We start from the raw sequence: 56109 nt of genomic DNA on the forward strand, positions 1-56109 counted from the left end.
CCTCGGTCGGGTCCTCGGTTGGCTCTACCGTCGGATCGTCGGTGGGAGCAACTGTCGGGTCGTCCGTCGGCACTTCGCACTTGCACTTGGAACCCACACGAATCTTGCGCGGGGTCGGCTCCTTAATGACTTCCTCAGACGTCTCCGGATCGCCTTCCGGCACGCCGTCCTTGAGCTTCCAGGTCTTGGTTACTTCCTTCTCACCAAATCCGCCTGCCTGGTCCTCAACAACCTTGCCAACTTCCAGGTTCGGGTCATACTCAATGATGGTGTCGAACGGAGTGCTCTCCTTGTGCTTATCCGTCAGCACAGTCTCGTGGTGGGTCGCAGGACCAACCTCGATGATGTGTGTGGTCGGATCACTGATCTTCTCAGTGGACTCATCCTTCGTCGCCTCACCGTTCTCAGCGTTAACGGTGACGGTGTGCTTAATCTCACCCTGCTTGCCTTGCTGGACAACCTTGGTCTCGCCAGGCTTCAGCGCAGGGTTAACGCGGACCTCAACCTCGAACGGAGTGTGCTCATTCCATTCAATGACCGTGGATGCAGGTTTACCCTTGGTGCCTATCCTGACGATCTTCTTGACTGGTTCGCTAACACGCTTAGTGGTGGTCTCCGTACCAGTAACCTTCGAATTCTCGATGGTCTTCGTCGTGGTGACCTTGTCCTTGCCCAGCTTGCCCTCTTGGACGGTCTCCTGGGTACCGGCTTCCATCGTGTCATCGAAGATGAACTCGGTCTCGAACGGCACATCGACCTCATACTCGGAGGTCTCAGAGCCCTCGGTCTTGGTGCCAACACGGATCACCGCGTTGCTCGGCTCCTTGGTGCGCTCAGTAGTCACAATCGGCTCACCATCCGGCTTACCGTCCTTGATCTTCTGAGTGGAGGTGACGGTCTCGCTACCGAGCTCGCCTTGCTTGTCGACGACCTGCTCGCCCTCCTTCAGCGTGTTGTCAAAGACAATCTCGGTCTCGAACGGAACCGGCTTTTCAACCTTGGTCACCACAGAGGTGTCCTTGGGCGCTGGGCCGTACTCGATGATCTCATTGACAGGAGCCTTGGTCTGCTTCTCCTCCGGGGTCACCGTTGCCTGGTCGCCCTTCGCGGTGAAGTCCGCGGTGTAGGTCTTCTCACCCGGAACACCCTTCTGGACAACCTTGATCTCACCCGGCTTCAACTCCGGGTTCGGACGGGTCTCAACATCGAACGGAACCTGAGCGGTCCACGTAACCTTCTCAGAGGCCTCAGACGGCTTGGTGCCAACGGTGATGACTTCGTCGACAGGCTGCTTGTTGATCTCTTCGGTGATCTTGGGATCGCCCGGCTTGGAGTTGACGATGTCACGCTTGATCGTCACCGTCTTCTCACCCGGCTCACCCTTGGTGGTCACTTTTGACTCGCCAGCAGGCATGTTCGGGTCATACTTCACTACAACCTTGTACGGGGCCTCAGCCTTGTAGGTCTCGGTGTTCTCACCGGTGGTCTTGGTACCGACGCGGATGATCTGCTCGGTCGGCTCCTTGGTGCGCTCCGTGGTGACGGTTGGGTCGCCGGAGGGCTTGCCGTCGACAAGCTTCTGCGTGGAGGTCTCAACCTCGGTGCCGAGCTCGCCCTTCTGATCGACGACCTGCTTGCCCTCTTCCAGGGTGTCATCGAAGACGACCTTGGTCTCAAACGGAATCGGCTTCTCGGTCTTGGTCACCAGCTCGCTCGGGGCCAGACCCGGGCCATACTCAATGATGCGCTTGACCGGTTCCTTGGTGGTCTTTTCCTCAGCTACCTCGGCCTTGTCGCCCTTAGCGGTGAACTTAGCGGTGTAGGTCTTCTCGCCGTCCGCGCCTTCCTGGACAACACGGGTTTCACCAGGCTTCAGGTCCGGGTTCTCGCGAACCTCAGTCGGGAAAGGAATCGGGACCGTCCAGGTCACGTCCTTGGCGCTCTCGGCAGGCTTGGTGCCGACGACAACGACCTCATTAACCGGCGCCTTGGTGCGCTCCCAGCTACCGTCCTTGTTCTGCTTCTCCGAGCCCGCCTTGCCTTCGGTTTCAACCGTGTAGGTACCGGCCGGGACGGTGTCGTCGTATTTGTAGACGACGTCAAACGGAACTTCGCGCGTCGGAACGTCAACAACGTTCACAACACCGTAAGCGGTGTCCGTGGAGCCATCCTCGTAAGTCACAGTAACCGGGATCTTGACCTGGTCACCCGGCTTGGCATCCTTAGGTGCGGTTGCGGTGATCTGGCCATTGTCATCAATGCTGACGGTCCAACCTGCCGGAACCTTACCCAACTTGTAGGGGTTTTCCTTCGCAACGTTGACGTTGTCCGGCTTCTCAATCGTCACCGGCAGTTTCGCAGTGTCACCCGGGTAGACCGTTTCCTCGGGGTAGGTTGGATCGGCCTCCCATTTGTTGGTCAGCTTCACCACGGTGGTCACGGGCACCTTCAGGGTGGATCCGTCTGGGGTTTCAACCGTGACGCTGATGGTCTTCTGCTCACCCGGCTTGGAATCCGCCGGCGGAGTGGAGGTCACCACGCCAGTTTTCGGGTCGATCGTGTACTTCCAACCGTCAACATCCTGTTCGGTGATCGGCGATCCATCGTCGTTCTTACCAAAGGAGAACTTCGATCCCTTCGGGGCGTCCTCAACATGGTGCTCCACAGACTGGTTCGGGCCTGTGACCTGTACGTCGTAGGTAGGGGCGATGTCGCTCTTGAGCACGACAACGGTGCCCTTGACCTGCTGCGGTTTAGCGGTGTTGTCGTAGTAGGCAAGAACCGGAACGTCCAGGATGTATCCTTCGGGCGCTGTCCGTGGGATGGTGGTGGTGATTTCACCAGTGTTCTCATCGATCTTGACGGTCCACGTACCGCTGTCATCCGTGACGGTGTACTCGGTCTTGCCGCCTTCAAACGTGTAGCGCTTCGGGGCTTCATCGTTCGTGTTACCGCTCAGGCCGCGCTCCGGGAGCTTCGGCTTGAGGCTCACCTTTGCGGTCGGCTTGTTGGTCACCGTGTCATAGTCGGGGATCTTGATGTCCACGATGGCTTGGAACTGCGTCTCAATCTCATCGGTGGTCTGATCCGGGTAGGTGGCCTTGATCTTTGGGGTGATGATGCTGCCCGGCGGGACGGTTTCGTCCGCCTTCGCGGTAACCCTACCGGTCTCATCGGCGGTAACGGTCCAGCCATCCGGAACGGTATCCGGGTCAACCTCAAACTTCGCGGGGTGAACCGGGCCATGGCCCTTCATGATGGACTTGGTGCCAACCTGAGCCGTAATGCTCTGGCCCACCTTGCCCTTCGAAATACCTGGGCGCACTAGGTCGGTGACCTGGGTGTGGTTCGGTTCAACGACTACGAGCAACTCAAGCTCATCGGTGGAGCCGTTCGAGTACTCCACAATAACCTTCGGACGAGCGAAGGTGCCTGGCTTTGGCTCCTCTGGAGCGGTGACGGTGACGTTGTAGTCCTCGTCCGTCTCAACAGTCCAGCCCTCGTAGACGTACTTCTCATCCAGCTTGACCTTGGCTTCGAAGCCCTTTTCGCCCTTCTTCTTCGCTAGGTCCCTGATCAGGTCCGGGGTCTGGGTGAAGGTAACCTTCTGTGGCTCGGTAGCCAGCGGACCAGTAGCGCTATCGACGCCGGAGATGATCGAGGCGTCGGTCTTGTCGTACCTCGGGGAGTGGTACTCGGTGTCGTCCAAGGAGAACGCCTTCGAGTCGATCACGTTCGCCTTGTTGTAACGGTCCAGCGAATTGGAGCTGTCGAACGCTTGTCCATTACCGGAGTTATTGTTCTCGACAGCAGCTTGAAGCTGGTCCACAGATCGCGGCTTCGCCAGCACGGAGAAGTTCACGTTCTTGTCGGTCGCTAGATCGGTGCCTCGGTATTCCAGCCACGTGAAGTAAATGTCACCGTTGTCGTCGATGCGCAGGTTCTGCTCGCCACCGGAGGCTGCGGGGTCCGTGGTTCCAATAAACTTACCGTTGCCGTCGTAGGCCTCCACAAGCATGCGCGACATTGAATCGTCCGTGCCGCCGTTCGCAACAGCCGGAACGTTGATGTGGCCGACCTTGGTCTCTTCCCCTGGGACAATGACGTGCTTTTCAAAGCTCTCCCACGAGACCGTAATCGGGTTACATTCGATGTTCTCGCTCGGCCAGGGGTTTACAACTGCCGAAAATTCAGCATTTCCGCCCTCGGTGGCTTTCAGCCCGTTAACGTTCTCCTTGGTGTACGTACCCTGCCAGGCGTATCGCACCGGGTTATCGGCACCGGCCCCTGCGAACTGTGTGACCTCGTCCTCGGTCAGGTCCGCGAAGATATTCAGGTTCCTCTGAGCACGGGATGCCGTAATTTCGATTTTCTCATCGGCCTTCGCGGTCACCGGGAGCGGCGGATTGACAGGAAAATCCTTACCGGCATCTATGGAGGCAACCGAGCCTGCGTTCAGGACGCCTCCCATCAATCCAGAATTAGAAAAACTCCAGTCCGCGAACGTGCGGTCCTGCGAATTGTCGAAGGCGAGACTCAGCCCCCACGTGGTCTTGGAGGGGCTTGTCGCGCTCGGTTCCAGATTCTGCCAGGTAAAACCCGCCTGGCTACCACTCGGTGCACCGCCTTCGACCACACACGAACCGGCCGGTAGATCCGAGGCCTTCTGCTTGTCTTTCTCCACCGCGCCGGACTTGTCACGGACGCCGCCGGTCAGCGTTGCGGCTGCAGCCTCGGGGGTCAGCTCGTTGAAAGACGTGATGCTTAGCCCACTGAGCGCGAGAGTAATAGCGGAGAGAGCGGCCACTCCCCTGCGAGAGGCGCGACGGTGGGGCGAACTACTGCTTTGTGCATTCATTTCAATAGACCTTTCCAATGCAAAACTCTGCCTCGCCCCCGCGGGAAAGCGTTGGTCTTAGGGCTTGCCAAGCGCTCTCCCCTCAAATACCCGAGAGAACAGACAGGAAATAGACAGGTTATCGCTAAAAATAATACCTACCAAAGAGGAGAAAAGCAAGGAAAAATACCTACTCACCAGCCATTTATTGACGACAGTTCACAGCATTTTAAAAGCTGAAAATTCGCTGGATCGTCCACCCTATGAGACGGGACTAGGTTTCTGTATGTAGGGCACGGGGAGACGTCGCCAAGCACAGCGCGCCCACCGTCATGCGAAGCACACGATCAAGCGGTAGGCGCAACCGTTTAGGATTCCTCGTGAACCAAATCCGAGCCACCGGAGGAATTGGAGTCGCCCTCCTCGTTAAGGTTCTGCGAGAGGTTGGCCTCCATCCACGCGCGCACGGCGCCCTCGAAATCCTCAGACTCCTCCACCTCCTCAACGACTTCATCGAGGTCCTGCGTCGTCAGGAATTTGGTAAAGGACGCGATCTCTAGTTTCTCATCGCGGTTAAAAAGCCCGTCCTGGTAGACCACAACATAGTTTTGCGGCAGTTCCGGCTTGGAGTTAGGGCAGCCCTCAGCGCCGGCAGGCTCGACCACGGACATCTCCGGAGGCATCGACGCCATGAGCGCAACGTGGGTGCGCTCCAGGAAATCCACGTCCTTCGTCCCCTCATCCTTGGCGGCCACATAATCCTTTGAAATCTCGCGGGCCTCCACCGGGTTGTAGATGTTTAAAAACTCGCCCGTACAGCCAACAAAGAAGTTACCGTTCGTGCTTACCCCACTGACGTGTTCACCGCCGCGCCGGACCATCATTGGCTCCTGGGAAACGGTGGCCGCACGCCCCTCATCGCGGAGGGTCTGGCGGTAGATTTCCGCCAAAACACGCTGCTCATGGGATGTCGGGTCGATCATGATGGTGATTGGCGCCGAGGCAACAGGCTTGGGGTCTGGCTTGGGCTCATATCCCGAGCAGGCGCTAAGCGACGCCCCCACAACCCCCACCAAGGCCACCCCAGCAACGCGGGAGAAGGTTCGGGAACGTGAGGTTTCGCGGGGCATCAAGATAGGGCGCATTCTTTCTCTTAAACCAGACATGGAGCAGGACAAAACCACAACATGTCACTACTGTGCAGCTGCAGCGCTTCAGGCGCAGCATCTGGCTGAATTTTACACATCCCATTGCCCTGACGCGGTGTGGCTCTCCTCAGCAACGGGTGACTAGACTGGTGAGGGTTATGACTAGCGCTATTACTGAATCTTCCGTTCGCGACGCGCTCACGCGCGTCGATGACCCAGAAATCGGTCGCCCCATCACTGAGCTCGGCATGGTGAAGTCCGTGACCGTCACCGGCTCGGACGTGGATATCGAGCTTTATCTCACCATCGCGGGCTGCCCGATGAAGAGCACCATCGAGTCCAATACCCGCGCGGCGGTTTCCGAACTAGACGGGGTCGGCGAGATCACCATCTCCATGACACCGATGAGCGATGAGCAGCGTAAAGAGCTCAAGCAGAAACTGCGCGGCGGACAGGCCGAGCCGGAGATCCCCTTTGCCAAGCCCGAGTCCACCACCCGCGTCTTCGCGGTGGCCTCCGGCAAGGGCGGCGTGGGTAAGTCCTCCGTCACGGTGAACTTGGCGGCTGCCTTGGTAAACAAGGGCCTCAAGGTCGGCATCGTCGACGCCGATATCTACGGCCACTCCGTCCCCAGCCTGCTGGGTTCCACGGCGGGCCCCACAGTGCTTGATGACGAAATGCTGCTTCCCCCCGTCTCCCACGGCATCAAGCACATTTCCATTGGCCAATTCGTGGAGGGCAACGCGCCCGTCGTCTGGCGCGGGCCGATGCTCCACCGCGCCCTCCAGCAGTTCCTCGCGGACGTCTTCTGGGGTGATCTTGACGTGCTCCTGCTGGACCTACCGCCGGGTACTGGTGACGTGGCCCTGTCGGTGGCCCAGCTCATCCCCAACGCCGAGCTGCTCATCGTCACCACCCCGCAGGCAGCTGCGGCCGAGGTGGCCGAGCGCGCAGGTTCCATCTCACAGCAAACGCGCCAGCGCGTGGCCGGCGTGATTGAGAACATGGGTGCCATGGTCATGCCGGACGGCTCCACCATGGATATCTTCGGTTCCGGTGGCGGCAGCGTGGTGGCCGAGCGCCTCAGCGTACTGCTGGGCCACGAGGTTCCCCTGCTGGCCAGCATCCCGCTCGACCCGAGCCTGCGCGCCGCCGGCGACGCCGGAACCCCCATCGTCATCTCCGCGCCCGACTCCCCCGCCACGCAGGCCATCAACAAGGTGGCGGATTCCATTGCGGTGCGCTCCGATTCCCTCGTGGGCAAGAAGCTTGGTTTGGGCGTGACCCGCAAGAACTAATCGGGTCTTAGGTGACATCTTCCCAGGAGGAGCTACCCTCGCCGGTGGGTGTAGTCCCGCCGCGCGGGGGCTGCGTCGTTTTCTTGTTAGTCGCTCGCTCTTCCACGGACTGCTGCGCACCCAGGTCTGGGTAGACCTGCGAATAATCAAACGTCGGCCGCGCGGGGTTCTCCTGTGGCGCAGGCTGCGCTGGCCGCTGCGGCGCGGGTTGGTTGTTTACTTCTGCGTCGTGCTCGTACGGGCTGGTGCTCTTCTTGATGTCCTCAGCCATCTTTTTCGGGTTGAAATCGTCCCAGGCGGAATCGTCGCCGTCGAAAAGCGCCTTGGTGATAACTCCGCGCGGCCCCATGCGCGTCCACTCCGCCGCCTGGCTCAGAGGTACGCGAAGGTCATCGAACTCCGCGCCGAGACCGCTCATCTCACCGTTGAGCTCCGCCTTAGCGTTGGCAATTGCTTTGCGCGCCGCATAAATCGCCGCACGCACGTCCATGATCACACCGGGCAGGCGCTCGGGGCCGATAATCACCAGACCCAGCAGCACGATGACGAGGATCTCTACCCAACCAATTGAGGAAAACACGAAACTATCTTAACTACTTCGCTAATGGTGACAGGGCGACGGGCGCGCGGAAGGCTTCGGGGCTTATAAGTCAGCCCCGCTGGTTATGCCGGATGGCGCGCACAACCATCTCCACCTTGTCAAGGAAGTCTTGGCGAGGCCGATGGGCGGGCATCTCCGCGTCCGGCCCAGGCCCAGCGCCCTGATTAGCAATACCCGCAAGTTTAGCCATGAGGGAATCCGGCGCCTTGACGTGGGAATCCACGCTGCATTCCCGAATCCATTCGGCGGCATTGCGCTGGTGGTGAATGTCCGCTCGGCACTCCGCGCAGTGCACGAGATGAACGCGCACGCGGTGGGCATACTTGGCCGGCATTTCACCATCGACAAAGGCGACGACCGCCTCGGGCCCCAAGTGGCCGATCGTATCCGCGCGCTGCGCGCGTGACTTGGCTTTATCGCGGACTTTGGCTTGGGCCTCAGTAAAGAATCCGGACGAGCCTAGGTAGTGGCCATGTTCCTGATCCCCCGAGGACTTCTTATGCCCTGATTCCTTCACCTCAACGTCACCTCAACTCAGCGCGTGCTTTAGGCCTTCACTTAGCTGCGAGTTTCGCAGTCCTAAGGCTAAACGCTGCCCAGTCTAGCGCGTGCGCAGCAGGCTGCGGGTGTCCGCGTTGGTCTGCGCTTCCTTTTCCAATGCGGCGCGCAACTGGGAGCGGCCGCGGTGGATTCGAGAGCGCACGGTACCCATCTTCACACCGAGAGTTTCGGCGATTTCGTCGTAGCTCATGCCAACGACATCACAGAGCACCACCGCAACACGAAAATCAGGCGCAAGGTTATCCAGTGCCGATTGCAACGCCGGGTCGAGGTTAGCCACCGAGTAGGCCTGCTCCGGGGTCATGTCAGTGCCGGGGACACGCTCATAATCCTCCGGCAAGGCCTCCATGCGAATCTTGGAGCGGTGGCGGACCATGTCCAAGAAGAGATTCGTGGTAATGCGGTGCAGCCATCCCTCAAAGGTTCCGGCCTGGTATTTATTCAAGGAGCGGAAGACGCGCATGAAGGTCTCCTGCGTAAGATCCTCGGCGTCATGCTGGTTACCGGAGAGGCGGTAGGCCAAACGGTAGACACCATCAGCATGTTCGGCAACGAGTTCCCCCCAAGAGGGCATGTCGCCCTGGCCGGCGTCGAACGCTGCGGTTCCGGTCAGCTCTTGGGCTTCTGCGTTCTCGGAAGAGCTGACGGTGGAAGAAGAATCACGAGTGCTTTGAGCGGTCTCAACACTGCGCTGCTGTGTGGTCATGAGGATCATCATTCTATAGTGCGGGCCGAAACTCCAGCCAGCGCACTGTGAGCAGCCTGTGAATCCGTCACTCCTCTTACATGCGCTTCTTGTGCCACACGGAGAGGACAATCGCGGGCGATTCTCGGCGCGCAGCTGCAGCGAGTTCACTATGGTTTTCTATTGTGACTACTACGGCTTATGACGCAATGCGAACCTATATCGAATCCACCAGCGAGAGCTCTGAGGTGCTCGCCGCCGCCCGCGCCCACGCGGAGGAGTACGGACTTCCTTCGCCGGATGAGGCCACCGGCCAGCTGCTCAGCACGCTCGCCGCGGTTTCTTCCGGTACCTCCTCCCGCCCCCAAGCGGTGGCGATTACCCCGGCCGCATCAGTCGTGGGGCTGTATTTGCTGGCGGGGATGCCGGACAACGGAATCCTGACCTGCATTGACCCAGAGGCCGAGCACCAGGCCAGCGCTAAGCAGGCCTTCCGCGATGCCGGCTACTCCCCTAGCCGCGGGCGCTTCCTTCCTTCCCGCCCCCTCGACATCATGGGCCGCTTGGCTAATGACACATACCAGGTGATTTACGCCGAGGTCCCCGCCCTCGACATGCCTGCGCTTCTCAAGGCCGCCTGGCCTCTGCTCCATCAGCACGGCACGTTGGTGTTGGCCAATGCGCTTCTCGACGGCACCGTGGCCGACCCCTCCCGCACCGACCGCGACACCGCCGCCGCCCGCGAGGCCGACGAATACGCCCGCTCCCTCGACGGTGCGGCCGTCACACGCCTGCCCTACGGTGCGGGCTTGACGCTCATCACCAAGATGTAGTCTCCACCAAGCACTACAAAAGCGGGCGTGGGGTGGACTTCAATCCACCCGCACGCCCGCTTAGTGTCCTTCGCTGTCTTGCGGCTTAGACCCTGACGTTCTTGCCCACGACAACCACGCCGCCTTCGGAGACCTTGAAGCGCTCCTCATCGCGTTCGCGGTCCACACCGATGATGGCGCCGTCACTAACAACCACGTTCTTATCCAGGATGGCGTGGCGGACCACCGCGCCACGACCGATGCGCACGCCGGGAAGGATGACGGAGCCTTCCACCGTCGCCCCATCCGCCACGTGCACGTCCGAAGCTAAGACGGAGTTGCGCACCGTACCACCGGAAATGATGCAACCCGGAGCCACCATCGAGGACTGCGCAATACCGTTCTGCACAAACTTCGCCGGCGGGAAGTTGGAGTCATCCGTGGAATGAATAGGCCACGAACGGTTGTACAGGTTGAAGATTGGGTGCACCGAAATCATGTCCATGTGCGCCTCATAGAAGGAGTCGATGGTACCGACGTCACGCCAGTAGCCATGGTCACGCTCCGTGGAACCGGGTACTTCGTTAGCCATGAAGTCATAGACGTGCGCCTGATCGCGCTTCACGAAGTAAGGGATAATGTTGCCGCCCATGTCGTGGGCGGAATCCTCATCCTTTTCGTCTTCCAGCAACGCGTCGATAAGCGCCTGCGTGGTGAAGACGTAGTTGCCCATAGAGGCATAGGTCATGTTCGGGTCATCCGGGGTCGCCGGAGGATTGGCAGGCTTCTCGACGAACTCCGTGATCGTGCCCATCCCATCCGCCTGAATGCAGCCAAAGGCGGAAGCCTCCGAGCGCGGGACGCGGATACCCGCCACCGAGCAATCCAGACCGGTGGCGATGTGCTCTTCCACCATCTGGGCCGGGTCCATGCGGTAGACGTGGTCGGCGCCGAAGACGATGACATAGTCCGGCTTTTCGTCATAAATCAGGTTCAGCGACTGCAGGATGGCATCGGCCGAACCGTTGTACCAGCGCTTACCACGACGCTGCTGAGCCGGCACGGAAGCGATGTACTGCGGGGTGGGTCCAGACAGGTTCCACGCTTGGGAAATGTGGCGGTCCAGAGAATGGGACTTGTACTGGGTCAGCACCGCAATCTTGAGGAAACCGGCGTTGACAAGATTGGACAGCACGAAATCGATCAGGCGATAGGAACCGCCGAACGGAACGGCGGGCTTAGCGCGGTCTTCCGTCAGAGGAAAAAGGCGCTTTCCCTCACCGCCGGCAAGGACAATGGCAAGGACATTTGGAAGGCTTCTCACATCACCCAATCTATAGACGTTTTCTGGATCGCGCAGTCGAAGAGTGCTTGTTTTTACCCCCTTTTGATTGCCTCTCGCCTCCCCCGCAGGCCTACGCGCCACATGGCCTCTCAAGGTTTAGCGCGAGCTGTGGATAATCCGTATTCTGGCGATTATGAGAGCCGGAATTTTTTCTAAGGAGTATCCGCCGGAGATTTATGGCGGAGCGGGCGTCCACGTTGCAGAGCTCACGCGCTTCATGCGCGAGATCATCGATGTTTCAGTTCACTGCATGGGTTCTGAGCGCGACGAGAAGGATGTGTTTGTGCATGGCGTTGATCCCTCGTTGAAGGAGGCTAACGCCGCGCTGCAGACACTCTCCACAGGGCTGCGCATGGCCAACGCCGCCTCCGATATTGATGTGGCTCACTCCCACACCTGGTACACGGGACTGGGTGGGCACCTTGCCGGCCGCCTGTACGGCATCCCCCACGTGGTCACCGCACACTCGCTCGAACCCCACCGCCCGTGGAAGCGCGAACAGCTTGGTGGTGGCTATGAGATCTCCTCGTGGTCGGAAAAGAACGCCATGGAGTACGCTGACGCCGTCATCGCGGTGTCGGCCGGAATGAAAGACTCAATCTTGGATGCATACCCCCGCATCGACGCCGACAAGGTCCACGTGGTCCTCAACGGCATCGATACTCAGGTATGGCAACCGGGTGAGTCGGCGGTGCTGGATAAGTTGGGCGTCGACAAGCAGCGTCCCATCGTCGCCTTCGTGGGGCGGATCACCCGGCAGAAGGGCGTCAAGCACCTGCTGAAGGCTGCCCAGAACTTTGACCAAGACATTCAGCTTGTGCTGTGTGCCGGCGCACCCGATACGCCGGAGATTGCAGCGGAGACCGAGGCCCTCGTGGAGGAGCTGCGCGCCCAGCGTGACGGCGTGTTCTGGGTCAAGGACATGCTCTCGCGCGAGGAGATTAAGCAGGTCTACTCCGGCGCCGATGTGTTCGTCTGCCCCTCAATTTATGAGCCTTTGGGAATCGTCAACCTTGAGGCAATGGCTTGTGGCACCGCCGTGGTGGCGTCCAATGTGGGCGGCATCCCCGAGGTCGTTGTGGACGGCGAAACTGGTGTTTTGGTCAACTATGACGCAGATGACGACGCCACCTTTGAAGCCGATCTTGCCGCCGCCGTGAACCGCGTTGCTGCCGATAAAGAGCTGGCACAACGCTTCGGTGCTGCGGGCCGCCAGCGCGCCATCGAGGACTTCTCGTGGGCTACCATCGCGCAGCAGACCGTGGACATTTACCGCTCGTTAATGTAGGAAGGACTGCCGTGACGCATAAAGAAACGCACCATCGCCCAGAACTTCACTTCGTTCCCGATAGCGGGATCCTCGACGCCCCCGCAGGAATCGTCCGGGACGGTCATACCTGGCATCTGTTCCACCAGTACCGCCCTGACGCTGGCCAGCCTGCGCGCTGGGGCCATTCCACCTCCGAGGAAACAGCCTTCGCGTGGCTGGACTGCGACGACGTCCTCGCCCCCGTCGGTGGCGAGCTGTCACTACGCGCAGGCTCAGTGGCGGAGGGCAAGGACGCCCTCAACCTTTATTTCACCTCGGTGACCTCGGTGGGCACCAGCGTGCGCTTGGCGCGGTATACCGACTACGCCGATGAATGCATCGTGTCTGATGACCCTTCTGCGCTCGATCCGGATGTCGTCCGCTTTGGGGAGGCCGTGGGCGCCCACACCAACTATGACCGCTTCCGCTCGCCTTCCGTGGTCCCGGATTGGGCCAAGGAAGACCGCGAAGAGGGACACGATGGCTGGCTGATGCTGGCGCTGACCGGTCATTCCGATGCCCCTATGCCGGTAATTCTGGACAGCCCCAATGGCGAATCTTGGACTCTTCTTGGGCCCTTGAGCTTCGACGGCGACCCTGGCTTCGAAGACGGCGAAGTCCCGGCTACCTCCCCCATCCCGCCGGTGGTGTCACCGCGCTTGGTGCGCCTTCGTGACGAGGTAGATAGGGAAATCTACGATGTCCTCTTCGTCACCTTAGAGCGCGAGGGCCGCGACGTTTCTGGCTACATCGTGGGCCGCCTCGACGGCACCGTGTTCACCGTGGCACGAGGTTTCCAGCGCGTGGACTATGGCCATGACTTCTCCCGGCCACGCAACACCAACACCACGACCGGAACGATTCCGCAGGAGCGCCGCTACGACCGCGCAGTCATCCTCGGCCTGCTCAATGGCAATGGCCGCGGTGATGACGCTACCAAGCACCCCACGTGGGAGGCTGAGGACTGGGCTAATAGCTTGTCACTGCCACGTGCAGTCACGCTGCAGGGCGGTGTGCTCTACCAGACTCCGGCGGAGGGGCTGCCAGATGCCGTGAAGCTCTCGGACTACGCACGGTCTTGGACAGGCGTATTGGAGGTACCGGCGGGCTCGAGCGTGACCGTCACGCTGAAGGATGGCTCCGGTGACGCCGCTGCGGTCATCCGCCACACGGGCGAGGAAATCAGCTTGGACCGCTCCATGTCGAAGGCCTTCGACAACTACTTCAAGGACTCCGCCCCAGCAGTGGCCAAGCTGGCCGAGGGCGATTCGGATACCCTCACCGTCATTCAGGACGGTGCCAGCGTTGAGGTGTTCGTAGACGGCGGATTGGTCGCCATGAGCTCCCGCGTCTACTTCGAGGGTGGTTGCTCTGCTATCGAGGTCAGCACCGAGGGCGAGGCTACTATTGAGCAGTCCTGGAACAGGAAGGGCACCAAGCTCTCTTAAGAGCATCGAACGACGATTATAGAAGGAGGCCCAGGGCGACTGGGCCTCCTTTTGTGTGCGGGCCCACTGTGAAGTACCAGACCCGTAGCGCCCCTGTGCCCGCGGTCATCTTTTCTCGCGCATGACTCATCAGTTCCACTCGCTCCCCTTCCTCCCTTCGCGCTCACCGGGAGCGGTCTTGGCGGCTGATCGAGGCTCTTGGTGAGCGCGAAGGGAGGAGTCGAGGGGAGGATTCGACGAGAGGGGTCAGCGAAATAGCCAGCGCGTCAACGCAAGCTCCAGATCACAGTGAGCAAAAAGACCCGGGGTGGTTGCTTCACAGGCCGCCCCGCCCTTCGCGCTCACCGAAGAGCTAAAACCTTCCGACGGACCCACTGCCGGTGAGCGCGAAGGGTCGTTCCGAAGAGAGAAGGGTCGTTCCGGAGAGAAAAGGGACGCTCGGAAGAGAGAAGGACCGTTCCCCGGGGCTGAAAAGCAAGGGCTGGCAATGAGAAGCCGAGCGCAAGCGATGAGTTAGGCCGAGCGCAAACGATCCAGACGGGCGTGGGCCGTCACAGTCAACGTCTGCGGCAAGGAGGCCATGCGCTCTGCCAGCTCTTCCGGACTAATGTGGCGCGCCGAGGGGCTCATCCCTACCTGCGCGGCGATGGACGCCTTGTCCAAGACGATGGGGAAAGAAATATCGACCGGATCCGCTGCCTGCTTAAGGAACCCTTCCGCCTGCGTGTAGAGGCGATCCACCTTGCCTTCTTCCACGCCAAGAATTCCCAGCGGCTCTCGCAGCTCATCCAGGTGACCGGACTGCGGGGTCAAGACGATGACCTCCCCGCCGGGTGCGAGAACGCGCTGGAACTCCGCCGGATTGCGCGGCGCGAAGACCACCGAGATGGCATGGATTGAATCATCCTTCAAGGGCAGGCGCTCCCACACATCCGCAACCACGGCGCCGACGCGCTCGTGCGACTTGGCCAGATGCTTTGCCGCATGCGTAGAGATATCGAGGCCCACGCCGCGAGCGCCCTCGATCGAATCGAGCGTGTGCGCCAGGTAGTAACCCGTGCCGGCGCCTACCTCCAGGAGCGAGGGGGCGGTGTCCTCATTGAGGCCTGCTTGCTGAGCCGCGTCCTGACTCTCCAAAGAATCTTGCACCGCTCCAGTGACTGCCTCCACGAAGGGCGCGAAATGCCCCATAGCCAGGTAGGTTTCACGGGCGGTGACCATCGCGGCATCGTCACCTTGATGCTTCAGACCCGCACCAGCTGCCAACGTGACGTAGCCCTGCTTGGCCACGTCATAGGAATGGCCGGTCTCCGACACGAGGCGGGAAAAATCATCCGCGCCCTCAAGGGCGCTGCCATCGGCGGGATCGGCCAGAATATCGACGATATGTGAAAGCATGCTCCCTAGACTAGCTAGAAACTGCTACGAGGAGTGAACCCAACTCCGCTGCTTCTTCTTTGCTGAGCTCAATAACAATGCGCCCACCCCCGTCAGAAGGAATGCGCATGACGATCTTGCGGGACTCCTCTACCGCTTCCATCTCTCCACCAGTGGTACGGGGCTTCATCGCTGCCATATTGAGTCTCCTTCGACTGTATTTTGTACGTCCTTCTAGTCTAGCTCTTTTTCGGCCGCCGGCGGCAGACTCGTCGCTGTAGGCTCGGCCTAGGCCTGAACCGAAGGTTCTGAAGGTTCGCCCGATGACGCCGCCTTGGCACCCCAATGGCGCTCCACTGCCGCCAACAGGGCATCCACTTGGTCCTGGCGGTAGCCGCGCGCAACCACGTCAAAGCGCAGGTCATCGAAGCGCCCCTCCTCGAGGGACCGAAGATTCTCTCGATCGGTATCCACGGCCTTGTCGGGAGCGCCCATGACAGGCCCCCGGCCCACGAAGCTTCCCCACGCCCACGTGCCGATGATGATGAGGGCAATGAGCACCACGATAAGAAGAATCCAGGACATCATGCGCTAAATCCTACCCAGCAATGGTGGCCTTTGGGCAACAGGCCCAACCACGCCAGCACGGGACAGGATGGTGCGCGCAACCACATCGGCCATCGGGGCCAGCTCCTCCAATGGTCGGTTACGGTGGGTGCGGGTGCCCAGGTCAACCTCGGCGAGGGCATAGGGGCCATAGCGCTTGGCGACGTCTATCAGCAGGCCCGCTTCCACCCCGTACCCTTCCACGAACGGCAGCTCCATGGCGGCCGCGCGTCTTAAGGCGTATTCGCCGCCGAGTGGTTGGTCAATGTATGCGAGCTCTGGGAAGAACTGTCGCAAAAGCGGCTTGGCGGTCAGCTCGGTCACGCGCCCACCACCGGTAGGCTTTCCTTGAAGGCTGCGCGCATAGCGGGCCTTGACCAGCTGGACGTGCGGATCTACGAAGGGCTCGCTGAGCGCTGTGACCATTCCGGACGCGGCGGATTCTAGGTCCGCATCGATGAAGACGACGATGTCGCCCTCAACTGCCGCCACGCCGCGCCAGAGGGATTCGCCCTTGCCGGGGCGGGGCTCCTCAGGCAGGATCTCCCGCCAATTGAGCACCTGAGCCCCTGCCGCCTGCGCCTCAGCCACAGTTTCATCGCTCGAGTCCGCATCAATGACGATGACCTCTTGAGGTTCATCCGCCAGGCAAGCACGCACCACGTGCGCGACTGTGCGCTCCTCGTTGAGCGCAGGGATAACCACAGAAACGCTGTCGGTCATGGCTTAGGCTAGCCCCCGCGTCGTGGCCAAGGGAGCTATCTGGCCCTGGATGGCGGCGGTCATGCGGATGACGTCGAGAGTCGGGGCCACCTCATGGACCCGAAAGGCCGCCACGCCCCGTGCCGCCGACCATGCCGTCGCTGCCAGCGTGCCCGCGACGCGCTGGTCCACGGCGCGGTCGAGGGTCTCACCCACAAAATCCTTGTTCGACAAGGCCATGAGCACCGGCCAGCCGGTCGCCACGATCTCATCGATGCGCCGCAGCAACTCCAAGCCGTGGAAGGTGTTTTTGCCGAAATCGTGCGTGGGGTCGATAAACGTCAGCTCCTCCGGGCAACCGAGGTCGGCGGCGCGCTCGGCCAGCCGCGTGGTCTCGCTGATGACATCGGCAACCACATCATCGAAGTGCACACGATGCGGGCGGGTGCGCGGGGTCACGCCACCGGTGTGCGAGCACACGTAGCCTACCTTGTGGTGGCCAGCCACCTCGATGAGCTCGGGGTCCCAGCCGGCCCACGTGTCATTGACTAGACCGGCACCAGCAGCGATCGCGGCCTCTGCTACCTCAGCGCGCCACGTGTCCACCGAAATCAGCGCTTCCGGGCGGCGGCGGTGCAGCTCCGCGATGGTGGGCACGACGCGCTCGATTTCCTCGGCTGCGTCGACATGCTGACCCGGGCCGGCCTTGACGCCTCCGATGTCGATGATGGAGGCGCCGTCGTCAAGCGCCTGCTCCGCGCGCTGGATTGCTGGGTCGAGCTCGAAGGTGGCGCCCTTGTCATAGAAGGAGTCTGGGGTGCGGTTCACAATCGCCATGACCCGCGCGAGGTTGTGCGCTTGGGTCACTTGCTCTCCTGCTCCCGCAGGCGCTTGTCCGACATGACCTTGTGCGCGGCCAGGATGTGGGCGACGGCTTCATCGATATCGTCCGTGACCAAGAAAAGATCGAGGTCCTCGGCGCTGATGAATCCACCCTCGGCCAGGGTCTTCTTCATCCACTCCACCAAGCCGGACCAGTATTCAGTACCCATGAGCACGATGGGATAGTTGGTCACCTTGCCGGTTTGGACCATGCACATGACCTCGAAGAATTCATCCATGGTGCCCATGCCGCCGGGCAGGCAGATGAAGGCCTGGGAGTACTTGAGGAACATGGTCTTGCGGGCAAAGAAATAGCGGAAGTTCAGGCCCAAGTCCACGTAGGGGTTCAGGCCCTGCTCGTGCGGAAGCTCGATGCCTAGGCCCACAGACAACCCTCCGGCCTCGTGCGCGCCGCGGTTGGCCGCCTCCATGATGCCGGGGCCACCGCCGGTAATGACGGCATACTTAGCCTCCACGAGGCGGCGCCCCAAGGCCACGGCCAGCTGATAATTCGGATCCTCCTCCGGGGTGCGAGCGGAACCGAAGACGGTCACGGCCTTCGGCAGCTTGGCCAGGGCGTCGAAACCATCCACGAACTCGCCTTGGATGCGCAGGACGCGCCAGGGATCGGCGTGCTGCCATTCGTGATCCGCGCCGGACTGCAGCAGCCGTTGGTCAAAGGTGGAGGACTGCTCTCCAGCAGTACGCACGAGAAGTGGTCCGCGCAGGGTGCGCAGTTGCTCAGGCGTCATGGTGGTCTTATCCCTTCAGGTAGTTCAAGAGTGCGGTCGAGACTTCGGTGATCTGGGTGACGGGCACTTGTTCGTCCTTCTTGTGGGCAAAGCCTGGGTCTCCAGCGCCGAAATTGACGGCTGGGGTCCCCATCTCGGAGAAGCGGGCCACGTCGGTCCAACCATACTTGGCGCGGACGTTGCCGCCGACGGCGTCGACAAGCGCGCGTGCCGCCGGCTGGCCCAAGCCGGGCAGGGCGGCGCCGGCGATGTCATCGACCTCCACGGTGATGTTCTCGTGTTCGCCGAGGACCTCCATCAGGTGCACCAGCGCCTCCTCGGAGCTGCGGTCCGGGGCGAAGCGGAAGTTGACGAACATCCAGGCCTCATCCGGGATGGTGTTGGTGGCCACGCCGGATTCGAGGTGGACGATGTTGAGGCCCTCCTTGTAGGTGCAGCCGTCAATCTCCACGTCGCGTGACTGGTAGTTGGCCACGTTGAGCATCACCGGTGCCAAGGTGTGGGCGGCGTTGGAGCCGAGCCAAGCACGGGCCGAGTGCGCGCGGGTGCCGTGGGCGGTAACGCGCACGCGAATGGTGCCCTGGCAGCCGGCCTCGATCATGGCGCCGGAAGGCTCCCCCAGCAGTGCCAGGTCCCCCTTCAGCCATTCCGGGTGATCCTTTTGCAGGTGGCCCAAGCCGTTGAACTCGGTGGCAACCTCCTCGCCCTCGTAGGCGATGACGGTGAGGTCGTGTTTGAGATCATCGGAGTTGTACAGCTGCGCAAAGGCGTTGAGGTAGACCGCCATGCCCGACTTCATGTCGACGGTGCCGCAGCCGTACATGATCTCCCCGTCCTCCGACATGGTGTGGGGCACGTTATCGGCCAGAGGAACGGTATCGATGTGGCCGGCTAGGACCACGCGGCTTTCAAAACCCCGGTTTGTCCGGGCACACACGGTGTTGCCATAGCGTTGCACCTCCACCGTGTCTTGGTCCAGACCGCGCAGGGCCTCCTCGACGGCGTCGGCGATCGCCTCTTCGTGATGGGAAGGGCTCGGGATATCCACCAAGGCCTTGGTCAGCTCGATGGGATCGGAGAAGAGATTTAAAGTCACAACCCGCCATGCTAGCGCCCCCGGATGCTCAGCGCATTGCGTAAAGTACTTCCCATTACAAACAATCAATAGCGTTGAAGGTGATCACCCTATGGCAGCGGCCACACAACTCAAAACCCGCCACCTCACCATGATGGGGCTCGGATCCGCAGTGGGTGCGGGACTCTTCCTGGGCGTGGGCCTAGGCATTCAGGTGTCCGGCACCTCCGTTCTCATCTCCTATGCGGTAGCTGGCGCGCTCATCGCCTTGGTGATGTGGATGCTCGGAGAGATGGCCGCCGCACGCCCTTCGCTGGGCGCTTTCTCCACTTATGCAGGACAGGCTTTTGGGCCGTGGGCCAGGTTTACGTTGGGCTGGATTTACTGGTTCATGCTGGTCATGGTGATGGGCGCGGAGATTACCGGTGCTGCGGCCATCATCTCGAATTGGTTCGGGGTCGATCCGTGGATACCGGCTTTGGTGGCTGTGGTGTTCTTCGCCGTGGTCAACTTTGCCGCCGTGGGTGGTTTCGGCGAATTCGAGTTCTGGTTCGCCATCATCAAGGTGGCCACCATCGTGGCTTTCCTGGGCGTCGGCGTGCTCATGGCTTTGGGCATCCTGCCTGGAATGGACCTCTCCTTGGCAGGTCATAACTTCACAGAGAACTTCCTGCCCAACGGCGGCCCCGGTTTTGCTGCCGGCCTGCTCGCCGTGGCTTTCGCCTTCGGTGGCATCGAGCTGGTCACCATTGCCGCAGCCGAGTCCGAGGATCCAGCGCACAACGTCGCCACTGCGGTGCGCGCCATTATCGTGCGCATCATGGTCTTCTACATCGGTTCCATCCTGGTTATCACGCTGGCATTGCCTTTCAGCTCCATCCAGGACGCCGACGTCGCCGCGGACTCGCCCTTCACGCTGGTCCTCGCCGCCGCGAAAATCCCCTTCGCTGCAGGATTCATGGAAGCCATCATCGCCCTAGCGCTGCTCTCTGCCTTCAACGCACAGATCTACGCCACCTCCCGTCTGGTCTATGACATGGCGAAGGACCATAGCGCGCACCACATCTTCCTTCGGACGAACGCCTCCGGTTCCCCCATTTTTGCGGTGGTGCTCTCCATCATCTTCGCCTTTGCATCGGTGGTGCTGCAGTACTGGAACCCGCCGGGATTGTTGGCCTTCCTCTTCAACGCGGTTGGCGGCTGCCTGCTGGTCATCTGGTGTTTCATCGTGGCCTCCTATATCAAGCTGCACCCACAGATGCAGGCCAACGGCGAGCTCACCACGCTGCGCGTCCCGGGCTTCCCGTGGCTGCCGTGGCTCACCGCCCTAGCGCTGGTCGGCCTCACAATTCTTATGCTTTTCGACGCCTCCGCCCGCAACCAAGTCCTCGCCGTCCTCATCCTGACCGTGGCCCTGGTTGTGATCTTTCACCTACTACCGGGTAACTCACGGCGCACGACAGAGGCGTAGCTGCTAGGGTGTGAGCCTATGACTTCAGCATCCGCACGCGGCCTGGCAACCATTACCCACGACGGCACCGTCCTGGACGTTTGGTTCCCGGCAGTTCACACCGATATTTCTGTAGACGCCAGCGGCACCGAGCGCTTGGAGGAGGTTCCGCAGCAATTCGCTGACCTGGTTGGCCCTGATGAGGAGCGCGGCGTCGCCCGCATCGCAGTGGAGACTAAGATTGCGGACCTTGACGAGGCGCCCGCCGATACCTACGACGCTTACCTGCGCCTGCACCTGCTCTCTCACCGCGCAGTCAAGCCTCACGGCCTGAACGTGGACGGGATCTTCGGCAAGCTGGCCAACGTGGTGTGGACCAACTACGGCCCCTGCGCGGTTGCCGATTTCCAGATGGTCCGCGGCCGCCTCGCTTCCCGCGGCCCGGTCGTGGTCTACTCCGTCGATAAGTTCCCGCGCATGGTGGACTACGTCGTCCCGTCCGGCGTTCGCATTGGTGACGCCGACCGCGTTCGCCTGGGCGCCCACCTCGCCGAGGGCACGACCGTGATGCACGAGGGCTTCGTCAACTTCAACGCCGGCACCCTGGGCGCCTCCATGGTCGAGGGCCGCATCTCCGCAGGTGTTGTCGTGGGCGATGGCTCCGATATCGGCGGCGGCGCCTCCATCATGGGCACCCTCTCCGGCGGCGGCAAGGAGGTCATCTCCATCGGTGAGCGCTGCCTTTTGGGCGCGAACTCGGGTGTAGGCATTTCGCTTGGCGACGACTCCGTCGTCGAAGCCGGCCTCTACGTCACCGCCGGCACCAAGATTGCGGTCTTTGGCAAGATTGCTCAGGCCCTGGGTCTGTCCGAGGGCGAGACTGTCAAGGGCTCTAAGCTCTCCGGCGTCTCCGGCGTTCTGCTGCGCCGCAACTCCGTCACCGGCGCCGTCGAGGCCGTGGACTGGAAGTCTGAGGCTGTGGCCCTCAACGAGGATCTGCACAAGAACTAAGCGCTGTTGCTTGAGGCCCCCGTTTCTGCGGGGGCCTTTCGCGATCGTGGACTTAAGCCCTCCGCATTGTGCACAAGCGCTATAAAATGGCCCCTTTATGCCCAAACGCCTTGGCAGCTGCCTACAATGCTAAAGGTGACTGCTCAAAACGATTCCTCTCCTAGCTCACTCGGCAGCGGCTTGAAAGTCCGCCACCTAACCATGATGGGGCTGGGCTCCACTATCGGTGCCGGTCTTTTCCTAGGCACCGGCGTAGGTATTTCCGCCGCCGGTCCCGCGGTTCTCTTGGCCTACCTCATCGCTGGCTTCCTTGCCATCTTGGTCATGCAAATGCTCGGTGAGATGGGCACGGTCATCCCCGCTTCCGGTTCCTTCTCTGAATACGCCGAGCACGGAATCGGACGCTGGGCAGGCTTCACGCAAGGCTGGATTTATTGGCTTGCCACCGTCGCCGTCCTCGGCGCGGAAATTACGGGCGCTGCTGGTTTCATCGGCGCATGGTTCGACTGCCCGCCGTGGATCCCCGCGGCCATCTGCGTGGCGCTCTTTGGCACCATCAACCTCTTGCGCGTGCGTCTGTTCGGCGAGTTCGAGTACTGGTTCGCCTTCATCAAGGTCGCGGTCATCATTGCCTTCCTCATCATCGGTGTATTGCTGATCTTCGGGCTGCTTCCTGGCCACACCTTCATCGGCACGTCTGTCTTCCTTGCCGACGGCTTCATGCCCAACGGCCTCGGCGGCGTGGCCGCCGGCCTGCTCGCCGTGGCCTTTGCTTTCGGCGGCATCGAGGTCGTCGCCATTGCCGCGGCGGAATCCGAGGACCCCGAGAAGTCCCTTGTCAACGCGGTGCGCACCACCATTACTCGCATTTCGGTCTTCTACTTGGGCTCCGTCCTCGTCATCACCTTCCTCCTGCCCTACTCTTCGCTCGGCTCCGCGCAGTCTGCCGCCGAGTCTCCGTTCACGATGGTCTTGGACCGGGCTGGAATCCCTGGTGCTGCGGCCATCATGGAAGTGGTCATCGTGCTCGCGCTACTCTCCGCGTTCAACGCGCAGATCTACGCCTCCTCCCGCATGATGCACTCGCTGGCTAGCCGCGGCGAAGCCCCCAAACTCTTCGCGTCGACAGACCGCCGCGGCGTGCCGACTGCCGCCATTGCGCTGTCGGTCATCCTCTCCGCAGTCATGGTTGTTCTCAACTATGCGGATACCGGATGGCTGCTGTCCTTCATGCTGAACGCCGCTGGTGCTTCGCTGCTCATCGTGTGGGTCTTCATTGCAGTGAGCCAGCTGCGCCTGCGCCCCCGGCTCGAGGCCATCCACCCACTGCCGGTGCGCATGTGGGCCTACCCCTACCTCACGTGGTTCGCATTGGCGCTCTTTGCAGCTATCGCAGTGCTCATGCTTAGCGACGCCTCCGCCCGCATCCAACTCTTCTCCGCCGCCGCCATGTTCGCGGTACTCGCCATCGCCGGCGTCATCAATGCCAAGGCGCGCGGCATCTCCCCTACAGCCCGGCTGCCCTTACCTACCGCAGAGGAACTCGAAACCCGCTAGCCGCTCCTCGCCGCCCTGCTCGCCTCTGCGCCCCATCTCGCAACCGCGCCCCTTCCTCGCTGTCGCTCCACCCCCTTCGCGCTCACCAGCGCACGATGTAGCACCGGTTCTCCGCTCTCGGTGGCCGGCAAGGGCGCGGGACATGAGTTCCCCCTCAGCCACCGCCCTTCGCGATCACCGCCGAACGCTCTAGCAGCTAATCAGCGATCCCGGTGAGCGCCAGGGGTAGGGTCTAGGCAGCGGTCCTCTCCGCCCCGCAACTCCGCCCCACCACATCGCCACCCGCCCTTCGCGCTCACCAGCGAATGCTTTAAGCGCACAGAATCGATTCCGATGGCCGCGAAGGGTGGGGGCCAGTATCCACACGACAGGCGTGGGCCGGGCTGAGCAGCCAAGTTGTGCTATTTGCTACTTGGCGGAGTCCCCAATGGGGCTAGCCAAGAGATAATGAAGATGAATACCGCAGGAAAATTAGCGACGCGTCAACATAACCCCCGGAAAACTGGGCTTCAAACCCGAGTTATCCACAGGTAGGGAGTTGACTATCGACTCGTCGATAAGCACTGCATACCTTGAGCTTTATGAAGGCATGGACAACCGCGGAGCTCCGTGAGATGGGACTGAGCAAGGAGGCAATCAGGCGGAAGCTCCGCGCGGGAAAACTCTTTCGTGTGCACCGGGGAATTTACAGCGATGAGTGGTCGCCGCTGGCCGTGGCACGCGCCCTGGCTCACGGGCTGAGTCGAATACATTTCACGGGTAAGACCGCGCGGGAAATTCACTTGGGGCGGAAGTTGACGTTTCCGCTGGAAGCCGAGGGGCCGCGCACGCTCAAAGGGAAAAACTTTGAGGTGACACATTCGCGGCTTTCGGCTACAACCAAGGTGAATGACCTGCCTGTGGTCCAGGTGCTGTGGGCTGCACGTCGTTTAGCACCCGCTTGCGGGCAGCTGCTGGAAGAACACTATCGAGGCAAGACTGGGCCTGAGCGCTTGAACAAAGACCAGCGGAGAATGCGTCAGATTCCCCGGCGTTTGAAGGAGGCTATTCGTTACACGCCCATCGGCGCGGACAGCGTGCCGGAGCGCCAGCTGAGCCGAAGGCTACGAGCGGACGGGATCTTTCCCGAGCACAACGCGCTCATTGCGAACTACCGCTTTGACCTGAAGATGGGCAAGCTCATCGTCGAGGTCGACGGCTGGGAGCACCACAAAAATAGTCGTGCCTTTCAAGCAGACCGCTCGAAGCAGAACGCCGCGGTGGCTCATGGATATACGGTTTTGCGCTTTACTGCCGACGATATCCGCTACCACCTCGACGATGCCGTACTTCTCATCAAAACCACACTTGAACAGCTTAAAGGGCGTAAACCGAAACTGCCGGCTGTGGTGATGCAGCCCTTCTGGGAATGGCATGTTTGCATGTAACCCTTGCCTTCATGACAAGTTTTCTTTACACTAAGACATGTAAGCACGACACGCCGTAAAGGAGACCACATGGCCGAGCACCAGAATATGGTCCGTAAATGGCGTAGGTGGCTCGAGATGTCTCAAGCTGACCTCGCTGAACGGGCGGGCGTGTCCCGCCAAACAATTGCCAATATCGAGCGCGGCAACTACTCCCCATCTGTGTACCTAGCTCTCGATATTTGCCGTGAACTAGGAAAGACCGTCGAAGAAATCTTTGGAGATGAACAACATGATTAACGCCCTTGCCAACTACACGCTCCGCGAAATTGATCGCGCCTCCCACGACGAATTCGAACGCGAAACTTGCTACAAGGCCCTCGCCATCAGTGTTTCCCCGACGATGTTCCTCGAACTCGTTGCAGCAGCCATCCTTGCCTGGGTCCTCCCTGGTCAAATGAGCATGCTCTGCTTCCTCGCCATCGCGCCGTCTGTCATCGGCAATGCCATCGGCACGGCATGGCTACGCAAACGCGTCGCTACCCCGCTTGTGGGTCGTAATTGGTCCGCCATGGCCGTTTACTTAATACCGGCAATCGCGATGTTCGCGGGAATCGCCTATAACGCCTATGCGCCTGCCGACGGCCACAATCCCACCGCTTATCTAGCCGGCACCGCAGTTGGCGCTATCGCCGTCCTCATCCTCGCCCCATTCATCCGCCGCCATCAGCACCGCCGCGACCAAGAGCGCCTCGACGCCGAGCTCGACGACTAGGCAGCTCTTCCCCGCCCACCTTCCTCCATCCCGCCCTTCGCGCTCACCGCGGACGGCGGGTTCCTCTATTTTGCAGGCGCCGGTGAGCGCCAAGGGAGAATAGGGCCACGCCGAACCAGGCGTCGAAGTGCATCTCACCCCGCCATCTCACCGGTCAAACCGCCAGCACGCCCCTTCGCACCCAACGGTAGCAGTAGCTACCGAATTTATTGGACGCCCGTGAGCGCGAAGGAGGCATTTCCACCAATTACCCCTAAGCGCTCACCAGGGCGATGGAGCGCTGCCTCGTCGTGTTTCCGGTGAGCGCGAAGGGAGCATCTGCTTGCCGACGCCCCCCTTCCCGCTCACCGCAGCATCGAAAAGACCCCACCGGCCGTCGCTGGTGAGCGCGAAGGGCAGGCGGGGCGAAGGGTCGATTTTAAGCCGGTTCCGTCTCGTGGACCACGACCGGCGCCTTGGGCTTCGAGCGGAAGGTCCACAGCTTGTTGAAGATGAAGTTAATCGGCATGGCTACCACGATTGAAATGGCATTGGCCCAGTAGTACATCGTGCGGAAGCCGGTAGAGTCGTCGAAAATATGCGGCGGCAGCTGCAACGGCGAGGTCGGATTCATCAGCAAGTACTGCACAGCAAGAGTTACCAAATACGCGCCAATGCCCGTAATGAGGAACGGGAAGAAACCCCGCAACCACGAGACTTTGCTAACGGATTTAAAAGTCCACATGCGGTTGAGCTGGTAATTCCACGTATTCGCAACGAGGAAGGCGATGGTGGAAAAGAGCATGAACCAGCGCACGTGAAACTGGGTGCCGAAGAGGTTGAACATCGCGTCATGCGGCGTAGCGCCGAACCAGGACAATCCACACTTTGCGGCCAGGATTGAAACTGCAATATTGACCAACGCGCCCGAACCGCCAACCAGACCGAACTTAATGAACTGGCCAAAATTCGAGGCAAAGCGAGCAAAGCTCAGATCCGCCATGGACACGCCCTTCGTACAAAATGCTCAAATATGATGAATAAAACTTCGTTTGAGTTTAGTCCCTCATTCAGCACAAACTAAAACGCACGCCGCATTAGCGCCCAATCTCACAGCTGAAACTCCCGGTTGCGGCCGGTAACTGGATCGCTAAAACTCAAAGCGACATGGGAAAGCAGCAGCGGCGTGGAGAAATCATAAAGATCCAAGCCTCGATCCACGGGATAAGTATCATCCCCCACAATCGGATGTCCCAGGTGGTTAAGTACCACGCGGATCTGGTGGGTATGGCCGGTGAGCGGCCATACATCGGCAGTCGTTCCACTAGCACGCACGCGGGTCACCGTAGGCGTACCGGTGGAATCCACGAGGACCTGACGTTCACCACGCACGCGCCGCATCCCCAGCCGTACAGTGCCGTCGAAGGAGAAGGGCGCGGCCACCTGAGCCCGGTAGTGCTTCACCACCGCACGCTCCTGAAAGAGTTGCTGATACGCAGCGCGCGTGCGGGGATTGCGCGAGCACAGCACCAACCCCGAAGTCAACCGGTCCAGCCGCTGCAGCGGCACGATGGAGTCCTCATTAAAGTCCACGCGCAAGCGTGTCTGGAGCGTCTCGCGGACGATGCGACCATTCGACGTCGTGGGTAAGAAGTGCGGCTTGTCCGCGACTATCAGGTCCCCGTCCTCATATACCACCCGGTAATCAAAGGGAATGGGCTCTTCGGAAGGTACCGAGGGGTGATACCACGCCAGCGTAGGGCCAGGCAACACCGTGCCGGGCTCCAAGCGAGTGCCAGGAGAAAACGCGGAATCGCCCGCCTCACCTGCCCAATAGGTAGGTGTGGCGGGCACAGTGCCGGTGAGCATCACCTTGCGCGGGCTAATCCCCTCCCGCGCCGGCGGGCGAAAAGCCACTTACTCAGCCAAGCGCGCGACGGCCGCTGCAATGCGCTCGTCCGTACCGTTGAGGCCAATGCGCACGAACTGCTCGCCCGCTGGGCCATAGAAATCACCCGGTGCAACGAGGATGCCGCGCTCGGCCAGCCAGTCGACGGTCTCGCGGCAGTTCTCACCGCGCGTTGCCCACAGGTAGAGCCCAGCCTCGGAGTGCTCGATCCTAAAACCAGCTCCGGTCAGCGCCCGCATGAGATCCACACGGCGCGCGGCGTAGCGTTGGCGCTGGAGGGCTTCGGAGGGGTCGTCGTCAAGCGCGGCAACCATCGCCGCCTGGATGGGGCCCGGAACAATGAGCCCCGCGTGCTTACGCAGCTCCAGCAGCTCGGCGATGAGCTTGGCATCGCCCGCAAAGAAACCGGCGCGATAGGAGGCCATGTTCGCGCTCTTGGACAGCGAATGCATGGCGATAAGCCCGGTATTGTCGCCATCGGTCACGCGCGGGTCCAAGATGGACACCGGCGGGTTCTCATCATCCCAACCCAAGCCCATGTAGCACTCGTCCGAGGCCACGATGGCATTGTTCACGCGCGCCCAAGCGACGATCTCGCGCAGCTTCTCGACGCCCAGCACCCTGCCCGTCGGATTCGACGGCGAGTTGATGAACACGAGCGACGCATCCTGGAAATCCTCGTCGGCGCGCAACGGCTTAGCACCGGCCAAGAGCGCACCGACTTCATAGGTGGGATAAGCCACCGTCGGGAAAGCCACGGTCTCACCGCGCATGCCCAGCAAAGTGGGCAGCCAGGCGATGGCCTCCTTGGTGCCGATGACCGGCAGCACCGCGTCCACGTTCATGGTGTAGCGGCGCTCAAGTGCCTTCGCGATGGCCTCGCGCAGCTCCGGAGTGCCCTGAGTCTGCGGATAGCCGGGAGCCTCGGCCGCTGCGGACAGCGCTAACTGCACGCCAGGGGCAACTGGATCAACGGGATTGCCCACCGATAGGTCAACGATCCCGTCCGGATGCGCCTGGGCTTTCTTCTTGGCACCGGCAAGCGAGTTCCACGGAAAATCCGGAAGCGTGCGTCCAAGCGGCGTGCGGCTCATACTCTACTCCTGGTTCTGGGGTGGGAGCTTAGCGATCATCGGGACGTCAAAGTCCTGCGGTCCAAGTGCTGCTGCGCCACCCGGAGAGCCGAGATCATCAAAGAAGGCAGCGTTGGCGTCGTTGTAGTCCAACCACTCATCCGGGACGTCATCCTCGTAGAAGATGGCCTCCACCGGGCAAGCCGGCTCGCAGGCGCCGCAGTCCACGCACTCGTCTGGGTGGATGTAGAGCATGCGCTTGCCCTCGTAGATGCAGTCGACCGGGCACTCTTCAACGCAGCCGCGGTCCATCACGTCGACGCAGGGCTGCGCGATGGTGTAAGTCATAAGGTGTTTAAACTCCTGTGTGTCACGGGTTTTCTACGAATAACAGTATGCTACTCCGAGGCGAAAAATGGCCAAACGCTGCCCGCGATTCCCGCGGCGAACAGCAGCAGGCTGAGAATATTATTGGCCAGCAGGCTGCCCTCCCCGAAGGCGGCTCCCAGCATGAACGCGAGAAAACCTGCGACCCAGGCCAGTCCTGGCACGCCTGCGATGTAGGGATTCTCACTCCACAGACGCGCTGTGCGAGTCAACACCCCGTTGAACCAGAAGGCGATGAGGATGGTGATGGGAAAGGCCACGCTGGCCCCGTCAAACCACGGCACCCGGGCGGTAAGGTAGACCACCTCGAGCGTCAGCGAGCAGAGCGCTCCCACGACCAGCCACACCAGGCCACCTATTTGCTCGCCGCGAGAGAAGTCTGTGCGAATGGCGCGCTCGGTCACTTCTCCCCCAGCAATGAGTCCTGCGGCTCTCCCTGACCAAGCTGGTAGAACTCCTGGCGCAGCAGCGGCATCGTGAGCAGATTGGACAAGGCATAAGCGGCGGGGACTTGGGCGGGGTCCTGAAGTCCCGCCTGGGCGGAGTAGGGGTTGACGGTGGTGAGGGAGCCGTCGGCAAGCCAGATCTGCGTGGCGTGCGCCAGCATGGCTGCGCGCTTGGCAGCACGTGCCGCGTCGCGAAGTTCATAGGTCACGTCACAGCCGGCGTTGGTGAAGTTGTCCAGGTACGCCTTGTCCGGCAGGCTCCAGCCTTCGGGCGGCGTGATGACCTCCAGACCCCGATAGTGCGCCGCGCGCTCGAAGACCGCCCACCAAATGCGCTGCTCTGGTGCGGCGGCCGCATGCACAGCCTTGTGCACCGCGATGTGGTCTGGGTGACCGTAGCCGCCGTCCGGGCCATAAGTCAGCACCGCGTGCGGACGCAGTTGTTCAAGGTGGCCGCGCAACAGGTCTGCTGCTTCCTCCACACGGTTGACCAGGGCCCGCGGGTGATCATGGGCGGCGGAACCTTCCATCCCGGAGTCGCGAAAATGCCCGAAGCCGCCTAGCTGGATGCCATCAACGCCTAATGCGTCGAGCGCGTGCTTAAGCTCCCAAGCGCGGAACCCTCCCAGCTGATCTGTTTCCGCGAGGCCTTGGTAGGGCTCGCCGATGATTTCGCCCTCCTCCCCCAGCGTCGCGGTAATCACGGTGACCTCCGCACCGCGCGCGGACAAGTCCGCCAACGTGCCGCCTGTAAAGAGCACCTCATCATCCGGGTGCGCGTGAACGGCCACGACACGGTAGCCGGTGAGATCCTTATTCATCGTCTTTCCTCCACTGCGGTGCACTAATCAGACCGGAGTCCCAGTCCTTGATGCTTTGTCCGGGGCCAACAATACCCTTGCCCAAAGCGTGGATTCGCACCTCATTAAGCAACGGGACGAAGAGAACTTCTTCTTTGTTGAGGTGCTCCACCTGCTCTTGAGCCGCTGCGGAGTCGAGCTTTCCCGACAAAATATCGGTAGCAGTCTTCGCGGACTCTTCAGGGCAGAACCCCGACTGCGTTGCCGCAGGCCGTGTGGGCGTTGCACACACGAAGTAGTTAGCCAGACTCAGCGCATCGATGCCGTTTTCGTCCCACGCCACCACGGCATCTACCTTGCCAGCCGGGAGCAAGTCAGAGGTTATGGTAGTCGGGCGTTCGGTGACGACCTCCGCGTCGATGGCCTTGGCTTGCAGCACGTCCACGATGGTGGTGGCCGCAGCCAGGGCAGTTGGATTGAGGGGATCCGCGGCGATGCGCACGGGTTTGCGGCCCGCACGCTCACGCAGCGGGGCAAGTTCTGCGTTGCTATCGAAGGGATTCTCCCCCGGTTCGAGCTCCGAAGCGCGGCCGGTGGCAAGCCGGGCCAGCTGGTCGGTGTTGAGCAGCGAAGCCAAGGCGCGGCGTTGCGGCTGTTCCTCGAGTGCGCCCTCGGCGGCCGACATCTCCAGGCGGAGCTGACGCTGCCGGGTCACCACACCGGTATTGACGTTGCTGAGCAGGCTCAGATTCTCCAGGGTGGTCTGCTGCGGGGTGAAGTCAGCAAACCCAATCTGGTGCGAGCGCAGCATGTTCACCGCCTGTGCGGTATCGCGCACAGCGCGCAATTGGATCACGTCGATATGTGCGGGATCCTCTCCCCAGAACCGGTCATTGCGGTTAAGCGTGATAATCCCTCGCCCGCGGTCCATCCCCTCGACGAGGTAACGTCCAGCAGAGGCTGGGATACCCTCAGCTAAGGCCGAGGTGAAGTCCTTGTCCTCCAGCACATGGGAGGGCAATAGGTGGGCAAAGAGCTTGTGCCAGTCCTCCACGCGGTGGTCGAAGTCCACGGTGACCACTCGCCCATTACCGGAAGTCCGCACGGCCGAAATTGCCCGGTAACCGGACACGTTTTTAGCGCCCGGAGTGCGCGTGATCTGGGACCACAAATAATTGAAGTCAGAGCCTGTGATCGGCGTCCCATCGGACCATTGCGCTGGCGCGGCGATGGTGTAGCGCACTCGCATGGCAATGCTGCCCGGAGCGTCGATTTCCTCGGCGGATTCGAGGACATCCGTGTCCATCTGGTCCCCGTGGAAGGCCGAGGGCAGCACTAGCTCCGCGATTTGGTTGACCAGTTCCGAATTATTCGCCACGAGGTGCGGGTTAAGCCCGCCGCGCAGCGGGTCCACCCCAATGGCCACGGTGCTGCGCTTCGGCAGTGCGTCTTCCTCGGGTGCTTTCTCCGGCGGCGGACTGGTGGTGCTTGAGTTCGTGGGCGTGGCGCTGCGATCTTCCTCGTCCACAACCGGCGGCGGCCCGGGGTTGGCTTGGCATGCAGTCAGCACGGCGGCTGCGAGAATGACTCCGAGCCGGGGCAGGAAACGGTCCACTCCACACAACCTTTACGTCCGGAAAACTCTTCCGCGCTATTTTAATACCCCGGGGCAGGTGGTCCTAGCGGTGGGGCGCCGCTTGGCGACGCCCACAGCGGCCTACTTGTTGAGCTGCTTAGCGCGTGCGGCCGCGCGCTTGCGGTCGGTGGCAGACAGTTCAACCTTGCGCACGCGCAGGACCTTCGGGCCCACCTCGACGCACTCATCGGTGCCACAGAACTCCAGCGCCTCATCGAGGGACAGGGTCTTGGCCTTAGCCAGCGTGACGGTGGCGTCGGCGGTGGCGGAGCGCATGTTGGTCAGCTTCTTTTCCTTGGTGATGTTGATGTCCATATCCTCATCACGGTTGTTGGCGCCGACGACCATGCCCTCATAGGCCTCCATGCCCGGCTCCACGAAGAAGTCACCGCGGTCCGCCAGCTGCTGCAGAGCATAAGCGGTGATCTGGCCGGAACGGTCGGCCACGAGCGAGCCGGTCGGGCGAGCCTTGATGTCTCCGGCCCACACGTCGAGACCATCGGAGATGGAGTTGGCGATGCCAGAGCCGCGGGTCTCCGTCAGGAACTGGGTGCGGAAGCCGATCAGGCCGCGCGCTGGGACGCGGAAGACCATGCGGACCCAGTCGCCCTCGCGGACGTCCATGGACTGCATCTGGCCCTTGCGGGAGGCCAGCAGCTGGGTGATGGCACCCTGGAATTCCGATGGGGAGTCGATGGTGAGCATCTCGTAGGGCTCCATGGTCTTTCCATCGATGACCTGGGTGACCACCTGCGGCTTGCCGACGGTCAGCTCGAAGCCCTCGCGACGCATGTTCTCGATAAGCACGGACAGTGCCATCTCGCCGCGGCCCTGTACCTCCCATGCATCGGGACGCTCGGTCGGCAGCACCTTGATGGAGACGTTACCGATGAGCTCCTGGTCCAAGCGGGCCTTGACCATGCGGGCGGTCAGCTTGTCGCCGCCGCCCTGGCCTGCCATCGGGGAGGTGTTCACGCCGATGGTCATGGAGATAGCCGGCTCGTCGACCTTAATGCGCGGCAGCGGCTTCGGGTCCTCGACGTCGGCGATGGTGTCACCGATCATGATGTCGGAGATACCGGAGATAGCCACGATGTCGCCGGCGATGGCCTCGGTGTCCGGCTGGCGCTCGAAGCCGACGGTGCGCAGCAGCTCGGCCACCTTGACCTGCTTGACGTGCATCTCGCCCTCGTCGTCGTAGTGCATCCAGGCCACCTGCTGGCCCTTCTTGATGGTGCCGGAGTAGATGCGCAGCAGTGCGATACGACCCAGGAAGTCGTCGGAGTCCAGGTTGGTCACGTGGGCCTGCAGCGGGGCGTCGACCTTGGCGGAGGGCTCAGGGAGGACCTCGTAGATAACGTCGAAAAGCGCCTGCAGGTCGTCGGCGTTAGGAACGTTGCCGTCACCCGGGTTTTCGGTCGAGGCCTTGCCCTCGCGGCCGGAAGCGTAGAGAACCGGCAGGTCCAAGAGTTCCTCGGCGGCAGCGGCTGCTTCCTCATCTTCGAGGCCGGCAGCGATTTCCAGCAGAAGATCCTGCGCTTCGGTGACGACCTCGTCGATACGGGCGTCGGGGCGGTCGGTCTTATTCACGCAGATGATAACCGGCAGCTTGGCTTCCAGTGCCTTGGTGAGCACGAAGCGGGTCTGCGGGAGGGGGCCTTCGGAGGCGTCGACAAGCAGCACGACGCCGTCCACCATGGAGATACCGCGCTCGACCTCGCCGCCGAAGTCGGCGTGGCCCGGGGTGTCGATAACGTTGATGATGAGGTCCCCGCCGTCCTTGCCCAGGCCCTTGCGGTGAATGGCGGTATTCTTCGCCAGAATGGTGATGCCGCGCTCGCGCTCCTGATCATTGGAGTCCATGACGCGGTCCGAGTGTTCGCCATGGTCGCCGAAAGCGCCGGACTGCTCCAGCATTCCGTTGACGAGGGTGGTTTTACCGTGGTCAACGTGTGCGACGATGGCTACGTTACGGAACTCAGTATTACTCACGTGTGGGGTGCTCCTTTAAAGCATGATGCGTTAGCGGTATGAACGGCCCTTAAATATACTCTCTAGCCCTTTCATGTGCAGCATCGCGCGCATCGCACGCATTAGCGCGCGATGTAACGAAACGATATCAACAGCCGACATACCGCACAGTAGGTCTCTATTTAGAGTTGACTACGCCAAAAAAGTGAATATTGTGGCAGCAGATACTATTGTGACGCATGTGATTTAGTTTCCTGCCGCCACGTTCCCATACCCAAACACAAGGATTTTCCATGGCCCTTTCCGAACAGCGCTCTTCCCGCTCCGCCCGCCGTGGCGTCGCCGGACTAACTGCTGCCGTGATGATGGGCTTCCTCAGCATCACGCCAGCACATGCCGGCGCCCCCGATCTCTCCTCGCTGGTGAACATTCCACAGAGCAGTAGCCCGCTGGACAGCCTCGGCCGCCCCACCCCGGAGACGCAGGAGCGTGTTCGCGCTTTCGCGGCACAGCCATGGATCCCGCAGGAGGCCCGCAGCGCCATCCTCACCGCCCTTAACTTCTCCGCCGGTGACGGCGGCGAAGGCGGTGTGGCCCTGCCGGAGGGAAACAACCCCGGCTTCCGCCAGTTCTACTGGCCTACGGTCTCCGCGCAGTGCATCGGCGGGCAGGGCGATTCGGTGGGCTCCGCCATCGCCGTGCCTGGCCCGACCGATATGCCGGCCCCAGGCGCAGGCGAAGGAGAAACCGTCTTCCTCTTCACCGCGCTAGGCACCCCCACCGCCGCTGAGCAGCAGGGTGCCATGAGCGTCCAGTGGTTCAACCTGGATACCTTCCAGTTCGGCACCACTCCCCTGTTCAACAACGGCATCAACGCCGATGGGCCGACCACGGTCTCGGGCCGCGCAGCAACGGGCAAGGGCACCGTCGTGGCGGTCCTCTCTGGCGCGGTCAACACTACTGAATCCTCGTGTTCTTTCCCACCTACCGCGGCTTACCTCGAGGTGAACTAATGAGCACTGACCTGCACCCAGTCAAGCAAGAAACCTTTAACACCACCGACAACATCAATGTCGACCCGAAAGGTTTTCAGCGGGAGGTAGACACCTACCGGGTCACCGACTTTGGCCTTTACATGGCCCGCGGCGCCAACCACCCGCGCTTCGGCTACCTTGAATCCTGGTTGCTGCCGGAGCTGGGCCTGCGCGCCAATATCTTCCACTTCCGCGAGGGCGTGGATGTCCACCAAGATTTCTACATTGACGTCGCTGATATCGACGTCGACGGTGATGTGTGGACTACCCGCGATCTTTATGTCGACTTGGTCTCCACCTCCGGCGAGCCGGTTGATGTGCTCGACATCGACGAGCTAGCCGCCGCAACCTCCAACGGCCTCATCAGCGCCGAGGAGGCCGAGCGCGCCATGGAGCGCACGCTTACCGCCGTCGAGGGCATCACACGCTACGGCGATGACGCCATGAATTGGCTGCGCACGCTGGGCATGGAACTTACCTGGGCAGAAAATGTGGAGCTCGTTCCTGCCGAGTAACCTAGGGTAAACACTTACCCCTACACCACAAGGAAGTGAGCCATGGCCGGTGGCCTTTTTGCCCTGCTTGATGACGTCGCCCTGATCGCCCGCTCCGCTGCCTCCAGCGTCGACGACGTAGCAGCATTGGCCGGAAAGACCTCGGTGAAAGCAGCGGGAGTCGTCGTCGATGACGCCGCTGTCACGCCTCAATACGTCCAAGGCGTCGAGCCGCAGCGAGAGCTGCCGATGATTTGGCGGATCACCAAGGGCTCGCTCATCAACAAGCTCGTCATCATCCTGCCTATTGCCCTGATCCTGTCCTGGATCGCTCCTTGGGCGCTCACCCCTATCCTCATGTGCGGCGGCACATACCTATGCTTCGAAGGCGCGGAAAAGATTTTCCATGCTATCCTCTACCGCGGCGAGGAGGAGCAAACCGTAGAAGAAAAGGGCGCCGACGCCGAAGATTCCCTGGTCAAATCCGCGATCACCACGGACCTCATCCTCTCCGCCGAGATCATGGTGATCTCCCTCAACGAGGTCATCGACCAGCCCTTCTGGCTGCGCCTCGGCGCCTTGGTTGCCGTCGGCATTCTCTTGACCTTAGGTGTTTATGGCGCCGTCGGGCTCTTGGTCAAGATGGACGATATCGGCCTCGCCCTGCTCAAGCGCCACGATGGCGATTCGGCCGTGGGTACCGCCTTGGTCAAGGGCATGCCCATCGTGCTCAACATCATCGGCATCATTGGCACCGCCGCCATGCTGTGGGTCGGCGGCCACATCGTGGTCAAGGGCTTGAGCGAGTTCGGCGCTGAGCAGCCTTATGGCTTCATCCACCACGTGACCGAGAGCATCAGCAATGGCGCGCTCGCCTGGTTGGCGGACACCGGCTTGTCCATGTTGTGCGGCTTTGTTCTCGGCTCCGTTATCGTCACCATCATCATGGCGGTCAAGGCCACCGCGGAGCGCGTTAAATAAACATCGCGAGGGACACTGCCATGACCGCCATACCGGCGATGAGGCCGTAGATGGCGCAGTGGTGTTCGCCGGTCTCCTCCGCCGTGGGCAAAAGCTCATCCAGGGAGATGAACACCATGATTCCTGCGATGACGGCAAAGCTTATGCCAAACGTCATCGGGCCAATGAACGGCATGAGCAGAGCGAATCCGATAATGGCGCCGACAGGCTCAGCGAGCCCAGAAATCGTGGCCCACCAAAATGCCTTCGTGCGCGATCCCATGGCACTGCGCAAGGGAACCGCAACCGCAATACCTTCCGGAATGTTGTGGATGGCGATGGCCACCGCAACGGGGATCGCAATCTCGGGGGCTTCGAGGCCCGAAAGAAATGTGGCAAATCCCTCGGGGAAGTTGTGGATGGCCAGTGCGAAGGCGGTGAACATGCCGGTCTTCATCAGCCTCTTGCGGCGTGCTTCTTCCTCTGTAGTGGCCGGCTCGTGCGGGTTAATCTCCTCGGGAACGAGGCGGTCGATAATGGCGATGACCGCAATGCCGGCGAAGAACGCCGCCATCATCGTCCACGTGGCAGTGGCCTCTGCCCCAAGGGTGCTTTCCAGCTTCTCTAGGGACTGCGGCAGGATCTCCATAAAGGAGACGTAGAGCATCACGCCCGCAGACAACCCCAGGGCTGCGGCCATAAACTTCGGCCCGGGCTCGCGCTTGCCGACGGCCAGGGCGGCACCGATGGACGTCGACAAGCCAGACAACAGCACGAGGCTGAAAGCAAAGGCGATGGTGGCTAGATCCATAGTGGGAAACTATAGCCTGTCTGTGCTGTCCTCTGGCGGTAGCGCAAGTGACTCGCCGTCCTTGACTGTCGGGTCGTCGTCGGTGTATTCGCCGGTTTCGTAGTCATAGCCCACGGCGTGTCCATCTTCATCCGTGCGCGCGTACCACGAGGTAGCTTCAGTTACGGTGAAATTGGATTGGTACTTTAGAGCTATCAACCAGCCAAAGCCAAACCAACATATTATTGTTAAATTTTAGAATTCTACTATGAAGCAACTCTTTAACAAGATTGTCCCACAGAGAAGAATGGGACTGATCCGATCATTAATTCTTGTAGCTCTGGTACTTGCGACCACGGTTATTGTTTTTAGCCAATTTCGTGCAACACCACCCAAGAAAATCACCAATGCAACGATCTCCGCTGCTGAATGGGACCCGTATATCGGCCCGAATCTACGTAATGACGGTCCAGTAGCGGAAATGATCCGAGACATTTTTCGTATGCAGGGGATACAAGTTAGCTTTAGCTACTCCGACTGGGCATCAGCGGAACGTGAGGTTTTGGACAACGTTTCGATAGGCGTAGCCCCTGTCGTCGATGCTCCCCACAGAAAAGAATACGGAAGCTACAGCGACCCAATCCTTTCCTTCTCATACGTCTTATTCGGTAAGCAAGGAAACAGCATTAAGGAGAAAACCAAAAACGACCTCAGCGATATACGCATTGGAAGAATTTCTGGTTACCAGTACTGGGACGAGCTCGACAACTCTGGAGCCTCATTCTCCACTTTCAACGACGGCTATGAGGCGTTTAACGCCTTAGCCAACGATCAAGTGGATCTCGTTGCAGAAGGAAGCATTGCGGGGAACACAATTCTAGAGAGCCCCACGTTCGAAGACAGCGCCGATCTGTATGAAATCGTCGAGCTGGACCCCAACTTAAGCTCCGATACCAGAGGCTTACACCTTTTCATGAATAGTTCTAACGAATCGAAACTCCTCATGTCCCAATTCAATGAAGGATTAAGAAAATATAAACAGACAACAACATATAAGACTCACCTAAAAGAAGTCGCAGACGCAGATACCCAAGTTAGTCTCTCCACCGGAGATAATCGAGCAGTTGAAGTCTATTCCGCGCAGAACGAAATGCTGATCGGCCGCACTCCACGCGGCACGGAAGGGATCCTACGACATTGGCCAAGTTCGGACGGCGAAATGGCCGAGGTTAAAATCACCTCAGGTCCTTTTTCCGGCCGCATTGCCAAGATTCATATTGATAACCTAGAGGTAATTAATGGCTAAGTTTAGGTGGATGGCACCGATTTACCTCGGCATCACGTCTTCGCCAGGAATTCGTGATAGGGCTAAGACTGATTACCTTGCATTCCTAAAAAACACGGTCCAGGAAACTGAACTGGATTCGCTCGTCTCACCACGCTCGGCCGCGGATCAACGATTAGCAGGCTGGGCAAAGGCCGCAGCCTCAGAACATCCTTGGTCACAAGAAGTGCTTGAAGGTACACAGCGCATCCAGCACCCCGAAGCCGCTGATGGAATTGAACTAGTCGGTGAAATCGCAGAATGGACTTTGTATGACCATGGCGTTCTGATCGCGACTGGCCAGGTCGATGTAGATGACTCATTGATTCGCAAATGCGTAGAAAGTGGCGACATAAACCCGGTCGAAGATCAGATTCGGGAATACTGCGAAGCAACGACCAAAACTCTAGCCGAGGACATCAGCAGAGCCCTCATTGATACCTGGTCTAAAAAGCTCAACAAGAATGCAGAGCAATTCGTAGCACTAGACTCCTATGTGGCTGCTGAACCACTCTGGGTGACACGTGCAATACAGCTCCCCCGTTCGAACGACTTACTTACTAGGTTTGCTCAGCTTTGGGTATCGGGCGTGGATGACGAGAACATAGCTGAATTTGATGAACTCAAAAAGGGCACACGCGCACAGGTTGCACGATGGATGAATCATATTCACGCTTTAGAGTATCCCGAGACAAACAATGCAAAATGGTCAGCACTAAAGCATGCTCAGTTCTTTTGGGCAGCCTTACAGAAGGTAGACCACCGCTTACGCAGTATATTAAATACTTCTATGGCTCCAAAGGGTGAAAATGCGCTACCTAAATTGCGCCATGAACTAAACGACTCCGTTAATTCAGCTATAGAGTTCATACTTATGTACGATGAGTACCGCCAATACTCATCCCGACAAAAAATGAATTATGTAAATCAATACTTGAAAGCTTGGAATTTCGAAGATGACCTTTACACACCGGTCAATCGAAAGATAGAGCTATGCAAGGCACAGTTGGATCACCTTGCAACTCAGCAGCAAGAGCAGTCGGCAGTTGTAACTGATGTTATACTTCTCGGAATTGGCCTTACCTCACTACTAGCCACTGCGGTCGGGCTAGTTCAATTTGGCCGCGACGCAGCTTCTGACCCTGAACAAACCATGTTCGACCTTGGCAGCGGCAGCATCACTTCTTGGCTCTCTTCCCAACCGATGGATGCTGTCGTGCTGCTATCGCTGGCGATATCCATGCTGCTAATGTTTCTATTCGCATGGCATCGTCGACAAGGTCTATAAGATGTCTACAGCTCTTTTGACTGCTGGTCTTCGGTTTTGTCTTGACGTGCAGTTCTGGTTCCCGACGTGGTTTTTTCTTCTAAAGCACCAAGGTTTTAGCACTTCTGAAGCCGTTCTCGCCGATGCGGTTTTTCACGGGGTCTTACTTATTTCAGAAATACCGGCGGGACGACTCGTCTCATCACTTCGAAGAACAACAAGCATTAAGCTCGTATGCGCCTTTACGACAATAGTGTTTCTCCTCCTCCCATTCACCCCGAATCTACCCGCCCTAGTCCTCACCTGGACGGCATGGGGATTCTTGTGGGCTATGGCGTCTGGCCTAGACACCGCTTATACCTGGGAACTCGCCGAATCTAATTACGTCGATTTTCCACCGCACAAATTTCTGTCTCTCATGAAGATTGTCAGCGGTACTTCGGTTGCACTCTCGATAATTTTTGCGGGGTTTCTCTTTGAAATCTCTCCACCGCTTCCCTTTTTGCTCACTGCTTTCTTATCAGCGATGGGTCTTACATTATCTTTTTGGTTACCTAACCCACCAAGCGTTAAGTCAAAGACTAATCATTCGCATTTTAACGAAATAGTTCGGGGAGAACCCCTACTCCAGTTTGGCATCTTAAGTTTATCTAGCATTATTACTGTAAGTATTTCGATTAGGATTTTGTTCCAACCTGTGGCTCATGACGAATCAATTCCACCATCAGTAATCAGCTTTTTCTACGTATCGATCGCTGCCGCCTTTTCAGCCGGCCAGGCCATAGGAGCTTGGTTTTCAAGCCATACGGTCAGACGTACAGTAATGTCTCACTCAGTTCTATTAATCGCTATCTCTTTCGTCTATGTATCATCTGGGTTGCTGTCAAATTATAGCATCCCGCTGGGATCCCTTTTTATTATTTTAGGTTCAGTAATTTGTGGATTTTCTACCACGTTTAGCGAGATAGTTATCGCCACCTACTCCTCTTCAGAGTTTCGAGTTACTGCCCTTTCAATTGCGTCCGCCATTAGCGGAGCAGCACTACTAGTTTTACGACCAATCCTGGTATGGCTTTATGATTCTTTCGGAGTTGTTTGTGCGTTTATGACTTCTGGTTTAATGTGCCTCGCCTTGTTAATCGGCACACGACTATTTTGGAAATGGAGAACAACTAGATTTGAACATCCTCCTGCGTAAGCTTGAGACAAGTCCGTCGATTCCCATCTGACCCACGAGGTGACTGTCGCAACCATGGCGCTATATCCGCTAGCTCCTTCTTATTTTGGTGTCGAGCACGTCGCGGTTCTTGAGCACGTGAACTTCTCCACCGCGTTGAGCATCCCTGGGTTGGCGCAGGAGCCTGCGCTCGTCGACGTTTCCTTGCTCCCCGACCCCACCACCGGGGGCTGGCGCGTACATTCAGATTTCGGATTCTTGGGTTCACTCGATGGTGCGGAGTCCGCAGAGTATCCCGCCCTAAATCGACTGCGCACGGCGGCGATGAACCCGGCGACGCATGCCACCGTCGACATTGTCGACGGCGAGGTGGAGATCGCCCTCGCTTTGGGGCTCGACCCGTGGATGGTTCCCGCCAACAACCAGCCTGCGGGTACCGCGCTGCTCAGTGGCGGGCAGGGCGCTCTTGTTCGCGTCGCGGAAGGCGAGCTCACCGCATATCAGCTCCGCACGATGGGTACGGAACAGTTCTTCGTGACGCTCGTGCTTCTCGACGACACCGTCCTCGCCACCCACGACAACCTCGTCCTCGGACCGTGCGCGGAGCTCTCCGATGCCCCAGCGTTGGCCGCCGCGTTCGCGGCCGCCACACAAACCAGTGCCTCCCTTGCCGCCCGTGCTTATGCTGGCGCGGGCCGCATCGCAGTGGACTTTCCAATAGACCCCGAAGCGCTCTTCGCCCCCGCAGTCCCGCCGTTGCCGATCGACCCGAACAAGCCTGCCATCCCGCCAGTGCTCAACCCCAATGCCGATTGGGAGTTCACTGCCCCGGCCGATCCCCTTACCTCACCGCTGCCGGCCGGTCCACGCGCCTTCACGTCCCCCAAAGACACCTTTTAACTGGCACCTTATGCGCTTAACCTAATACACTGAACTGGGGTTTCCCCGAAAACCGGCCCCAAATGGTGCCTTTACTTTGGTTCCTTTGCCCCTGCCGCGCGCACGAATCGCTTTCCGTCGACTAGGCGCGTCGCACCCGTAGCGTCGAGGTGCTCCAGCACCGGGATGGCAACCCGGCGCGTCGTTCCAAGTGCCTTGCGCGCCTCCGAGAGGGTGAAGGGCTGTTCCAACTGTGAGACCACGGCGAGTGCCTCGCGCGGAGCTGAAGGCAGAAGCACCACACCGTTAGCCAGCCGGAGCAGGCGCCCAGCGCGTTCAACAGCGGCCAGCTCTTTCGGTCCCAGGCCCAACTCTTTGAGGTCTTCCGCTTCCGGGGCAGCAAAGGGGTCTTCACGCAGTTGCTGCTCGAGTTCCGCCACTCCCCTCTCCGCGGGGCCAAGGTCGACTGTCTGCCCGGGCATTCGCAGTACGCCATCAACTGTCTCGAGCTTGGCAGCTGCTACCGCCAGACCTAACAAGGCCGGCTCGGTTAGTCCCAGTGCATCCATGGCCGCTGCCTTCGTCAGCCCCGGGGAGAGCGGATTCGCCTTGGCGTGGGCTTCCACAGTCTGAATCAAAGACCTTTTCCACGCAGTGACCTGGCTGGCGGCGATCCACCAGTCGCGGAACTCAATGACTCCCGCTGGCTTCTCTGTCACCGAAAAGCCATCGCGCACAAGACCACGCAGCTCCGCGTAGCCACAGCGCTTGAGCCACTGGGCCGGGCTCGTGGCTTCTAAAGTTTCTAGCTCAACAGCGCGCTTCTTGGCATCGCCGCGCCTATTCAATTCAGCTGGGTGTACATCCACCACCTCAAAACCGGCCACGACGTGCCGCCCGCCCGGACTGCGCACCACAAACCTATCGAGCAAAGTAAGCGGTAGCGGGCTTTCCAGAGTCAACCGCGCGAACTCACCTCCTAAAGGCCGCAGCCGCGCTCCCACTCCCGCGGTGCCGATGTGCACCACGAGGTTCTGTGGAAGCTCGCTCATGTTAGTACCGAACGTTCGCCGCACATCCACGGTGTCGAGCACACGCCAGCACCCAGGGCTAAGCAAAGCATCTCCGCGATGAACCTGGTCCGCGGCCACCCCGCGCAGGTTGAGCGCTACGCGCGTGACGGGTGCAGCGCTGTCCACTGCCCTGTTCTCACTGTGCACCCCACGCACCGTGGCGCGTTGCCCACTGAGCTCAAGGTCATCGCCAACCGAAACCGTCCCGGCCGCCAGCGTTCCCGTCACCACGGTGCCAGCACCCTTCACGCTGAAGGCGCGATCCACCCACAACCGCACGCGCGCCTGCGGATCCGGCGCGGGCATAGCAGCAAGCACGCTATCCAATTCGGCACGCAGCTTCTCCACGCCTTCGCCGGTCTTTGCGGAGACGTAGACAATGGGGGCGTCGGCAAGCGCTGTTCCAGCCAGTTCTGCCTTGACCTGTACGGCGACCTCTACCCGGCGGGCAGTATCAGCCCTATCAGCACGAGTCAGCGCCACCACGCCGTGCTCAATTCCCAAAGCGCGCAGAGCATCGCGGTGATCGGTGGACTGCGCCTGCCAGCCTTCATCGGCCGCCACCACAAAGAGAACCACCGATGCCGGCCCCACCCCGGCCAGCATGTTGCCCAAGAACTTCTCGTGCCCCGGCACATCGACAAATGCGACGTCCGCGCCCGAGCCCAGCCTCGTCCACACAAATCCTAAATCGATGGTCAATCCGCGCCGCTTTTCTTCCTCCCAGCGGTCCGGTTCCATCCCCGTCAGCGCCTTGACCAGGCTCGACTTGCCGTGATCCACGTGCCCCGCAGTGGCCACTACATACACCTAGATCACCGCCCGCAATGCCGCGATGAGCTCGGCATCCTGTGCCTCCGGCACACACCGCACATCCACCAGGCAGCGCCCCTGATTCACGCGCGCCACCACAGGAGGCTCACCCAACCGCAACGGCCGTGCCAACTCCTCTGGCAACGCCACGGCCCACCCCGGTAGCGGCACCTCGGGTGCCCCGCCACCGCCGACGCGTCCGGCGTGTTCGACGACCTCACCGCCAACTGCCGCTGCCACCTTCTCCGTGCGCTCGCGGTGGCGCTGCGGATCAATGTGGAGCGCGTCCTGCACGGCGTTGGAGGGCGTGGACAGAGAGGCCTCGAGCGCGTTGAGCCGTAGCTTATCGATGCGCACCGCCCGCGCCAACGGATCTTTCTTGCACGCAGTAATCGCTTCCTTTGCACCGACGAGCACCCCGGCCTGCGGGCCGCCGAGCAGCTTATCCCCTGAAAAGAGGACAACGTCGGCGCCATCGCGAAGAGCCTCGCTGGCGGAGGGTTCTGCCGGCAGCGCGTCATCTGGTCTAAGCAACCCCGAACCGATATCCACGATGAGCGGCAAGTCGGTGAGCGCACGAAGCTCAGCAACCGATACCGAAGAAGTGAACCCACTGATCAGGAAGTTGGAGGGATGCACCTTCAAGATGGCTCCCGTGTCCTCCCCCATCGCCCGCTCATAGTCCGCCAGGTGAGTGCGGTTCGTAGCGCCGACCTCGCGCAAGCGGGTGGCCGTGGACTCGATGAGCTCGGGCAAGCGGAATCCCGCGCCAATCTCGATGAGCTCACCGCGGGAGATGATGACTTCCTTGCCAGGGGCCAAGGCCGCCGTAGCCAACAGCAGCGCGGAGGCACCGTTGTTCACTATCAGCGCATCCTCCGCGCCGGGGCATGCAGCCAATACCGCATCAACGGCCGCGCGGCCCCTATCTCGTGAGCGCAGGCCGCTGTCCAGATCCATCTCAACGTCCGTATACGATGCCGCGGACACTAGCGCATCTACCGCTGCCGGCGGTAAAGGAGCCCTGCCCAAGTTCGTGTGGATGATGACGCCAGTGGCGTTGATGACGTGGCGCAAGGAATATGGCTGCACAGCATCGAGCCTGGTGGCCAGCTCCTCCTCAATCTGGGAGGGGGCGAGGGAGCCGGAGCGGGCGTCGGCAAGCACGGCGTCGATGATCCCGCGCACCGAGTGCGGCGCCAGGCGGTGGTGGGCATCCTGCACCGCCGGGTACTGGAGGATCTCATCCATCTTCGGGATAAAGCGGCGGGGGTCAGTCATCAAAGTTCCTCCTAGCTGCGCACATGGCGGAGACGGACAGGAATCGAACCTGCCAGACCGAGATGCTCGGCCTCACCGGTTTTGAAGACCGGGGCGCCCACCAGGACACGTACGCCTCCGTCTGCTCACCTTACACGGGGCTAAAGTAGGACTTATGACTGACATTAAACTTACGTCCTTTGCCGCCGGTGGCGGTTGCGCCTGCAAGATTCCCCCGGGAGAACTCGAGTCTGCTGTGGAGGGCCTCGTGGGCACCGCGGACCCCAACGTGCTGGTCGGGCTTGACGACGGCGACGATGCCTCCGCCGTGCGCATCCCCAACGGCCTGGCGGTCATCTCTACCGCGGATTTCTTCACGCCGATGCTCAATGACCCTTATGACTGGGGCCGCGTGGCTGCTGCCAATGCGCTTTCCGACGTCTACGCCATGGGCGGCACCCCCATCACCGCCATCAACCTGGTTGGCTGGCCACGCGAGGTGCTTGGTCTCGACATTTTGCGCGAGGTTCTGCGCGGCGGCATGGACGTGGCATCTCAGGCCGGCATCTCCATTACCGGCGGCCACTCCATCACCGCACCGGAACCCACCTATGGTTTGGCAGCCACGGGTATCGTCCACCCGGATAAAATCCTGCGCAACGACGCCGCCGAAGCTGGACTTCCCATCACGCTGACCAAGCCGATTGGCGTGGGCATCCTCAATAACAAGCACAAAACCACCGGTGAGGTCTCCCAGGCCGCGGTGGACTCCATGACCGCGCTTAATCGGGATGCCTCTGCGGCAGCCGTGGCGGCCGGGGTGCGCGCGGCAACCGATGTCACCGGCTTTGGTCTTCTGGGCCATCTCTACAAGATGTGCCGCGCCTCCGGTATAGGCGCAGAGCTGGACTTCTCAGCTGTTCCTGCGATTGAAGGTGCCAAGGATGCCTTGGCGGATGGCTTCATCCCGGGTGGCTCGCGCCGCAATCTGGATTGGGTGCGCCCCCACCTCGACACAGATTTGAGCGAGGAAGACTTGATTTTCCTCGCCGATGCCCAAACATCCGGTGGACTCCTCGTCATCGGCGAGGTTCCCGGCTACCCAGTCATTGGCCGGACTGTGCCGGGCGATGCACGGATTTCTATCCGCTAGTCACCGTCGAATGGCTGAGGCCCTCTGCCCTGCGGCGGGCTTCAGCGCGCCGCTTTTGGGGGCCAATGCTTGTCGACGGATCCTTCACCGCCTCCAGCCCAGCGTTGAGCACGCCAAAGCGCGTGCACGCGGATCCCGCCATGAGCGCCACGCCGGATACCACCGACACCGCGCGCGACTTTGTCGCCGACGCGATTACGGTTCCCACCCCACCCGCGGCGATGAGCGCCTCAGAGGCCTTCATGAGTTTCCCGGGCGTGCCTTCGTGCAGCGGGCGAAGAGGCTCAGGCTCCATGTTCGCTTCCATGACACGGGTCGCGGCCAGATCGGCCGCTGCGGCAGTAATACCGAGCGCTCGTGCCGCGCCCGCATTCTCCACCGGGGTAAAGACCATGACAGCACCCGACGCCGCTGCCGAGGCCGAGGACACGAACACATAGGGCAGGTGCTTCTTCGCGTCATTCCACGTCGGGTTTGATGTGTTGGCCAACAGCACCGCGGTGTAACCCGCCAGCGGTCCGCCAAGCACGCCGGCGACAGCGCCTGCTGGGCCCGCGGCCTTATTGAGGAGGCGGCGAAGCGGCTCCGGCAGCACACCACCGACCAGCTCGTCCGCTTCCACGACCGCGGGCAGGGCCGCGGCGGAAGCGAAGCTGCCCAGGATCCACGAGCCGATGGACATCGGCGAGGTCACCTTGAAGACGCGGAACATGTTGAGCAGGCGCTCTGGGCGGCCGAGGTCCAGCACCAAAAAGACCGAACCTACCGACGCCGCGGAGAAAGCCGTCAACCGCGTCGAGCGTTTCAGCGGTGCGTTCCCAGTGGCCTGGGCACCGGCGGCCAACATCGCAGAACCGCCGGCCACGCCGCCGAGGAAGAAATAGCCGCCGATGGGCCACTCCCACGGCGGGGCCTTGACTACTGGCTTGCCGTAATACGAGGAGAACTCGAAGTCCTCGGCCATGCGCTCTTCTTTGGAACCATCCTGTGCGCCGGCTCCGACTCGTCCACGCCGGCGCTTCTTGCCGCCGCCACGCCTGCGCCTAGGCTCCTGCGGCGGGCGGTACTCATCAAACTCGCTCACTTGCGGCCTCCCAACATGAATGCCCCGGCCACAGCCAGCGCCATTCCTCCGATAGCTTTCGCTGCGGTCTTGTACATCTGCGGCAAATCCGCCGTGGGCACGCGCGGATCCGGCGGCAGCCCATAAACCTCAGGAGAGTCGAGCAACAAGAAGATTGATCCCGTTCCCCCAACACCATCTTGCGAGTTTGCTCCGTAGAGACGAGCCTCCGTCAGCCCTTGCTCGTGGAGGACGCGCACGCGCTCCCGCGCTGCGGCAAGCATCTCCTCGTAGGGGCCGAATTGGATGGAGTCCGTCGGGCAGGTCTTGGCGCAGGCAGGCTGCTCACCAATTTTCAGGCGGTCATAGCACATGGTGCATTTCTGGGCCACGCCCAGATTCTTAATGGGCATGGCCTGTCCCGGTGTATGGTCGGGGCCCTGCGGCTTGAGTTGCTTCAGCTTTGCCAACACGTTTACGCCCGCGTGGTCCGGAACCTGGTAGTCCACGGTGGCCGTTTTATCCGCCTTCAGCGTCACGCCGCCGTCATCGCGGCGCTCAATCACGCCGAACGGACAACCGGCCACGCATGTCCCGCAACCATTGCACACATCATCTTGGACCACGACGGTGCCGAATTCGGAACGGAACAGCGCGCCTGTCGGGCACACGTCCAAGCATCCAGCGTTGGTGCAATGCTTGCACACGTCGGAGGACATCAACCACCGGAAATCATCGGTATCCGGGGTCATGCTTGGGGCGGAAGCTTTGGGCATGCCTAGCGAAACAAGTTTCCGTCCCTCCTCGCGAGCCTGTTGAATACGCTCGTTGCTTTGCTCAATGAAGGCCACGTGGCGCCAAGTATTGGCGCCCAGCGAACCAGTGTTGTCATAAGAGTCACCGGTGACCGCGTACCCCTCAACCGGGTTTCGGTTCCACTCTTTACACGCCACCTCGCAGGCCTTGCAGCCAATGCAAATCGAGGTATCCGTAAAGAAAGCCATGCGCTGATAGGACTCATAGCCGTGCTTATCAGCCTTTTCGGTCAAAAGATTAGCCATTGGTCCTCCTTAGCTTTCTTTGCCTTCATAGTCGGCGACGTTTCCAGCAGTCGCATCATCACCCGTGTTGTCCTCGGTAGCTGCTTTCTCAGTGCTGAAGGCATCGTCAACATCCAGGATCCGGTTGCCGGAGTCCACGGTGAGGTGTGCTCGTTCTTGGTACTCGTGCAAGAGCTGAAGACGTGCCTCGCCACGCGGGCGGCGGCCCGGCTGGATATCGCACGCGCCCACCTTGGAATTCTGGATGAATACGTTTGGTTCCAGGGTCAGGCCCAACAGGTCGTTGGCGCCATCGCCGGCTACCTCGGTGGTCTCCGATTCTCCGTAGTGATACGGCAGACCGATCTGGTGGAAGTCCTCACCATTGATAGTAAGCATCTCCATGCGGTCCGTTACCAGAACCTGTGCCTCGATGACACCGCGTGGGGACACGATGGTGGCCCACTCACCGTTGACCAATCCACGCTTGGCGGCCAGCTCCTTGTCCACCTCACAGAAGAGTCCCGGCTGCAGCTCCGCCAAATAAGGCAGGCGGCGTGACATCGCACCCGAGGTATACATCTCCGTCAGGCGATAGGTGGAGAAGACGAACGGGAAAACATCAGCACCGCGCTCCCCCGGCTCCGGGCGGGAGAGGTTGTCTTCGCGCTTAATTGTCAGACGCGTCGGCGACTGCTGCTGCTTGTACAGCGCATTGTGTACCGGTGATTCTTGCGGCTCGTAGTGAGTCGGCAGCGGGCCGTCAGACAATCCCTTCGGCGCGAACAGCCAGCCTAGGCCGTCGGCCTGCATGATAAACGGATCGTCGCCATCGAGGGCATCAGGGCCAATGGCGTCGACAGGTGCCACGTAGTCCGGGCGCTTCGTCAACGGGAAGTCGGGCACGTCATCGCCAACCCACTTTCCTTGCTCTTCATCCCACCAGATGTACTTCTTGCGCTCCGACCACGGAGTTCCATCCGGCTTTGCGGAAGCACGGTTGTACAGGATGCGGCGATTGGCCGGCCAGACCCAACCCCAGTCGAGAGCAACCTCGTTTTGCTCCGAACCCGGAACCTTCTTCGCAGCATGGTTGATGCCGTCCTTGTACACACCGGTGTAAATCCAGCAACCGCCGGAGGTGGAGCCATCGGTACGCATTTCTGTAAAGGCAGGCAAGAGCTGCCCCTTCTTCGGGCCGTCGAGATAGTAACCGTTGATCTCCCGCAAAATCTCATCCGAGCTCGGATCGCCGTGTTCATCTTCGGTGTAGTCCCAAGTTACGGACTTGATTGGCAGGTCGCGCGGATCAGTTGAATCCGCGAGGCGCTCCCTAATCTTCTTGCCCAGCTGGTAGAAGAACCACGCCTCGCTGCGCGCTTGCCCAGGTGGCGGAACCGCTTGGAAACGCCACTGGACCATGCGCTGAGTCTGGGTAAAGGTTCCGGACTTCTCCACGTGGGTAGCTGCCGGCATGAGGAAGACCTCAGTGGCGATGTCCTCAGTCTTCAGCTCGCCGTTCTTAATCTCCGGCGAATCCTTCCAGAAGCTTGCAGTCTCAATCTCTTGGAAGTCGCGTACCACCAGCCATTTCAGGGAAGCGAGACCGCGGCGCTGCATACCACCGTTGGACTGCGCCACCGCCGGATTCTGACCGAAGACAAAGTAGCCCTCTACCTCATGGCGCAGCATGGCCAGCAAGGTCTCATAGGTCGAGTGCGCACCAGAGAGGCGCGGCATGAGGTTAAAGCCCCAGTCGTTCTCCTTGGTAGCGGCATCGCCCCAGTAGGACTTCATGAGCGAGACCGCGTAGTTCTCGCCCAATTGCCAGAAGCCCTTCTGGTCCGCCGCGCGGAAAGAATCCAGGTAATCCGACCAGGTTTCCTGGTCCACATGCGGCATGGGCAGGTAGCCCGGAAGCGAGTTGAACAGGGTCGGGATATCCGTCGAACCCTGAATCGAGGCGTGCCCGCGTAGCGCCATGATGCCGGAACCGGGGCGGCCCACGTTACCCATGAGCAGCTGCAGGATTGCCGCGGTGCGGATGAACTGTGCACCCAGAGTGTGCTGGGTAAAGCCCAAAGCGTAGGCAAAGCACGTTGTGCGCTCCGGGTTAGAGTTCTGCGCAATGGAATCCGCCAAGTAGTAGAAGTCCTCCGGCGAAATGCCGCACGTCTCCTCCACCATCTCCGGGGTGTAGCGCGAGTAGTGGCGCTTGAGAATCTGGAAGACCGTGTTCGGGTCCTCCAGCGTCATGTCCTTCTCCACGTTCCACGAAGAGCCCTCGGGCTTTTGGACATATTGCCACGAGTCCGTGACATATTTGCCCTTCTCTGCGTCGTATCCAGAGAACAGGCCCTCCAAATCCTCGGTGTCCTTAAAGTCCGGCGAAATTATCGACGCCGCGTTGGTGTAATTCACCACATAATCGTGGAAATACAGGTCATTATCCAGCACGTGCTTGATAATCGCGCCGAGCAGTACCACGTCCGTGCCACCGCGAATGCCGATGTGGCGGTTCGCAAAGGCAGACGTACGCGTATAACGCGGATCAACGTGAATAATCCGCGCGCCGCGCTTCTTGGCTTCAACGACCCATTGGAAACCCACTGGGTGGCATTCCGCCATGTTAGAACCCTCGATGACGATGCAGTCCGCATTCGCCATATCCTGCAGCGGTTGGGTTGCGCCGCCGCGGCCAAACGAAGTTCCTAGACTAGGAACGGTGGCGGAGTGTCATATGCGCGCCTGGTTTTCCACCTGAATGGCGCCGGTGGCAGTAAACAGCTTCTTGATGAGGTAGTTCTCCTCATTATCCAGCGTCGCACCGCCCAATCCAGCGATACCCATCGTGCGGTTAAGGGGACGCCCCTGCTTATCGACGTCCTCCCAGTGCCTTGCGCGCGATTCCACGAAGCGGTCCGCGATCATGTTCATCGCGGTCTCTTCATCGAGCTCCTGCCATTCGGTGGCATAGGGTGCTCGGTACTTGATCGCGGTGATGCGAGTCGAGGAGTTAATGAGCTGCTCAGAGGCCGAGCCCTTAGGACACAGACGTCCGCGGGAAATTGGGGAGTCCGGATCGCCCTCGATTTGGATGACCTTGTCATCCTTGACATAGACGCGCTGGGAACAGCCCACCGCGCAATAGGGGCACACCGATTGCACCACGCGGTCCGCGTCTACGGTGCGTCCGCGCAGATCTTCGCTCTTAGCCGACTGCGTAGACACATCGCGACCGAAGGCATCCTTGTTCCGGATCTGGCGCACGACGGGCCAGTTCAGTGGACTAAATCGAGACATGCCCTCAAATCTACTTCCTTCTACGTCTATTTGCTAGACACCCTCTACAACGACAAAAAGGGCCTGAAGCCCTGAGGCTTCAAGCCCTTATCTTTATCCCGATTTACTTGCGGACGTCATTGATACCATTGGTATCAATCTGTTCCTTGCGCAGCTCTTCGGTGTGGGTCTCGGTGTCCTGGACGGCCTCCTTGGACAGGTTGACCTTCTCAACTGGCACGGTCTTCTTCTCTACGCTGACGCGCTCCTCATGCAGGGTGACAGAAGCCTCTTCGCTGGCGTTGTCGCCGATGGTGCCGGTGAAGTTAGCTGCGTCGGCCTCGGAGATCGGGGTGCGCTCGACGCGAACCTCTTCGCGCTCGACCGGAACCTCAACGGTCTCGGTGTCAGTCACGACGTACTTGCGCAGGCGCGCCTCGCCGGTAGCAACGCGCTCCTTATTCACATCGAGACGCTCCTCGGAGCGGATGAGCTCGCCATCGTTGTTGGTGACGTTGTGGTCAGCGGTAGCACCTGCAGTCGTGTCGGTAGCAGCGGCGCGGTCGGTCTCAACACGGTCAGTGGTGACTGTCTCGTCCTTAGCGTGCGCACCTACGCCTGCACCCGCAACACCGGCGCCGGTGGCACCAGCACGCTCGTCACGGTAGGTGGTGACGTCCTGCGCGTTCTCCAAGTTGTAGTGCTTAAAGATGTCGGACTGAGCCTCCGGGGTCAGCGGCTTATCGGAGTCAAAGTCCGGAGCATCCTCAATACGGTCCTTGGAGAAGGCCAGCTTGAGGTCATCACCGTTGAAGTCGTGGCCACGGAGCGGAACCAGGCTGGAGTTCATACCGAAGAGACCGTGGTTGACCTCAACGAAGGTCGGCTGGCCAGTCTGCTCATCGACGAAGACCTCCTTGACGGAGCCAAGCTTCTCGCCGGCCTTGTCGTATGCGGTTGCATCGAAGAGATCCTTGATGTTCTTGTCCATTGTTCTTTAAACCTTTCTATAATTGGTCTACCTGTCGCCAGCAAATACGTCCAACCAATCACCACCCCCAAAGCTTAAGATTAAAGGGGTGGCGATTTGCTTTTTCGCTTGCTCCGCGCTCCACAATACGGACAAATCAACAACGCGCCACCGTTGCGCCCCGAATTGACCAGTTTCCACACCCTTATCGCAGATCATACGACTTATAACGATTAAATAACGCAATCATCCATGCATCATAATGACCTGTTTTCTCGCCCCCCTAATCCGAAGCGACGCAACAAAGTATCGCCACCCTACAGAGCAATCAGAAAACCTTTGTCCCCAACCTCTCGCAATAGTGTCCACTTTCCACGCAAGCCTTTACCCCCTCCACAGGAAATTCTAATAAAACACCAATAGCCCCAACACCGCCAGAACTCCATTAAAGGTCTATATCCTCACGTGCGCTTTTATCCCCCCTAGGTACCCTGAACATCATGAGCACGAATAAACACTTTGAACTCAAGGTCCCCGGCGGCAAGTTGCTCGTCGTTGACCTCGATTTAGACACCAACAACACCGTCACTGCCGCGAAGGTTTCCGGTGACTTCTTCCTCGAGCCTGAGGAGGCCTATGAGGCACTAGCCCCCGCCTTGGTCGGCACCACCACCGCCACCTCGACAGAAGAGATCCAGTCCCGCCTCGATGCAGCCCTTGCACGAATCGATTCACCCGTAGCTCTCCATGGCTTTGACACCCACCACCTTGCCGTCACCGTTAAGCGCGCGCTGTCTGGTGGCACCGATTTCACCGACCACCACTGGGAGATCCTGCGCCCAGGTGTTCTCCCCACGCCCGTAAATGTCGCACTTGACGAGGTTCTCCTCAACGAAGTTGCTGAAGGAAAGCGCGGGCCCACGCTCCGATTTTGGGAATGGGAAGATCGTGCCGTCGTATTCGGTTCCTACCAGTCCTATGCCAATGAGCTGGATCAGGAGGGCGTCGACAAGCACGGCATTGTTCCGGTGCGCCGAATCTCCGGCGGTGGCGCGATGTTCATGGAGGGTGGCAATTGCGTGACCTATTCCCTGTACGCCCCGGAGTCGCTCGTGGCCGGCTATTCCTACGAGGCCAGCTACGAATACCTGGACCAGTGGGTGCTCGCGGCGCTGAACAAGCTTGGCGTCAATGCATGGTACGTGCCGATTAATGACATCACCTCGGACGGCGGCAAGATTGGCGGCGCCGCCCAGAAGCGCCGTAAGGGCGCGGTACTGCATCACACCACGATGAGCTATGACATCGATGCGGACAAGATGATGGAGGTCTTGCGCATCGGCAAGGTCAAGGTCTCGTCCAAGGGTCTTGCCAGCGCAAAGAAGCGCGTCGACCCGCTCCGCCGCCAGACTGGCGTGCCCCGCGAGGAGATCATCGAGACCATGGCGCGCGAGTTCGCCACCCGCTATGGCGCCATCGACGCCGAGCTTTCCGACGACTCCCTCGCCGCCGCCCGCCACCTCGTCGACACCAAATTCCTCAACGATGAATGGACCAAGCGTATCCCATAATTTGCGGGGGAATTTCTGGGCAGCGTACGGTGTTATAAGTTCAAGTGAACCGATCGGTACGAGAGTACCGAACTAAATGGTCCATTTCTATACAACACTGTCTAGAAGGAAAATCTCGTGTCAGACACTTCCTCTCGTGCATCCTCCCGCACGCTGCCCTCTTGGGCCACCGGCTTTGGCGCCCAAGTTATCGCCGGTCTCATCATCGGCCTTATCCTCGGCTTCATCGCCTCCGGCATGGAGTCCGAGTGGCTCTCCGATACCCTGTCCGGCGTCGGCGGCGCCTACGTCCAATTGCTCAAGGTGATGGTCCCGCCGCTCATCTTCGCGGCCGTCGTTACCTCGGTTGCCAACCTGCGCAAGGTGGCTAATGCAGCCTCGCTGGCGATCTCCACTCTGGTCTGGTTTGCCATTACGGCGTTCTTCTCCGTGCTTGCCGGCATTCTGGTCGCCCTAGTAATGAAGCCGGGAGTAGGCACAACTGTCGATGCTTCCACCGCCGCCGACCCATCCCACATCGGCTCCTGGACCGCTTTCCTCCAGCAACTTGTCCCCGCCAACTTCTTCGGGCTCACCGCTTCGCTGAGCGACGGTGAAATCTCCCTCAGCTTCGGTGCCCTTCAGCTCCTTGTCATTTCCCTTGTGCTGGGCATCGCCGCGGTCAAGGCTGGCAAGGCGGCCGATCCCTTCCTGCACTTCACCGAATCTTTCCTCAAGGTCATCCAGGTGGTCCTCTGGTGGATCATCCGCCTTGCCCCGATTGGCACCGCCGCCCTCATCGGCAAAGCCGTGGCCACCTATGGTTGGGACGCGCTTAGCTCCTTGGGCAAGTTCGTCCTCGCGATGTATGTGGGCCTTGCACTTGTAATTTTCGTGGTCTACCCCGCCGTGCTCGCATTCAACCGGATCCCGGTAGTTGGCTTCTACAAGCGAGTCTGGCCCGTCTTTTCCCTTGGCTTCGTCACCCGTTCCTCCATGGGCGTCATGCCAGTTACCCAGCGCTTTACGGAAAAGGCCATGGGCGTACCCCGCGAATACGCCTCCTTCGCCATTCCGCTGGGCGCTACCACGAAGATGGACGGCTGCGCTTCCGTCTACCCGGCCATCGCCGCCATCTTCATTGCACAGTTCTACGGCGTTGATCTCTCCTTCACCCAGTACCTGCTCATCATCTTCGTTTCCGTCATTGGTTCCGCAGCAACCGCCGGCACGACCGGCGCTACCGTCATGCTGACGCTGACGCTCTCCACGTTGGGCCTTCCGCTCGCCGGCGTGGGTCTGTTGCTGGCCATCGAACCCATCATTGATATGGGACGCACCGCCGTCAACGTCACCGGCCAATCACTGTGTGCCACCATCGTGGCCAAGCGCGCCGGCATTCAAGACGAAGCCGTCTGGGATGCTGCTGGTAACGGAGTCTCACACATAATGAACGAGGACCAAGACGCAGACGAGCCCGAGACACAGCCGGTCAACACGACTGCATAACTCTTCCTGCCCCTCCCCAAGCCTTCCTAACACGCAAGAGCCGTGTAGGAAGGCTTTGGTATTTCTGCCCCAGGCGAAGGGCTTTACCCGTCGTTCTTTTCGACGGTGGGTGTGTTCTTGGTTTCTTGTCCTTTCGGTTGTTTGGAGTGGTGTCGTCGTTTGATTCGACGAGGGCTAGGCCCCTGTTCTTCGTCATCGTCGTCGTTTGAATCGACGGGGTTTAGAAGGGGATGTCCTCGCCGTTGTCGGTGTTGGTCTGGGTTTCGGCTTCGGTGTTGGCTTTGGTTTTGGCTTGTTGTTGTGCGTAGTCGTCGAGTTCTTGTTTGAGGTGTTGGGCTTCTTCGCGCACACGTTTCCTGGTGGCGGTGATGTGTTGGGCGACTGTTTGCGCCCACCGTTTTTGTTTTGGTGCCAGGGGTCCTTCTGCTTCGTTGATGGTCCAGGTACCGTCAGCGAAAAGCCAGATAACATCCCCACTGTAGGGGTCCAGCAGGTACTTTAAGGTGCCATCGGTTTTCATGTTGTGGTGTCCTTGGCATAAACATGCCAGGTTTTTCGGATGTGTTGGCCCGCCTTCAGCCCAGTTGTGCCGGTGGTCAAGGGACCTGACCCCTGTTTGGTAGACACCTGATA

50 protein-coding genes and 1 tRNA gene are annotated in these 56109 nt (G+C 60.3%); 20 read left to right on the plus strand and 31 right to left on the minus strand.

Features of this window, described 5'->3' with window-relative positions:
• Positions 1–4858 (minus strand): G5 domain-containing protein (locus HMPREF2912_RS07835; RefSeq protein WP_148139411.1); only part of this gene is annotated, 4858 nt, incomplete at its 3' end.
• Positions 4859–5205: 347 nt separating this feature from the next.
• Positions 5206–5982: a hypothetical protein gene (locus HMPREF2912_RS07840; RefSeq protein WP_070683797.1), complete on the minus strand. Its 777-nt coding sequence runs from the start codon at positions 5980–5982 to the stop codon at positions 5206–5208.
• Between the two features lie 161 nt (positions 5983–6143).
• Here HMPREF2912_RS07840 and HMPREF2912_RS07845 point away from each other — a divergent pair, with 161 nt between their 5' ends.
• A complete protein-coding gene (locus HMPREF2912_RS07845; RefSeq protein WP_185963183.1) occupies positions 6144–7283 on the plus strand; it encodes an Mrp/NBP35 family ATP-binding protein in 1140 nt (379 codons plus the stop codon).
• Between the two features lie 7 nt (positions 7284–7290).
• Here HMPREF2912_RS07845 and HMPREF2912_RS07850 read toward each other — a convergent pair whose 3' ends face one another.
• From HMPREF2912_RS07850 to sigE, 3 genes are all read right to left on the minus strand, one after another.
• Positions 7291–7863: a twin-arginine translocase TatA/TatE family subunit gene (locus tag HMPREF2912_RS07850; protein WP_070597111.1), complete on the minus strand. Its 573-nt coding sequence runs from the start codon at positions 7861–7863 to the stop codon at positions 7291–7293.
• Between the two features lie 70 nt (positions 7864–7933).
• Positions 7934–8401, minus strand: a complete 468-nt coding sequence (locus HMPREF2912_RS07855; protein ID WP_070562905.1) for an anti-sigma factor family protein — start codon at positions 8399–8401, stop codon at positions 7934–7936.
• An 84-nt stretch (positions 8402–8485) separates the two neighbouring features.
• Complete coding sequence (gene sigE, locus HMPREF2912_RS07860) at positions 8486–9151, minus strand: RNA polymerase sigma factor SigE (protein ID WP_070563082.1); 666 nt, start codon at positions 9149–9151, stop codon at positions 8486–8488.
• 164 nt (positions 9152–9315) lie between these two features.
• Between sigE and HMPREF2912_RS07865 the strand changes: the two genes are divergently transcribed.
• A complete protein-coding gene (locus HMPREF2912_RS07865; protein ID WP_070597112.1) occupies positions 9316–9963 on the plus strand; it encodes an O-methyltransferase in 648 nt (215 codons plus the stop codon).
• Between the two features lie 85 nt (positions 9964–10048).
• On the opposite strand, the gene glgC is transcribed toward HMPREF2912_RS07865, so the two are convergent.
• Entirely contained in the window at positions 10049–11266 is a 1218-nt protein-coding gene (glgC, locus tag HMPREF2912_RS07870) for a glucose-1-phosphate adenylyltransferase (protein ID WP_070562089.1), read from the minus strand.
• Positions 11267–11420: 154 nt separating this feature from the next.
• Between glgC and glgA the strand changes: the two genes are divergently transcribed.
• Both glgA and HMPREF2912_RS07880 read left to right on the plus strand, forming a co-directional pair.
• Positions 11421–12575, plus strand: coding sequence for a glycogen synthase (gene glgA, locus HMPREF2912_RS07875; protein WP_070597113.1), 1155 nt, complete (start codon positions 11421–11423; stop codon positions 12573–12575).
• A gap of 11 nt (positions 12576–12586) precedes the next feature.
• Positions 12587–14044 (plus strand): GH32 C-terminal domain-containing protein, encoded by a 1458-nt coding sequence (locus HMPREF2912_RS07880; RefSeq protein WP_070562092.1) that lies wholly within the window; start codon positions 12587–12589, stop codon positions 14042–14044.
• A 513-nt stretch (positions 14045–14557) separates the two neighbouring features.
• Here the strand turns inward: HMPREF2912_RS07880 and HMPREF2912_RS07885 are convergent.
• From HMPREF2912_RS07885 to dapE, 7 genes are all read right to left on the minus strand, one after another.
• A complete protein-coding gene (locus HMPREF2912_RS07885) occupies positions 14558–15442 on the minus strand; it encodes a methyltransferase domain-containing protein (RefSeq protein WP_070530398.1) in 885 nt (294 codons plus the stop codon).
• A gap of 10 nt (positions 15443–15452) precedes the next feature.
• Complete coding sequence (locus HMPREF2912_RS07890) at positions 15453–15620, minus strand: DUF3117 domain-containing protein (protein WP_010187237.1); 168 nt, start codon at positions 15618–15620, stop codon at positions 15453–15455.
• A gap of 89 nt (positions 15621–15709) precedes the next feature.
• On the minus strand, positions 15710–16009 hold the full coding sequence (locus HMPREF2912_RS07895; protein ID WP_070597049.1) for a DivIVA domain-containing protein: 300 nt from the start codon (positions 16007–16009) through the stop codon (positions 15710–15712).
• Between the two features lie 3 nt (positions 16010–16012).
• On the minus strand, positions 16013–16750 hold the full coding sequence (locus HMPREF2912_RS07900) for a glucosyl-3-phosphoglycerate synthase (protein WP_070562891.1): 738 nt from the start codon (positions 16748–16750) through the stop codon (positions 16013–16015).
• 3 nt (positions 16751–16753) lie between these two features.
• Complete coding sequence (gene folP / locus HMPREF2912_RS07905) at positions 16754–17566, minus strand: dihydropteroate synthase (RefSeq protein ID WP_209167975.1); 813 nt, start codon at positions 17564–17566, stop codon at positions 16754–16756.
• A 26-nt stretch (positions 17567–17592) separates the two neighbouring features.
• Complete coding sequence (locus tag HMPREF2912_RS07910; protein ID WP_070562885.1) at positions 17593–18363, minus strand: LOG family protein; 771 nt, start codon at positions 18361–18363, stop codon at positions 17593–17595.
• A gap of 7 nt (positions 18364–18370) precedes the next feature.
• Positions 18371–19459: a succinyl-diaminopimelate desuccinylase gene (dapE, locus tag HMPREF2912_RS07915; RefSeq protein WP_070562882.1), complete on the minus strand. Its 1089-nt coding sequence runs from the start codon at positions 19457–19459 to the stop codon at positions 18371–18373.
• 91 nt (positions 19460–19550) lie between these two features.
• Here dapE and HMPREF2912_RS07920 point away from each other — a divergent pair, with 91 nt between their 5' ends.
• The 6 genes from HMPREF2912_RS07920 (at position 19551) to HMPREF2912_RS07945 (ending at position 25637) form a co-directional block, all read left to right on the plus strand.
• A complete protein-coding gene (locus tag HMPREF2912_RS07920) occupies positions 19551–20909 on the plus strand; it encodes an amino acid permease (protein ID WP_070530389.1) in 1359 nt (452 codons plus the stop codon).
• A gap of 18 nt (positions 20910–20927) precedes the next feature.
• The gene (gene dapD, locus HMPREF2912_RS07925) at positions 20928–21899 is read left to right on the plus strand and encodes a 2,3,4,5-tetrahydropyridine-2,6-dicarboxylate N-succinyltransferase (protein WP_070524922.1); all 972 of its coding nucleotides are present in this window, start codon (positions 20928–20930) and stop codon (positions 21897–21899) included.
• 126 nt (positions 21900–22025) lie between these two features.
• The gene (locus HMPREF2912_RS07930; RefSeq protein WP_070562873.1) at positions 22026–23456 is read left to right on the plus strand and encodes an amino acid permease; all 1431 of its coding nucleotides are present in this window, start codon (positions 22026–22028) and stop codon (positions 23454–23456) included.
• Between the two features lie 581 nt (positions 23457–24037).
• Positions 24038–24883 carry a type IV toxin-antitoxin system AbiEi family antitoxin domain-containing protein gene (locus tag HMPREF2912_RS07935; protein ID WP_070562871.1) on the plus strand — a complete coding sequence of 282 codons (846 nt, stop codon included), beginning with the start codon at positions 24038–24040 and terminating at the stop codon, positions 24881–24883.
• 69 nt (positions 24884–24952) lie between these two features.
• The gene (locus HMPREF2912_RS13095; RefSeq protein ID WP_070562868.1) at positions 24953–25162 is read left to right on the plus strand and encodes a helix-turn-helix transcriptional regulator; all 210 of its coding nucleotides are present in this window, start codon (positions 24953–24955) and stop codon (positions 25160–25162) included.
• Complete coding sequence (locus HMPREF2912_RS07945; RefSeq protein ID WP_070597048.1) at positions 25155–25637, plus strand: hypothetical protein; 483 nt, start codon at positions 25155–25157, stop codon at positions 25635–25637. Before HMPREF2912_RS13095 ends, HMPREF2912_RS07945 begins: the two co-directional genes overlap by 8 nt.
• 418 nt (positions 25638–26055) lie before the next feature.
• Here HMPREF2912_RS07945 and HMPREF2912_RS07950 read toward each other — a convergent pair whose 3' ends face one another.
• The 8 genes from HMPREF2912_RS07950 to typA all read right to left on the minus strand — a co-directional run bounded on the left by HMPREF2912_RS07950 (position 26056) and on the right by typA (position 33859).
• Positions 26056–26619 carry a GtrA family protein gene (locus HMPREF2912_RS07950; protein ID WP_070562861.1) on the minus strand — a complete coding sequence of 188 codons (564 nt, stop codon included), beginning with the start codon at positions 26617–26619 and terminating at the stop codon, positions 26056–26058.
• Positions 26620–26726: 107 nt separating this feature from the next.
• A complete protein-coding gene (locus HMPREF2912_RS07955) occupies positions 26727–27533 on the minus strand; it encodes a pseudouridine synthase (protein WP_070597047.1) in 807 nt (268 codons plus the stop codon).
• A complete protein-coding gene (dapC, locus tag HMPREF2912_RS07960; protein ID WP_070562115.1) occupies positions 27534–28619 on the minus strand; it encodes a succinyldiaminopimelate transaminase in 1086 nt (361 codons plus the stop codon). It abuts the gene before it with no gap.
• Positions 28620–28622: 3 nt separating this feature from the next.
• Complete coding sequence (gene fdxA / locus HMPREF2912_RS07965; protein ID WP_070524905.1) at positions 28623–28946, minus strand: ferredoxin; 324 nt, start codon at positions 28944–28946, stop codon at positions 28623–28625.
• A gap of 50 nt (positions 28947–28996) precedes the next feature.
• Complete coding sequence (locus HMPREF2912_RS07970; RefSeq protein ID WP_070562118.1) at positions 28997–29389, minus strand: hypothetical protein; 393 nt, start codon at positions 29387–29389, stop codon at positions 28997–28999.
• Positions 29386–30252, minus strand: coding sequence for a PIG-L family deacetylase (locus tag HMPREF2912_RS07975; RefSeq protein ID WP_070562850.1), 867 nt, complete (start codon positions 30250–30252; stop codon positions 29386–29388). Before HMPREF2912_RS07975 ends, HMPREF2912_RS07970 begins: the two co-directional genes overlap by 4 nt.
• Positions 30245–31846: an ABC transporter family substrate-binding protein gene (locus HMPREF2912_RS07980; RefSeq protein ID WP_070562847.1), complete on the minus strand. Its 1602-nt coding sequence runs from the start codon at positions 31844–31846 to the stop codon at positions 30245–30247. The genes HMPREF2912_RS07975 and HMPREF2912_RS07980 overlap by 8 nt, the downstream gene beginning before the upstream one ends.
• 102 nt (positions 31847–31948) lie before the next feature.
• Positions 31949–33859, minus strand: a complete 1911-nt coding sequence (gene typA / locus HMPREF2912_RS07985; protein WP_070524897.1) for a translational GTPase TypA — start codon at positions 33857–33859, stop codon at positions 31949–31951.
• 272 nt (positions 33860–34131) lie between these two features.
• Between typA and HMPREF2912_RS07990 the strand changes: the two genes are divergently transcribed.
• From HMPREF2912_RS07990 to HMPREF2912_RS08000, 3 genes are read left to right on the plus strand one after another with little or no spacing between them, the layout of a single operon-like run.
• A complete protein-coding gene (locus HMPREF2912_RS07990) occupies positions 34132–34851 on the plus strand; it encodes an Rv1157c family protein (RefSeq protein WP_070562844.1) in 720 nt (239 codons plus the stop codon).
• Positions 34851–35387 carry a ribonuclease FAU-1 family protein gene (locus HMPREF2912_RS07995; protein WP_070562841.1) on the plus strand — a complete coding sequence of 179 codons (537 nt, stop codon included), beginning with the start codon at positions 34851–34853 and terminating at the stop codon, positions 35385–35387. Before HMPREF2912_RS07990 ends, HMPREF2912_RS07995 begins: the two co-directional genes overlap by 1 nt.
• 42 nt (positions 35388–35429) lie before the next feature.
• Complete coding sequence (locus HMPREF2912_RS08000) at positions 35430–36347, plus strand: DUF808 domain-containing protein (RefSeq protein ID WP_070597046.1); 918 nt, start codon at positions 35430–35432, stop codon at positions 36345–36347.
• Here the strand turns inward: HMPREF2912_RS08000 and zupT are convergent.
• A complete protein-coding gene (gene zupT, locus HMPREF2912_RS08005; protein WP_070524888.1) occupies positions 36340–37137 on the minus strand; it encodes a zinc transporter ZupT in 798 nt (265 codons plus the stop codon). The two genes, HMPREF2912_RS08000 and zupT, sit on opposite strands and share 8 nt — an antisense overlap.
• A gap of 9 nt (positions 37138–37146) precedes the next feature.
• Positions 37147–37335 (minus strand): hypothetical protein, encoded by a 189-nt coding sequence (locus HMPREF2912_RS12890; RefSeq protein WP_141746412.1) that lies wholly within the window; start codon positions 37333–37335, stop codon positions 37147–37149.
• A 49-nt stretch (positions 37336–37384) separates the two neighbouring features.
• On the opposite strand from HMPREF2912_RS12890, the gene HMPREF2912_RS08010 reads away from it, so the two are divergent.
• The 4 genes from HMPREF2912_RS08010 to HMPREF2912_RS08020 all read left to right on the plus strand — a co-directional run bounded on the left by HMPREF2912_RS08010 (position 37385) and on the right by HMPREF2912_RS08020 (position 41784).
• The gene (locus tag HMPREF2912_RS08010; RefSeq protein WP_070562834.1) at positions 37385–38422 is read left to right on the plus strand and encodes a substrate-binding periplasmic protein; all 1038 of its coding nucleotides are present in this window, start codon (positions 37385–37387) and stop codon (positions 38420–38422) included.
• 10 nt (positions 38423–38432) lie between these two features.
• Entirely contained in the window at positions 38433–39728 is a 1296-nt protein-coding gene (locus tag HMPREF2912_RS08015) for a hypothetical protein (RefSeq protein ID WP_141746411.1), read from the plus strand.
• A 397-nt stretch (positions 39729–40125) separates the two neighbouring features.
• Positions 40126–40905 (plus strand): MFS transporter, encoded by a 780-nt coding sequence (locus HMPREF2912_RS12895; protein WP_141746410.1) that lies wholly within the window; start codon positions 40126–40128, stop codon positions 40903–40905.
• 54 nt (positions 40906–40959) lie between these two features.
• Positions 40960–41784 carry a hypothetical protein gene (locus HMPREF2912_RS08020; protein ID WP_070530361.1) on the plus strand — a complete coding sequence of 275 codons (825 nt, stop codon included), beginning with the start codon at positions 40960–40962 and terminating at the stop codon, positions 41782–41784.
• A gap of 71 nt (positions 41785–41855) precedes the next feature.
• On the opposite strand, the gene selB is transcribed toward HMPREF2912_RS08020, so the two are convergent.
• The 3 genes from selB to HMPREF2912_RS08035 form a co-directional block, all read right to left on the minus strand.
• Positions 41856–43646 (minus strand): selenocysteine-specific translation elongation factor, encoded by a 1791-nt coding sequence (gene selB, locus HMPREF2912_RS08025; protein WP_070683799.1) that lies wholly within the window; start codon positions 43644–43646, stop codon positions 41856–41858.
• Positions 43647–44930, minus strand: a complete 1284-nt coding sequence (gene selA, locus HMPREF2912_RS08030; RefSeq protein WP_198531058.1) for an L-seryl-tRNA(Sec) selenium transferase — start codon at positions 44928–44930, stop codon at positions 43647–43649.
• A 24-nt stretch (positions 44931–44954) separates the two neighbouring features.
• Positions 44955–45049 (minus strand) — tRNA-Sec (locus tag HMPREF2912_RS08035).
• 35 nt (positions 45050–45084) lie between these two features.
• Here HMPREF2912_RS08035 and selD point away from each other — a divergent pair.
• Positions 45085–46062: a selenide, water dikinase SelD gene (selD, locus tag HMPREF2912_RS08040; protein ID WP_070524877.1), complete on the plus strand. Its 978-nt coding sequence runs from the start codon at positions 45085–45087 to the stop codon at positions 46060–46062.
• Here selD and nrfD read toward each other — a convergent pair.
• The 4 genes from nrfD to HMPREF2912_RS08065 all read right to left on the minus strand — a co-directional run bounded on the left by nrfD (position 46052) and on the right by HMPREF2912_RS08065 (position 52438).
• Complete coding sequence (gene nrfD, locus HMPREF2912_RS08045; RefSeq protein WP_070524875.1) at positions 46052–47146, minus strand: NrfD/PsrC family molybdoenzyme membrane anchor subunit; 1095 nt, start codon at positions 47144–47146, stop codon at positions 46052–46054. The genes selD and nrfD overlap by 11 nt on opposite strands.
• Entirely contained in the window at positions 47143–48186 is a 1044-nt protein-coding gene (locus tag HMPREF2912_RS08050) for a 4Fe-4S dicluster domain-containing protein (protein WP_070524873.1), read from the minus strand. Before HMPREF2912_RS08050 ends, nrfD begins: the two co-directional genes overlap by 4 nt.
• 9 nt (positions 48187–48195) lie before the next feature.
• Positions 48196–51468: a formate dehydrogenase-N subunit alpha gene (gene fdnG, locus HMPREF2912_RS08055; RefSeq protein WP_246816496.1), complete on the minus strand. Its 3273-nt coding sequence runs from the start codon at positions 51466–51468 to the stop codon at positions 48196–48198.
• Positions 51469–51571: 103 nt separating this feature from the next.
• Positions 51572–52438 carry a PRC and DUF2382 domain-containing protein gene (locus tag HMPREF2912_RS08065; RefSeq protein WP_070683803.1) on the minus strand — a complete coding sequence of 289 codons (867 nt, stop codon included), beginning with the start codon at positions 52436–52438 and terminating at the stop codon, positions 51572–51574.
• Positions 52439–52917: 479 nt separating this feature from the next.
• Between HMPREF2912_RS08065 and HMPREF2912_RS08070 the strand changes: the two genes are divergently transcribed.
• Positions 52918–53988, plus strand: a complete 1071-nt coding sequence (locus HMPREF2912_RS08070) for a lipoate--protein ligase family protein (protein WP_070683805.1) — start codon at positions 52918–52920, stop codon at positions 53986–53988.
• 117 nt (positions 53989–54105) lie between these two features.
• The gene (locus HMPREF2912_RS08075) at positions 54106–55476 is read left to right on the plus strand and encodes a dicarboxylate/amino acid:cation symporter (protein ID WP_070565099.1); all 1371 of its coding nucleotides are present in this window, start codon (positions 54106–54108) and stop codon (positions 55474–55476) included.
• Between the two features lie 220 nt (positions 55477–55696).
• Here HMPREF2912_RS08075 and HMPREF2912_RS08080 read toward each other — a convergent pair.
• Positions 55697–56109 (minus strand): HNH endonuclease signature motif containing protein (locus HMPREF2912_RS08080; RefSeq protein WP_148139413.1); only part of this gene is annotated, 413 nt, incomplete at its 5' end.

This window comes from Corynebacterium sp. HMSC056E09, from assembly GCF_001813425.1.
In the GTDB taxonomy this organism is placed as follows: Bacteria; Actinomycetota; Actinomycetes; order Mycobacteriales; family Mycobacteriaceae; genus Corynebacterium; species Corynebacterium hesseae.

What these genes read in the sequence shown, in the direction of transcription:
- HMPREF2912_RS08020 (WP_070530361.1), top strand. Translation starts at nt 40,960, where the DNA reads ATGGCGCTATATCCGCTAGCTCCTTCTTATTTTGGTGTCGAGCACGTC.
- HMPREF2912_RS07885 (WP_070530398.1), bottom strand. Translation starts at nt 15,442, where the DNA reads ATGCTTTCACATATCGTCGATATTCTGGCCGATCCCGCCGATGGCAGC.
- HMPREF2912_RS07895 (WP_070597049.1), bottom strand. Translation starts at nt 16,009, where the DNA reads ATGATGTCCTGGATTCTTCTTATCGTGGTGCTCATTGCCCTCATCATC.
- HMPREF2912_RS07930 (WP_070562873.1), top strand. Translation starts at nt 22,026, where the DNA reads ATGCTAAAGGTGACTGCTCAAAACGATTCCTCTCCTAGCTCACTCGGC.
- glgA (WP_070597113.1), top strand. Translation starts at nt 11,421, where the DNA reads ATGAGAGCCGGAATTTTTTCTAAGGAGTATCCGCCGGAGATTTATGGC.
- HMPREF2912_RS08000 (WP_070597046.1), top strand. Translation starts at nt 35,430, where the DNA reads ATGGCCGGTGGCCTTTTTGCCCTGCTTGATGACGTCGCCCTGATCGCC.
- HMPREF2912_RS13095 (WP_070562868.1), top strand. Translation starts at nt 24,953, where the DNA reads ATGGCCGAGCACCAGAATATGGTCCGTAAATGGCGTAGGTGGCTCGAG.
- HMPREF2912_RS12895 (WP_141746410.1), top strand. Translation starts at nt 40,126, where the DNA reads ATGAAGATTGTCAGCGGTACTTCGGTTGCACTCTCGATAATTTTTGCG.
- HMPREF2912_RS08010 (WP_070562834.1), top strand. Translation starts at nt 37,385, where the DNA reads ATGAAGCAACTCTTTAACAAGATTGTCCCACAGAGAAGAATGGGACTG.
- dapC (WP_070562115.1), bottom strand. Translation starts at nt 28,619, where the DNA reads ATGAGCCGCACGCCGCTTGGACGCACGCTTCCGGATTTTCCGTGGAAC.
- HMPREF2912_RS07900 (WP_070562891.1), bottom strand. Translation starts at nt 16,750, where the DNA reads ATGACCGACAGCGTTTCTGTGGTTATCCCTGCGCTCAACGAGGAGCGC.
- selD (WP_070524877.1), top strand. Translation starts at nt 45,085, where the DNA reads ATGACTGACATTAAACTTACGTCCTTTGCCGCCGGTGGCGGTTGCGCC.
- folP (WP_209167975.1), bottom strand. Translation starts at nt 17,566, where the DNA reads ATGGCGATTGTGAACCGCACCCCAGACTCCTTCTATGACAAGGGCGCC.
- HMPREF2912_RS07975 (WP_070562850.1), bottom strand. Translation starts at nt 30,252, where the DNA reads ATGAATAAGGATCTCACCGGCTACCGTGTCGTGGCCGTTCACGCGCAC.
- HMPREF2912_RS07910 (WP_070562885.1), bottom strand. Translation starts at nt 18,363, where the DNA reads ATGACGCCTGAGCAACTGCGCACCCTGCGCGGACCACTTCTCGTGCGT.
- selA (WP_198531058.1), bottom strand. Translation starts at nt 44,930, where the DNA reads ATGACTGACCCCCGCCGCTTTATCCCGAAGATGGATGAGATCCTCCAG.
- HMPREF2912_RS08050 (WP_070524873.1), bottom strand. Translation starts at nt 48,186, where the DNA reads ATGGCTAATCTTTTGACCGAAAAGGCTGATAAGCACGGCTATGAGTCC.
- HMPREF2912_RS08015 (WP_141746411.1), top strand. Translation starts at nt 38,433, where the DNA reads ATGGCACCGATTTACCTCGGCATCACGTCTTCGCCAGGAATTCGTGAT.
- HMPREF2912_RS07950 (WP_070562861.1), bottom strand. Translation starts at nt 26,619, where the DNA reads ATGGCGGATCTGAGCTTTGCTCGCTTTGCCTCGAATTTTGGCCAGTTC.
- HMPREF2912_RS07935 (WP_070562871.1), top strand. Translation starts at nt 24,038, where the DNA reads ATGAAGGCATGGACAACCGCGGAGCTCCGTGAGATGGGACTGAGCAAG.
- zupT (WP_070524888.1), bottom strand. Translation starts at nt 37,137, where the DNA reads ATGGATCTAGCCACCATCGCCTTTGCTTTCAGCCTCGTGCTGTTGTCT.
- HMPREF2912_RS08070 (WP_070683805.1), top strand. Translation starts at nt 52,918, where the DNA reads ATGAGCACGAATAAACACTTTGAACTCAAGGTCCCCGGCGGCAAGTTG.
- fdxA (WP_070524905.1), bottom strand. Translation starts at nt 28,946, where the DNA reads ATGACTTACACCATCGCGCAGCCCTGCGTCGACGTGATGGACCGCGGC.
- sigE (WP_070563082.1), bottom strand. Translation starts at nt 9,151, where the DNA reads ATGACCACACAGCAGCGCAGTGTTGAGACCGCTCAAAGCACTCGTGAT.
- HMPREF2912_RS07995 (WP_070562841.1), top strand. Translation starts at nt 34,851, where the DNA reads ATGAGCACTGACCTGCACCCAGTCAAGCAAGAAACCTTTAACACCACC.
- HMPREF2912_RS08065 (WP_070683803.1), bottom strand. Translation starts at nt 52,438, where the DNA reads ATGGACAAGAACATCAAGGATCTCTTCGATGCAACCGCATACGACAAG.
- HMPREF2912_RS07920 (WP_070530389.1), top strand. Translation starts at nt 19,551, where the DNA reads ATGGCAGCGGCCACACAACTCAAAACCCGCCACCTCACCATGATGGGG.
- dapD (WP_070524922.1), top strand. Translation starts at nt 20,928, where the DNA reads ATGACTTCAGCATCCGCACGCGGCCTGGCAACCATTACCCACGACGGC.
- HMPREF2912_RS07845 (WP_185963183.1), top strand. Translation starts at nt 6,144, where the DNA reads ATGACTAGCGCTATTACTGAATCTTCCGTTCGCGACGCGCTCACGCGC.
- HMPREF2912_RS07945 (WP_070597048.1), top strand. Translation starts at nt 25,155, where the DNA reads ATGATTAACGCCCTTGCCAACTACACGCTCCGCGAAATTGATCGCGCC.
- HMPREF2912_RS07890 (WP_010187237.1), bottom strand. Translation starts at nt 15,620, where the DNA reads ATGGCAGCGATGAAGCCCCGTACCACTGGTGGAGAGATGGAAGCGGTA.
- HMPREF2912_RS07840 (WP_070683797.1), bottom strand. Translation starts at nt 5,982, where the DNA reads ATGCGCCCTATCTTGATGCCCCGCGAAACCTCACGTTCCCGAACCTTC.
- HMPREF2912_RS07990 (WP_070562844.1), top strand. Translation starts at nt 34,132, where the DNA reads ATGGCCCTTTCCGAACAGCGCTCTTCCCGCTCCGCCCGCCGTGGCGTC.